Source organism: Microbacterium sp. B35-30, from assembly GCF_010634855.1.
GTDB lineage: Bacteria > Actinomycetota > Actinomycetes > Actinomycetales > Microbacteriaceae > Microbacterium.
This window is the reverse complement of record NZ_MWLQ01000017.1, coordinates 114934-172070: the sequence shown is the minus strand read 5'-3', so window position 1 is coordinate 172070 and position 57137 is coordinate 114934. Positions and strand designations below refer to the sequence as shown.

The window sequence follows — 57137 nt, the reverse complement described above, 5'->3', positions numbered from 1 at the left end:
TAGTGGCACTGGGTCGGCGCCCGAGCCGTTCCCGTGTTAATCACACAGCAAGGAGCAACATGAGCGTCTTCACCCGCTCGCGCAAGTCCACCATCCTCGGTGGCATCGCGCTCGTCGGCGCAAGCGCCCTCGTCCTCGCCGGCTGCGCCGGCGGTGGCACCGGTGGCGAAGAACCCAGCGAGAGTGCCGCACCCGGCGAGGAATTGAGCCTCAAGATCGGTACCGCTCTGCCGCAGACCGGCAACCTGGCGTTCCTCGGCCCGCCCGAGGAGGCAGGCGTCGCCTATGCGCAGTCGGTCATCGAGGAGTACGCCGAGACCACCGGGCTCAGCGTCGAGGTGGTCTGGGGCGACTCCGGCAACCTCGACAACAAGGCATACGAGACCGAGATTCCTCGCATCCTCGCTGAGGACCCGTCGGCCATCATCGGCGCCGCGTCGTCGGGTGTGTCGCTGCAGTTCATCGATCAGGTCATCGGCGAGGGTGTCATCCTCTTCTCCCCGGCCAACACCTCCGACCAGTTCACGACGTACGAGGACAACGGACTGTACTTCCGCACCGCACCGTCCGACGTGCTGCAGGGCGAGGTGCACGGAAACTTCGTCGCCGAAGAGGGACACCAGACCCTCGGTATGATCGTGCTGAACGACGCGTACGGCAACGGTCTGGCCGGCTACATCACGGAGTCGTTCGAGGCCGCCGGCGGCGAGGTCGTCGCAGCTCCGACCTACAACGACGGCGACACGTCGTTCGACGCCCAGATCTCCGAGGTGCTGGCCGCCGACCCCGACGCGATCACGGTCGTCAGCTTCGACGAGGCGAAGACCATCCTGCCGGCCCTGATGGACCGCGGCTTCGACCCGAACAACCTGTACCTCGTCGACGGCAACATGGCGTCGTACAAGGACGACTTCCCGGCGGGCCTGCTCGAGGGCGCGAAGGGCACCTACCCCGGCCCGACGCCGGAGCAGGTGCAGGAGTTCATCGATGGGCTCGACGCCTTCGTGGAGGAGTCGGGCGACGAGCCGCTGAAGGACTACACCTACGCGCCCGAGTCGTTCGACGCGCTCATCCTGCTCGGACTCGCTTCGCTCGCCGCGCAGTCGACCGACCCGGCCGACATCGCGGACAAGCTCATCGAGGTCTCCGGAGGATCGGGTGACGGACAGAAGTGCGAGTCGTTCGAAGAATGCGCCGACATCATCCTCGCGGGCGACGTCGCGGACTACGACGGCGTCTCCAGCCCGGTGACGTTCAACGAGGTCGGTGACCCGACCGAGGGCTTCATCAACATCTACCAGTACGGTGCGGACAACACGTACACGCCGTTCGAGGGCTGAGAACCCCTCACACGGAACGCCCCCGGGTCCTCGGACCCGGGGGCGTTCCCGTTTTCCCGGCAGGGGAGTGGGGCGTCCGCCTCACACCTTCCGCACTCGGACGGGGTGCCGGGCATGTGCAGGGCCGCGCATAGGCGGACGGCGGGGATGGTTGCCGGATGCCAGGCGCCAGCTGCCAGGAGCCGAGATCAGATGCCGGACCCGAGACGCCGGACCGAGACAGGCGAAGCCGTACGACGCAAAGAAGAGGGGGACGGATGCCGCGGCATCCGTCCCCCTCGTCGCGTGTCGTGCGCGCTACGTGCCGAGCGTCCCGAGGTAGAGCTCGGTGACCTTGGGGTCGTTGAGCAGTTCGCGACCGGTGCCGGTGTACGCGTCCCGGCCCTGGTCGAGCACGTAACCGCGGTCGCAGATCTGCAGGCAGCGGCGGGCGTTCTGCTCGACCATGATGCAGGTCACCCCGGCCTTGTTGATCTCGGAGACCCGGATGAACGCTTCGTCCTGGCGGACCGGTGACAGGCCGGCGGACGGCTCATCGAGCAGCAGCACCTTCGGATTCATCATCAGCGCGCGGCTCATCGCCACCATCTGACGCTCACCGCCGGAGAGCGACCCTGCGCGCTGCTTCAGGCGCGTGCCCAGCTCGGAGAAGATGCCCGTGACGAACTCCAGACGCTCTTTGTAGACGCCCGGGCGCTGGTAGAGACCCATCTGCAGGTTCTCGGCGATCGTGAGGCTGGGGAACACGTTGTTGTTCTGCGGGATGAAGCCCACGCCACGGGCGACCAGCTTGTTGGCCCGGAGCCCGGTGATGTCGTCCCCCTCGAGGGTGATCGTGCCCTTGCGCACGTTCACCTGGCCGAAGATCGCCTTCAGCAGCGTCGACTTTCCGGCGCCGTTGGGGCCGATGATTCCGATGAGCTCACCCTCTTGGGCGACGAGACTGCAGCCGTTGAGGATGTTCACGCCCGGCAGATAGCCGGCGTGAACCTCGTCGACGACGACGACGGGCGTTCCCGTCGCGGTTGGAGCGGTCACTTGCCGTCCTCCTTCTCTTCCTCGGCCACGCCCTGATCGACCAGCAGATCGGCACTGGTCGTCGCGGACGCCTGGGCATCGGTCGTCGGGTCGGCCTGGACCACGTCGATGCGACCGGTCACCACGCCAAGATCGAGCTCCTGATGGGCGCCCAGGTAGGCGTCGATGACGGCGGGATTGTTCATCACCGTCGTCGGGTCGCCCTCGGCCACGATCTTGCCTTCGGCCATGACGACGACCCAGTCGGCGATGTGGCGCACCATGTGCATGTCGTGCTCGACGAAGAGCACGGTCATCCCCTCCTGCTTGAGGTTGATGATGTGGTCGAGGAGCGACTGCGTCAGCGCGGGGTTCACTCCGGCCATCGGCTCGTCGAGCATGACCAGCGTCGGCTCGGTCATGAGGGATCGGGCCATCTCGAGCAGCTTGCGCTGACCGCCCGACAGGCTCGCGGCGAAGTCGTCGGCCTTGGCGTCGAGCTTGAATCTCTCGAGCAGTACCATGGCGCGGTCTTCGAGCTCGGCATCCTGCGATCGCCAGAGCGCTGGGATCATGCCCGCCCAGAACTTCTCGCCGCGCTGGTTCTTGGCGCCCAGCTTCATGTTCTCCATGACGGTGAGCAGGCCGAGCGCCTTCGTGAGCTGGAACGTGCGGACCAGACCCAGGCGCGAGACCTTGTACGCGGGAACACCCGACAGCGACTTGCCGTCGAACGTCCACGTGCCGTGGTCGGGCTTGTCGAACCCGGTCAGCAGGTTGAAGAGGGTCGTCTTGCCGGCGCCGTTGGGGCCGATGAGGGCGGTGATCGCTCCTCGCGGGATCTCGAGGTGCTCGACGTCGACGGCGGTCACGCCGCCGAAGGCGCGGTGCACGCCGTCGGCGATGATGATCGGGTCCACTTTGGCGACGCCGGGACCGGCTTCGCCGACGTGAAGACCGGTGGTCTTGGGGCGGGCGACCGGCGCGGTGCCGGTCGCCGGAGCGCTTTCATTTGACAAAGGTCAGCTCCTTCTTGTTGCCGAGGAGTCCCTGCGGCATGAAGATCACGAGCAGCATCAGCGCGACTCCGACGAGGATGAAGCGCAGCGACCCTGCCTGGATCTGGTTCAGGCCGAGCAGCCACCCGGCTTGGGCCATCGCCGGGAGCACGTTGGACAGGAAGGTCTGCAGCCCCCAGAAGATGACCGATCCGAGGATCGGCCCGAATACGGTGGCCGCGCCTCCCAGCAGAAGGGCGGTCCAGACGAAGAACGTCAGCGACGTGACGTACACGCCCGGGCTCACGGCCGACGGCAGTGCGTAGACGACGCCGCCGGCGGCGGCGAGCATGCCACCGAGCACGAGCGCCTGCATCTTGTAGGCGAACACGTTCTTGCCCAGCGATCGGACAGCGTCCTCGTCTTCGCGGATGCCCTTGAGCGCACGTCCCCACGGGCTGCGCGTGATCATCCACACGACGAGCGCCGCGATGGCCAGCGTGATCAGCCCCATGATGCGCACCCACCACTGGGTCTCGTTGTAGACCCACGGGCCGAAGCCGTATTCGCCGGCGGGGATGGGGTTCGAGGCACGGAAGCTGGCATGGTAGCCGCTCAGGCCGTCGGCGGATCCCGTGATGTCGTCGAACGCCGTCGTAAGGAACAGCAGCCGCACCACTTCTGCCGCGGCGATGGTCACGATGGCGAGGTAGTCGCCCCGCAGACGCAGGGTCGGGATGCCGAGGATCAGCGCGAAGATCGCCGCACCGCCGAGTCCGACCAGAGCGCCGCCCCACCAGGGGAAGTCGAACGAGAGGATGGAGATCGCGTAGCCGTAGGCGCCGATGGCCATGAAGCCTGCGATGCCCATGTTGATCAGGCCGGCGTAGCCGAAGTGCACGGCGAGGCCGAGTGCGGCCAGCGCGTAGCCGATGGTCGCCGGGCTGAGGATCGATGAGGCCGTGTTGGAGAGAATCTGAAGCAAGTCCATGAGTGTGTCCCTATCCGATTCGCTCGCGTCGACCGAGAATGCCCTGTGGTCGGAACAGCAGGATGACGATCAGGATGAACAGTGCGCTGGCGTACTTGAGGTCGGCGGGGATCCAGAGGCTGGAGACCTCCACCAGGATTCCCACGATCAGTGCACCGACCAAGGCGCCGTATGCCGTGCCCAGGCCGCCGAGCACGACCGCGGCGAACATGAGCAGCAGGATCTGCGCGCCCATGTCCCACTTGATGCCCGGGCGGTAGTACGCGTACAGGATGCCCGCGAGTCCGGCGAGCGTGCCCGCAACCACCCACACGACGCGCACCACGGCGTCGACGTCGATGCCCGAGGCTTCCGCCAGCGACGCGTTGTCGGAGATCGCACGCGTCGCCTTGCCGATGCGGGACCGCGTCAGCCAGAGCGCGAAGGCCACGATGACGAGGATCGAGATCGCGAGCGACACCATGTCGACGACACTCATCTGAACGGCGCCGAAGAGCGGGATCTGCGCCTCGGCAGACCCGGGAAGCTGCAGTGTGCCACCACCGATGAACAGCTGGAAGACGTAGCGCAGCGCGAGCGAGAGCCCGATGCTGACGATCATCAGCTGGACCACGCCGACGCGTCGCCTTCGCAGAGGTCGCCAGAGGATCATGTCCAGGACGAGGCCGAGGGCGGCACTGAGGATGACGGCGACCGGGTAGCCCAACCACAGCGGGAGGGCCAGAGTCGCGGGCCCGACGAGCAGGAACGCCGCGATCGCGCCGAATGTCACCATCTCGCCGTGCGCGAAGTTCGAGATGCCCGTCGTGCCGTACACGAGCGTGAGCCCGATGGCGGCGAGGGCGAGCATCAGACCGAAGCTGAGCCCCTGCACCACGCGCTGCACGAACTGGTCGAAGAAGCTCGTGACGTTGCGCTCGCCTTCGCCGATGAAGAAGTTGACGGTCGCTCGACCGCCCTGCCCCATGTCGACTTCCTTGACGTTCGGGCTGTCGTCCTCGGGGTCCACCACGACGATGCCCTCGGGAAGGGTCTCCTCGTCGAGCGTGACGACATACGTCTCGCCGCGCTCGGGGACGCCGACCCGCCATTGACCGTTCTCGTCGGTCTCGACCTCCTGCTCACCGCCGGGGCCGTCGACCGTGAGCGCCACTCCTTCGAGCGGCTCACCGTCCAGTTGGACATTGCCGCTGATCCGGTACGGATCGTCTTCATCGGCGTGCGCGGGGATCGCACCAGCGAACATCCCCAGCGCGACGAGCAGCAGTCCGAAGAGTGCGGCTGTGACGCGCGCTCCTGCAACACGTCTCGTGGTCACAGTCGTAGGACCCACAGAACCTCCAGTTCGCCACCACGCGGACACCGAAGCTCGGGTCGCATCGGCTGTGATGTTCGACGGTACGAGCGTAATGTGTCGCGCTTGTTTCGCCTACGCCACCATGTGGATAAGTGATCCGATCGAAACCGGGCATCGTGCCCTCGCCGCATGCTCGGTTCGCGCCCCCGCGGCGTGCTCGGCTCGCGCCCCGCCCGTCCCCGGGTCGCGCCCCCGCGGCAACGCGTGTGCGCGCTCGCGCACGCGCTCGCGCGTGCCGTCTACCGCGGGAACAAACGGCCCCATCCGACGCTTAGAATCGAGTACGGAGCGTCACGAACGCACCGGCCGTCGTCGTCCACACCGAAACAACGCGCCGCGCGCGAGGAGACCCCCCATGGAGCACAACGACCCTTTCGGCTTCGTCGGACTGACCTACGACGACATCCTGCTGCTGCCGGGACACACCGACGTCATCCCCAGTGAGGCCGACACGTCGTCGCGGGTCACCCGCCGCATCACCGTGGCCACGCCCCTCCTCAGCGCCGCGATGGACACCGTCACGGAGGCGCGCCTCGCCATCGCGATCGCACGCGAGGGTGGCCTGGGCATCATCCACCGCAACCTCTCCATCGAGGAGCAGGCGTCGATGGTGGATCGCGTCAAGCGCAGCGAGTCGGGCATGATCACCGATCCGATCACCACCACACCCGACGCCACCATCGACGAAGTGGACGCGCTGTGCTCGCAGTACCGCATCTCCGGCCTCCCGGTCGTCGATGAGGAGAACCGCCTCGTGGGCATCGTGACGAACCGCGACATGCGCTTCGTCTCGGGCTTCGAGCGCCAGACCACGAAGGTGCGCGACATCATGACGAGCGAAGGCCTCGTCACCGGCAAGGTCGGCATCAGCGCCGGTGAGGTCATCGCCCTCTTCGCCCACCACCGCGTGGAGAAGCTTCCCCTCCTCGAGGACGACGGCACGCTCGCCGGCCTCATCACCATCAAAGACTTCGACAAGAGCGAGAAGTACCCGCTGGCGACCAAGGACGAGCAGGGCCGCCTGCGCGTCGGCGCCGCCATCGGCTTCTTCGGCGACGCCTGGCAGCGCGCCGAGGCCCTGCGCGACGCCGGCGTCGACGTGATCGTCGTCGACACCGCGAACGGCCAGTCCGCCGGTGTCATCGACATGGTCCGCCGCATCAAGGCCGACGAGTCGTTCGCCGCGATCGACGTGATCGGCGGCAACGTCGCGACGCGCGAGGGCGCGCAGGCGCTCATCGATGCGGGTGTGGACGCGGTCAAGGTCGGCGTCGGACCCGGCTCCATCTGCACCACGCGCATCGTCGCGGGCGTCGGTGTGCCCCAGGTCACCGCGATCTACGAGGCCTCGCTCGCGGCCCGTGAGGCCGGCATCCCGATCATCGCCGATGGCGGCCTGCAGTACTCGGGTGACATCGCCAAGGCACTGGTCGCCGGCGCCGACACCGTGATGCTCGGCTCACTCCTCGCCGGAACGGACGAGTCGCCGGGCGAGATCGTCTTCCAGGGCGGCAAGCAGTTCAAGCTCTACCGCGGGATGGGCTCGCTCGGCGCCCTCCAGACGCGCGGCAAGAAGACGTCGTACTCGAAGGACCGCTACTTCCAGGCGGATGTCCCGACCGACGACAAGCTCATCCCGGAGGGCATCGAAGGTCAGGTCGCCTACCGCGGGCCCGTCTCGGCGGTCGCCTACCAGCTCGTCGGCGGCCTGCGCCAGTCGATGTTCTACGTCGGAGCCCGCACGGTCGAAGAGCTCAAGTCCAAGGGCAAGTTCGTGCGCATCACGCCCGCAGGCCTCAAGGAATCGCACCCGCACGACGTCCAGATCGTCGTCGAGGCCCCCAACTACAAGCGCTGACCTCCGTTCTGACGCGGATGCCGCGGCATCCGCTCTCCGTCGTTTCGCGGCCCTGCGGGCGCGGGCCGGTCTCACAGACTTCGCATTTTCGCGCGAAGCTCGCAGAAATCGCGCCGATCCCGCCGAGATCGGCGCTGTTCTGCGAAGTCTGTGAGCCCGGCCCGGTTCCTCCCCAATCGGACGTCGCCCGGACTTCTCCATAATCCGGTCCCCGCGGCGACTCGCGTGATCGAGACGCCCGCATGCTGGCCGCATGGCGGTGGTGAAGAAGACCCGCGAACAGCTGCTCGAATGGCTTGTCGGGAAGGGCGGGATCGTCCAGCGGGATGACGCGCTTCGCGCCGGCTTCCCGCTCGCCGTCATCCGCGCCTTCGTGCGGAACGGGGACGGCGTGCTCGTCCGACGCGCGTGGCTCGCGCACGCCTGCGCACGCGAGGAGCTCCGCACGGCCGCCTTCGCCGGTGGCCGCGTCACCTGCACCTCTCTCGCGAGAATGCGCGGGTGGTGGATGCCGGAGGCCGTGGGGTCGGAGCTGCACCTGCACTGTTGCCCGGGTCGGGTCCGACGCGCCTCCCGGACGCATGGGACGGCGTGACGCACTGGACGAAGCCGCTCGCGCCCGTGGCGCGCTCTCTCGAGGGAACGGTGGAGGACGCGCTGCTCCATATCGCAGCGTGTCTCGACCGCGACACGGCTCTGGTGCTCTGGGAATCGGCCGCTCGCGTCGAGCGCATCGCGGCTGAGGCGCTGCGTGCGATCGTGTGGCCTTCCCGGGCCGCACGCGAACTCGCCGAGGCGGTGACCGGGCTGTCCGACTCCGGCCTCGAGACGCTCGTGGTGACGCCGCTGCGACGCTGGGGACTGGGGGTCCGGCAGCAGATCGTGCTCGCCGGGCGGCCCGTCGACGTGCTCGTCGGCGACCGGCTCGTCGTGCAGATCGACGGGTACGAGTTCCACTCGTCGAGCGCGCAGCGCACCAAAGACCTCGCCCACGACGCCGAACTGCGGCTCCGCGGGTACACCGTGCTCAGGTTCAGCTACGCGCAGGTGGTCCATGACTGGGCCCTCGTGGAACGCACGATCCGCCGCGCCGTCGCCGCGCGGCTGCACCTGGCGGGGTGAGATGCCGGGCGCGGCGGTGAGCTCGGCTCACCCATGTCGCAGATATGCGCGGTGCTCGCAGCAACCGTCCGAAATCCTGCGTGGTTCGCGCGATTCTGCGAAGTCTGTGAACTCGCAGGCACAAGGCCTGGGCGGGTCAGGGCAGCCGGAAGGCCCGGGCGGCCCGTGCCGTGTCGTCCGTCGCGAGATCGGCGAGCACCGAGCCGACGGCCGGGGTGAACTTGAAACCGTGGCCGGAGAACCCGGCGCCCACCACGACGCGGCCACGGCGGTCGAGGACGAAGTCCTCGCTGTCGGTCGAGGTGTAGGTGCAGCTGATCGGCGACGCGGTGTCGGGGTCGAGCCCCGGCATCCACTCTTCGACGTAGTCGCGCAGGCGCGCGGCGAGCTCGGGCACCGGCCGCAGGGTCCGCGCGTCGGGGTCGACGACCGGCCCCACGAGGTGGAACCCCACCTTGACGCCCTCACCGGGCGTCGGCATGCCGTAGACGTTGCCCGGATAGGGCGGCCGCGGCAGCAGGTGGTTGAACGAGGGCCAGTGGTGCGCAGAGTCGCGCGGCGCGAAGTGCGCAGGGCTCTCCTCGGTGACGGTGAGCCGGGGGAGTGGGAACCGTGGCAGCACCTTCGAGGTCCACGCGCCCGCGGTCACGACGACCACGTCGGCGGTGATCTCGTAGCGGGTGTCGCCGGCGATCACCGACGCCGACACGTGGTCGGCGTGCTCCTCCAGCCCGACGACCGCGTGACCGAACCTGACGTCGGCGCCCCGGGCGCGAGCACCCCGTTCGAGCGCCTCGAGGGCGGCGGCGGCTCTCACCACTCCGGCGTCGGGCGTGAACAGCACATCGCCGGCGAACCGCATGCCGCTCCAGCGGCGGGCAGCCTCGACGTTATCGAGCACGGCCGCGCGCTCGCCGCGGGCGGTCAGCGCCGCGTACGTCCCGGCGACGCGGACGTCGTCGCCGTGCGTCACGAGACCGTGCAGCCGCAGCAGCGGCTCACCCGTGGCGTGCGCGAGGGCGTCCCACTCCGCACGGGCCAGCCCGAGGAGGTCGAGGTAATGCCCGGCGGCGTAGGCGTTGTTGAAGTTGCGGGTCGCGCCGTGCGAGGCGCCGAGCGCGTGGCCCCGTTCGAACCGCTCGAGCGTCAGCACGCGATGTCCCCGCCGTGCGAGCTGCCACGTTGTCGCGAGGCCCATTGCCCCGCCGCCGACGACGAGAAACGGAACATGCTCGGTCATGGGTCCTCCCCGGGTCTGGAGTGCCGGACGGCTGGTGCACACGCGGGCCCGTCGCAGGCGTGGCCCGTCGCAGGCGCGGGCTGCCGCATCCGTCTCCCATCCTTGCGCAGCCCACGCGAGCCCCCCGGGCGGGGAGTCGGAGTATGACGGCCGGCGATCCCCGCCTGTGCGGCCGTGTGTCGCTACCCTGGCGCCATGATCAGGCAGCGGCAGCACCCTGCGGCGACACAGCGCACGACGCGCCTCGAGGCCTTCACCGACGGCGTGTTCGCGATCGCGGCGACGCTCCTGGTGCTCGACCTGACGACGCACCCGCTCGGCAAGGTCGACTCCGACGACGACATGTGGTCGGCGCTGGGCGGCATGTCCGAGCTGTTCGTCAACTTCGTGCTCAGCTTCGCGCTGCTGTGCATCCTGTGGATGGTGCACGTGCAGCAGTTCGAGCACATCGCCCGCGTGGACTCCGTGATGCTGTGGCTCAACAACGCGCGGCTGCTCTTCATCGTGCTGGTGCCGTTCGCGACCGGGCTGATGACGGAGTACGAGCGGTACTATGCGGGCCGGCTCGCGATGCCGGTCACGTTCTTCCTCGCCATCCTGGTCAGCTGGGTGCAGTGGCAGTGGGCGGTCCGCCATCGCGAGACCATGCTGCCCGACATGAGCGCCGCGGATGCCGCCGCCTACGGTCGCGGCTCGCTCAGCGCTCTGCTGATCAGCGGCGCCGTGGTCATCCTGTCGCCGTGGATCGGGTCGATCGCGTTCCTGCTGTTCCTGTTCGACGGCCTGTTCACCCGCGTGCTGCGCGGCAAGGGCGACTGATCGCGGGCGCTCTCGCACGTCGACATCACGTGCTCCCATCGAGCGTCCGCGCCGCGAACGCGCGGCGCGTGTGCTTTCGGCGAGAGCACGTGATGTCAACGTGCGGAGGGGTCAACGTGACGCGGCCGGCTCCAGCGCTTCTGCGTCGGTCTCGGCGCCACGAGGGACGTCGGTGCCGGCGGAAGCGGCATCCGTCGCCTTGCCGGACGGGAGCCACAGCGCCACGACGGTCGCGGCGAGGAGCACCGCGGCACCCGTGAACACTGCCGGACGTGCCGCGTCGACGTAGAGATCGGGCATGAGCTCGCCGCCGGCACTCACGAAGATCGCGGTCATCACGGCGGTGCCGAGCGCGACGCCGAGTTCGCGGACCGTCGAGTTCACGCCCGAAGCCTTCGCGTGGTCGACCAGTCCGAGGGTGGCGAGCAGGGCGGTCGCCGACGGGGCGAACACGAGCGCCATGCCGACGCCGGCCATCACGAACGGGACGATGAGCGCCGGGTAGTCGAGATCGGTCGACATGATCGCCGCGATCCAGGTGAGCGCCGCACCCTGCAGGGCGAGGCCGAGCACCAGCAGCACCCGCGTGCCGACGCGGGGCGCCAGGATGCCGGCGATCGGGGCGACGATCATCGGCGCGAGCGTCCACGGCGTGGTCTGCACGGCGGCCTCGAGCGGGGTGGAGCCCTGCACCACCTGCAGGTACTGGATGAGGATGAACACCGAGCCGAAGGTGCCGAAGCTGAACGCGAAGCCGACGACGTTCGTGATCGAGAACGAGCGGTCGCGGAACAGCCGCAGCGGCATGAGCGGGGCCTTCGCGCGTATCTGCCACACCAGGAACGCGGCGATGAGGAGCGCGCCGACGACGATCTCGACGATGACGCCCACAGAGTCCCAGCCGTCGTCGTTGCCCCGCACGATCGCGTGGACGAGTGCCAGCACTCCCGCCGCCGCGAGCACTGCTCCGGGGACGTCGATGCGGGCGCGGGCGCCGAAGTCGTTGTTGAGTACCACCAAGGCGAGCGGAATCGCGATGAGGGCGACGGGCACGTTGATCCAGAAGATCGCCTGCCAGTCCCAGCCCTCCATGATCGCGCCGCCGACGAGGGGCCCGACGGCGACACCGAGCCCGGAGACGCCGCCCCAGATGCCGATGGCGAGCGCCCGTCGCGCGGGCGGGACCGCGCCGCTCAACAGCGCCAGCGACAGCGGCATCACGCCTGCCGCGCCGAGACCCTGCACGGCGCGGGCCGCGATGAGCTGGCCGGGATCGGTGCTGAGAGCGGCGAGCACGGAGCCCGCGCCGAAGACCGCGATGCCGATCGCGAACAGCGTGCGCCGACCGAAGCGGTCGCCGAGCGCCGAGGCGATGAGGATCGCACTGGCGAACGCGAGCGTGTACGCGTTCACGAACCACTGCAGCTCCTCGACGCTCGCACCCATCTCGCTGTGCAGGACGGGGAGGGCGTTGGTCATGACGAGGTTGTCGAGCGTGGCCATGAACATCGGGACGGATGCCGCGGCCACCACGAGCGCGAACGGGCGCGGTCGCCGCGTGCGCGGGGCGAGGGAGGTGTCGGTCATGAAAGTCTCCGGTTGTAATCGAATGATTACCACAATGTAGTAATCGACTGATTACAAAGTCAAGTCATTCGCTGATAAACTGTGGGCATGACTTCTGCGCAGCGCGAGGGGAGCGGCACTGCCGCTCTCGACGAGCCGGCCGAGACCGGCAAGCGCCTGTCGTCCGACGAGCGGCGCCGCCAGATCCTGGTGGCCGCGCTGGCCGTGTTCGGCACCCGCGGGTACGAGGGCGCGACGACCGACGAGGTCGCCCGCGCCGCCGGCGTCAGCCAGCCTTACGTCGTGCGGCTGTTCGGTACGAAGGAGAACCTGTTCCTCGCGGCGATCGAGGATGGTCTGGCTCGGCTGCTCGCGGCGTTCCGCGCCGCGCTCGCCGAGGATGACGGCGGGGCCGACGGCGAGGGCGACGGCCCCACCGCGGCCAAGCGCATCGGGCAGGCCTACGTCGACCTGATCGAGGTGCGAGGGCTGCACCAGACCCTCGCGCACGCGTACCTCCTGGGCAGCAATCCGGTCATCGGCGCCGCCGCGCGCCGCGGGTTCGCCTCCGTCTGGCGGTTCTTCCGCGACGAGATGGGGCTCAGCGCCGATGAGGCCCGCGCCTTCATGGCCGAGGGCATGCTCATCAGCACGATGATCGGGCTGCGCATCGTCGACGACTACGGCTCGGACCCGCAGATCACCGAGCTGTTCCGTTCGTGCTTCCCGACCGAGCTGCCCCACGTGCTCGACGTCCTGCCTCGGGGCACCGAGCGCTGGTGACAGCCGGGGCCGCGGCATCCGTCGACTGCCCGTGCTCTCACCGAGCGCCTACGTCGTTCGGTGTGCGAGGCGTGTGATCTCGGTGAGGTCGTGGGCTCTCGATGGGCCACGCGAGCGGATGCCGCCCCTTGGCCGCCGTCTGCGGCGCGGCGTATCGTCGGGGGCATGTGCCGGAACATCCACACGCTCCACAACTTCGAGCCCGCGGCGAGCTCTGACGAGGTGCACGCGGCCGCCCTCCAGTACGTGCGCAAGATCGCGGGCACCACGAAGCCCTCGAAGGCGAACCAGGAGGCGTTCGACCGTGCCGTCCACGACATCACGCACATCACGCAGCACCTGCTCGACGACCTCGTGGCGGTGACGCCGCCGAAGAACCGCGAGGAAGAAGCCGCCAAGGCGCGCGAGCGGGCCATCAAGTCGGGTCGATACGCCGCACCCGCCGCCTGAGCCTCGGTCGTTGAGCGAGCGAGGAACGAGCGAGACGAAACGCGCCTGACCCGGCGCAGCTCGTCGGCTCGAGACGTTTCGGCTCGGTCGCTGGCGCTCCCTCGCTCAACGACCGATGCCTCTCCGACCGGGTCGTTGAGCGAGCGAGGAACGAGCGAGACGAAACGCGGCGCGACGGCGAGAGTGTCCGGTCTGAGATAGTCTGGTCGGCTCCCCGTCGGCGACGGATGCTGCAACCGGAGCAGACAGGGATACACCGTGGGGTACATCGACATCGCCGCCCTCTCGTATGCGCTGCCGGATGGACGGCCGCTGCTGGACGAGGTCTCGTTCCGCGTCGGCGAGGGGTCGACCACCGCTCTCATCGGGCAGAACGGCGCCGGCAAGACGACGCTGCTGCGGATCATCCGCGACGAGGTCCCGGCGCTCTCGGGCGTCGTCTCGATCGACGGCGGGCTGGGCGTGATGGATCAGTTCGTCGGCCACGGCGGTCCCGGGCAGACCGTCCACGACCTCCTCATCGCTGTCGCACCAGACCGCGTGCGTCGCGCCGCTCGTGAACTCGAAGACGCCGAGGCGGCCATCATCGAGCGCGACGACCTCGACACGCAGATGCGGTACGCCGGAGCCCTGGCGGACTACGCCGAGGCGGGCGGCTACGAGTACGAGACCGTCTGGGACACGTGCACGACGGCGGCCCTCGGCATCCCGTTCTCGCGTGCCCGGTTCCGCGAGCTCACGACGCTGTCGGGCGGCGAGCAGAAGCGGCTCGCGCTCGAAGCCCTGCTGCGCGGACCCGACCAGGTGCTGCTCCTCGACGAGCCCGACAACTACCTCGACGTCCCCGGCAAGCGGTGGCTCGAGGAGCGCCTGCGCGAGACGCCGAAGACCGTGCTGCTGGTGTCGCACGACCGCGAGCTGCTGGCGCGCGCCGCCGATCGCATCGTGACGCTCGAGGTCGGCGGCGCGGGCAGCACCGCGTGGGTTCACGGTGGCGGGTTCGGAAGCTATCACCGGGCACGGGACGACCGGATGGCGCGCCTCGACGAACTGCGGCGCCGGTGGGACGAGCAGCACGTGGAGCTCAAGGAGCTGGTCGCCGCCCTCAAGGTGAAGGCCACGGCGAACGACACGTTCACCTCGCGCTACCGGGCCGCCCAGACGCGCCTGCGCAAGTTCGAGGAGGCCGGCCCGCCGCAGGAGCGCCCGCGGGAGCAGGACCTCGACGTGCGCCTCCGCGGTGCGCGTACCGGGCGGCGGGCGGTCGTCGCCGAGCAGCTGGAGCTCACCGGGCTCATGAAGCCGTTCGACCTCGAGGTGTGGTTCGGCGACCGGGTCGCGGTGCTGGGTTCCAACGGCTCGGGCAAGTCGCACTTCCTCCGGCTGCTCGCGCGTGGCGGCACCGACCCGGACGGCCGGCTCGGACACCTCACGACGACCGGCGCGGCGCTGGATGCCGTCGCGCACACCGGGCGGGCGATCCTCGGCGCGCGCGTCGTGCCGGGGTGGTTCGCGCAGACCCACCGCCATCCCGAATTCGACGGCAAGACGCTGCTCGACATCCTGCACCGCGGCGAGGACGCGCGCAGCGGCCTGCCGCGTGAGGCCGCCAGCAGCGCGCTCGATCGCTACGGCCTCGTGGCCCAGGCGGAGCAGACGTTCGACAGCCTGTCGGGCGGCCAGCAGGCGCGGTTCCAGATCCTGCTGCTCGAGCTCTCGGGCGCGACCCTGCTGCTGCTCGATGAGCCGACCGACAACCTCGACCTCGTCTCGGCCGAGGCGCTGCAGGACGCCCTCGCCGGCTTCGAGGGCACCGTCCTCGCCGTCACGCACGACCGGTGGCTCGCGAAGTCCTTCGACCGCTTCCTGGTGTTCGGCTCCGACGGGCGGGTCTTCGAGTCGGACGAACCGGTCTGGGACGAGACGCGCGTCGCGCGGGCGCGCTGAGGGATATGGATGCCGTGGCCCGCGGCATCCGTCTCGTCGGGCGCGTTTCGTCTCGCTCGTTCCTCGCTCGCTCAACGACCGGGAGTCTGAGTTCGGTCGTTGAGCGAGGGAGCGCCAGCGACCGAGACGAAACGCTTCGGGCCGACCGGATGCGCGGGGAGCTGCGATCATGGCTAGCCGGGACCGGTGCGCCGGGCGGCGGGAAGCCCGCCCGGTAGGCTGGTCGGGTGAGCATGGACATCGAGCTCGGCCGGGCCAAGCGCGCGCGTCGCGCCTACACGTTCGACGACATCGCGGTGGTGCCGTCGCGGCGCACGCGCAACCCTGAGGACGTCTCGACGACGTGGACGATCGACGCGTTCAGCTTCGACATCCCGGTGCTCGGCGCCCCCATGGACTCCGTCGTGAGCCCGCGCACCGCGATCATGCTCGGCCAGCTCGGCGGCCTCGGCGTGCTCGACCTCGAGGGCCTGTGGACGCGCTACGACGACCCGGAGCCGCTCCTCGCCGAGATCGCCGGCCTCGACAAGGCCGCCGCGACCCGCCGCATGCAGGAGCTCTACGCCGAGCCCATCAAGCCCGAGCTCGTGCGCGACCGCCTCGCCGAGATCCGTGCCGCCGGCGTCACCGTCGCGGGCGCGCTCACCCCGCAGCGCACGCAGGAGCTGTACGAGACCGTCGTCGCCGCCGGTGTCGACCTGTTCGTGATCCGCGGCACGACGGTGTCGGCCGAGCACGTGTCGAGCGTCGACCAGCCTCTCAACCTCAAGAAGTTCATCTACGACCTCGACGTGCCGGTGATCGTCGGCGGCGCGTCGACGTACACGGCGGCGCTGCACCTCATGCGCACCGGTGCCGCAGGCGTGCTCGTCGGATTCGGCGGGGGCGCGGCATCCACCACCCGCGTCACCCTCGGCCTGCACGCCCCGATGGCGACCGCCGTCGCCGACGTCGCCGGGGCGCGCCGCGACTACCTCGACGAGTCGGGCGGACGGTACGTGCACGTCATCGCCGACGGCGGCGTGGGCACGTCGGGCGACATCGTCAAGGCGATCGCGATGGGCGCCGACGCCGTCATGCTCGGAGTGGCGCTGGCGCGTGCGACGGATGCCCCGGGCCAGGGCTTCCACTGGGGTCCCGAGGCGCACCACTCGCGGCTGCCCCGCGGCCGCCGCGTGAAGGTCGACCAGGTCGCCTCGCTCGAGGAGATCCTCTACGGCCCGGCGCCGGTCGCCGACGGCACCGCGAACCTCATGGGGGCGCTGCGCAAGTCGATGGCCACGACCGGATACTCCGACCTCAAGGAGTTCCAGCGGGTCGAGGTCGTCGTCGCGCCGTACGCCGCGGGATGAGTGACCCCGACGACGACCCGCGGTCGTTGAGCGAGCGAGGAACGAGCGAGACGAAACGCCTCGGTGGCACCGACGACTCCGTGCCGCGGCATCCGACGGACGGGCGCGTTTCGTCTGCGGGCGGTGGAGCGCCCTCCGCTCAACGACCGGAAGCAGACGTGTCTGTCGAAGCATTCCCGCCCACGCTCCGCGAGGTGATGCTGCGACCCCGCTGGATCGGGATGCTGCTGCTCTGCCTCGTGGCGGCGGGTGTGTTCGCCTGGCTCGGTCAGTGGCAGCTGGGTCGTGCGGTGGTGACGAATCCGGTGCCGCCCGGTGCGACGGAGGAGGTCCAGGATCTCGCCGACGTCGCGGCGCCCGGTGACTACCTTCCCGAGCCGCTCGTCGGCCAGCGGGTGGAGACGGCCGGCCGCTGGGTGCCCGGCGACTTCGTCGTCGTGCAGTCGCGGTACAACGACGGCGTCGAGGGCTTCTGGGTGACCGGGCAGCTGCGCCTCGACCCCGACCGCACTAAGACATCCGGGCCGACCTCCCTCGCCGTCGCCCTCGGGTGGGCCGCTACCGAGGACGACGCCCGTGCAGCGATCGACGAACTCGAGGAGGCGGCATCCGTGTCTTCCTCCTCAGGCGACGCCGTCGAGGTGACGGGCCGCCTCATCTCGGACGAGGGTCCCGTGCTGCCGCCGCGCGGAAGCGACCCGCAGACCCTGACGCGCATGTCGCCGGCGGCCCTGCTCGGCCAGTGGCACGACGTCGAGGGGCTCTTCGTCTACCGCCCGTACCTGGCGTCGGAAGACGCCTTCGCCGGCCTCGATGCCATCTCGTCGCCGGCGCCCGCGGACGGATCGGGCGTCAATTGGCTCAACATCTTCTACGCACTCGAATGGGCCGTCTTCGCGGGCTTCGCGTTCTACCTCTGGTACCGCCTCGCGAAGGATGCCTGGGAGAAGGAGACCGAGGACTTCGAGGACGACCGGCGCGAGTCGGAGGGCGAACCGCACCCCTCGGCATCCTGAGGCCGTCCGCCGGGACGCGACGGAGGGCGGCGTGCAGCCCGGAGCCCGGAATCCGAGCACCGTGCCGCGGGTAGACTGGGGGCCATGCCCCGCGCCCCGAAGCTCGCTTCCTTTCCGGCGATCCGCGGAGCCCTGAGGTTCTACCAGATCTGCTCCATCATCACGGGCACGATGCTGCTCCTGCTGGTGGCCGAGATGATCGCCAAGTACGCGCTCGGCTACGAGCTGTTCCTGGGCGGCTCCGGCGGATTCCTCTGGTTCGCGCCCGTCGTCGAGACGGCCTCCGGCCTCGAGTCCACGGGTGACGGGTTCAACCTGTCGCTCGGCATCCTCGTCGCCCACGGCTGGTTCTACGTGGTCTACCTGATCTCCTGCTTCCGCGTGTGGAGCCTGATGCGCTGGAACCTCCTGCGCCTGGCCATGCTCGCCGCGGGTGGCATCGTGCCGCTCCTGTCGTTCTTCATGGAGGCGCGCGTCGCGCACGACGTGAAGACCTACCTCTCCGAGCGCGAGGCCGCTGAGCTGCACTCGCACTCCGAGCACTCTTCCGCTGCTGATTCACTTCCGACCCCCGCCCCCGCCATGCCGACGGAGAACAAGCGTTGACCCAGAGCTTTTCAGAAACAGGGACCGAGACCTCCCAGCGCCCCGTTCTCGTCGTCGACTTCGGCGCCCAGTACGCGCAGCTCATCGCGCGACGGGTGCGCGAGGCGGGCGTCTACAGCGAGATCGTGCCCCACACCGCGAGCGCCGCCGACATCGCGGCGAAGAACCCGGTCGGCATCATCCTGTCGGGTGGTCCGTCGTCGGTCTACGAAGAGGGCGCCCCGGCGCTCGACACCGACGTCTTCGACCTCGGCGTGCCGACACTCGGCATCTGCTACGGCTTCCAGGTGATGGCGCAGGCGCTCGGCGGCGAGGTGGCGCACACGGGACTCCGCGAGTACGGAGCGACGGATGCCGCGGTCACGGGTGACGGCGGCGTGCTGCTGGGCGGTCAGCCGGTGGAGCAGAACGTGTGGATGAGCCACGGCGACCAGGTGGCCAAGGCGCCGGAGGGCTTCGCGGTCCTCGCCTCGACCGGCGCGACGCCGGTCGCTGCCTTCGGCAGCGACGAGCGCCGCTTCTACGGTGTGCAGTGGCACCCCGAGGTGAAGCACTCCGACTACGGGCAGAACGTCATCGAGAACTTCCTGCACAAGGCGGCCGGCCTTGCCGCCGACTGGAACAGCGGCAACGTCATCGCCGAGCAGGTCGAGCGCATCCGCGCGCAGGTCGGCTCCGGTCGCGTGATCTCGGCACTCTCGGGCGGCGTCGACTCCGCCGTCTCGACCGCGCTCGTGCATGAGGCCGTCGGCGACCAGCTCACCGCGATCTTCGTCGACCACGGGCTGCTGCGGAAGGGCGAGCGCGAGCAGGTCGAGAACGACTACGTCGCGTCGACGGGTGTGCGCCTCATCACCATCGACGCGCGCGAGCAGTTCCTGAGCGCGCTGGAGGGCGTCAGCGACCCCGAGCAGAAGCGCAAGATCATCGGCCGCGAGTTCATCCGCTCGTTCGAGGCCGCAGAGCGCGAACTCGTCGCCGAGGCCGCGGCCGACGGCGAGCCCATCCGCTTCCTGGTGCAGGGCACGCTGTACCCCGACGTCGTCGAGTCCGGTGGCGGCACCGGCACCGCGAACATCAAGTCGCACCACAACGTCGGCGGCCTCCCCGAAGATCTGCAGTTCGAGCTCGTCGAGCCCCTGCGCACGCTGTTCAAGGACGAGGTGCGCGCCATCGGCCGTGAGCTCGGCCTCCCGGAGGCGATCGTCGCCCGCCAGCCGTTTCCGGGCCCCGGCCTCGGCATCCGGATCGTGGGTGAGGTCACCGCTGACCGCCTCGAGATTCTGCGCGATGCCGACGCCATCGCGCGCGAAGAGCTGACCAAGGCCGGCCTCGACGGTGAGATCTGGCAGTGCCCGGTCGTGCTGCTCGCCGACGTCCGCTCGGTGGGCGTGCAAGGCGACGGGCGGACCTACGGCCACCCGATCGTGCTCCGCCCGGTGTCGTCCGAAGACGCGATGACCGCCGACTGGACGCGCCTGCCCTACGACGTGCTGTCGAAGATCTCGAACCGCATCACCAACGAGGTGCGCGAGGTCAACCGCGTCGTACTCGATGTCACGTCGAAGCCGCCGGGCACCATCGAGTGGGAGTGATCCAGCCGGCGCCTCGGACCTTCGGGTCCGAGGCGCCGCTGTCGTCCCCGGGCTGTCGGGGTGCGGATGCCTCGGAGACCTGCGGGAGGATGGACGCGTGACTGCGGCCCCCGACGACACCCTGCCCGACGCTGACTACGTGCTGGTGGGCAGCCGCGTGGCGCTGGGACTGGACGGCGGGTTCGCGGTCGCTGTCCCGACCCGGTTGCGGCTGCTGGCATCCGCAGGGGCGCCGGACCCGCTTCAGCTGAGCGTCGACGGGGCGTCGCCGGAGGTGCACGCCGCGCAGCGGCAGGCGTTCGTCGATGCGGGTCTGCTCGACAGCACCGCCTCGGCGCGCAACCTCTTCGACGACATCGTGGTCGACCCGTCGTGGCTCTTCGCGGCGGGGGAGCAGGCTGGCGATGCCGCGGTGACAGGGATCGAGTACCGCGTGGTGGAGGACACGGCCGCGGGCAGTCCCATCGTCTCGCTGCCGGTCCTCCGCGACGATCCCACCTGGCACCTCTCCGACGCGCCGATCATCGTGCACGCTCCGGGCGGCGACCGCGTGCTCCGCGGGTTCCGCAGCCTGTACGCCGCGTGGCTCGCGCATATGGCGGACGAGCGACGCGCCGCCGCCGGGGATCCCGACCGGATGCTCGTCGTGATCTTCGAGTCGCGGCAGATCGGCGAGGCCATGGTCGACTGGGACGACCCGCGCGTGCGGCTCGTGCACACCGTCCACAACTCGCACCTGCCGGCGCCGTACGACGATCCCGACGCGCCCGTCACGGGGATGTGGCAGCGCTGGCTCTCGACGCTTGACCGCTACGACGCCGTGCTGTGGCCGACCGCCGCGCAGCGCGACGAGGTGGCGGCGCGGTTCGGCGACCCCGGCACGTTCCACGTCGTGCCGAACACGATCGAGCTCGGCGCCGAGCCGCCTCAGGCGGCATCCCGCGATCCGCGCCAGGTCGTGATGCTCAACCGGCTCGCGCCGCAGAAGCGCGTGGACCTCGCGATCCGTGCGTGGGCGCGGGTTGCCGCCGCCGTCCCCGACGCGCGGCTGGACGTCTACGGCGAGGGCCCGCTGCGGGACGAGCTGCAAGCGCTCATCGACGACCTCGGGCTCTCGGCATCCGTCACCCTCCACGGCGCGACCGCCGACCGCGACGCGATCTTCGACCGCGCGGCGCTCTTCGTCACGTCGACCGCGTTCGAGGGGCAGGGGCTGTCGATCGCAGAAGCGCTCGCGCGTGGGCTGCCTGTCGTGTCGTTCGACGCTCGTTACGGCCCGCGCGAGGCGATCGGCGACGCCGGCGTGCTCGTCGCACCCGGCGACGTCGATGGGTTCGCCGGCGCGATCACCCGCCTGCTGCAGGACGACGCCCGCCGTGCCGAGCTGTCGTCGCGGGCGCGTGCCGCCGCCGCGGCGTTCACGCCCGACACCGTGCGTCCCGCGCTCATCGCCGCGCTCCGCGCCGCGGTCGAGAAGCCCTCCCGCCGCACCCCGAGAGGCTGAGCCGCGCTCCGACACGCTCGCCGGTGTCGGATGCCGGCTGTACGGTCTGCCCATGGGGATGCGGGTGGTCGCTGCGACGGAGGCGGGATGGGATGCCGTCGACACCGTCATGCGGGCCGATGCCTCGTCGCGCAACTGCCAGTGCCAGTTCCATATCCTCGAGAACGCGGATGCGCGCCGCACCACGCGCGAGTCCCGGCGAGATCTGCTGCGCGAGCAGGTGCGCACCCTGGACCCGCCGCGTGGTCTCGTCGCATTCGAGGGCGACACGGCGGTGGGCTGGTGCGGCGTCGAGCCACGCGTGCGGGTGCGGCACGTCCTGGCGAGCCGACTCGTGCGCGCTCACAGCCTGTACGCGGCCGACGACCCGGCCGTGTGGGCGATCTACTGCATCCTCGTGCCGCCTCCGCGACGGCGCAGGGGAGTCGGTGCCGCACTTCTGTCGGCGGCCCTGGAGCACGCCGTGAGTCACGGCGCGACCGCGTTCGAGGCGTACCCGATCGACACGTCGAGGCGAGGCGGCGAACTACCACCGGGGTTCTCCACCGGCACCGTCGCGATGTTCGCCGGGCACGGCTTCGCGGCGGTCGCGGCGCTTCCCTCCGCGCGCACGCTGATGCATCGGCTCGCCTGAGCGGCGTCTGCAACGGGACCGCTGCTAGGACCCGGCCTGAGATCGGGGTGCAAGCGCTCCGCCCTGAGCAGAGCCGCCGGGAGCGGAAACGGATGCCGCCCCCGCCGCATCCGCGCAGGCTGGGGGCATGGCAGACGAAGGCAAGATCCCCCAGTTCGGGGCCGAAGCACGGCGCGAGCTGTTCCACCAGCGCGTGCTCGTGCTCGACGGCCCGCTCGACGACGACAACGGCACTCTGATCGCGACGCAGCTGCTCGCGCTCGCAGCCGAGGACGAGGCATCCGATATCGCCCTCTGGATCCACTCGCCCGGCGGCTCGGTGCCGTCGATGCTCGCGATCCGCGACGTCATGAACCTCATCCCCAACGACGTCGCGACCCTGGCGCTCGGGCTGGCCTGCAGCGCGGGGCAGTTCCTGCTGTCGGCGGGAGCCCGCGGCAAGCGCCGCGCACTGCCGCACGCGCGCATCCTCATGCATCAGGGATCCGCCGGCATCGGCGGGTCGGCGGTCGAGGTGGAAGTGCAGGCCGACGACCTACGGCATATGCGCGACACCGTGCTCGGCCTCATCGCTCACGACACGGGGCAGAGCATCGACCGCGTCTTCGAGGACTCTCTGCACGACCGGTGGTACACGGCGGCCGAGGCCCACGACTACGGCTTCATCGACGGGATCGTCGACGACTTCGCGCAGGTGGTGCCGCGACGGCGACGGCCCGCGGGTCTCGGCGTCGGCGCAGAGGCCACGGCGACCAGGGAGGTGGCGGCATGACCTCGTACACGATCCCGAACGTCGTGGCGCAGCATCCGCGGGGCGATCGCATCATGGACGTCTACTCGCAGCTGCTCACCGAGCGCGTCGTCTACCTCGGCACCGGGATCGACGCCGGCGTCGCGAACGCGCTGATCGCGCAGTTGCTGCACCTCGACGCCGACAGCCCGGACCGCGACATCCAGCTCTACATCAACTGCGAGGGCGGCGACCCGGCCGCCATGCTGGCCGTCTACGACACGATGCAGCACGTGCGGCCCGACGTCGCGACGACGGTCGTCGGGCAGGCCATCGGCGTGGGTGCGGTGATGCTGGCAGCCGGCGCGCCGGGCAAGCGCTCGGTGCTGCCGCACGCGCGCGTCGTGCTGCATCAGCCCGCCGGGCAGGGGCGGGGCGCGATCCCCGACCTGATCCTCCAGGCCGACGAACTGGTGCGGGTGCGGGGTGAGGTGGAGGAGATCCTCGCGCGCCACACCGGGCAGGATGCCGCGAAGCTGCGCGCCGACACGGATCGGGACCGCGTCTTCACCGCGACGGATGCCGTGGCCTACGGTCTCGCCGACCACGTGCTGGAGCGGGTTCCCGGCCGCTGAGCGAGAGGAAACCGGTCGTTGAGCGAGCGAAGCGAGACGAAACGCCTCGGGGTCCGCGCGGACGTCGGGCGCGTTTCGTCTCGCTCGTTCCTCGCTCGCTCAACGACCGGGGTGCGAGTGCGTCGTCTCGCTCGTTCCTCGCTCGCTCAGCGACCGGCTGATCCGGGGGCACCGGGCCAGGACTTGCCCTCCCAAGGGTCGTAGTCGGCGATGAGGTCCTCCTGCGGCGGGCGCTCGGCTTCGGGCACGTGCTGCAGGTTCACGCGCACGCGGTACCAGAGCGAGCTCGAGCCCCGCATGCCGTCGACCATCACGTCGGCGGGGTGAAGCTGGGCGGCCACGGCGGGGTGCCGCTTCGTCCACTCCTCGAGAGCCGCTGTGGACTCGGACTTGGTCTTCGTGCGCGCCACCTCGATGAGCGGCATCGTCGACTGCCGGCGCCCCGAGCCGTCGCCGCCGCGCGGCGGCTTCTCGGCCGGGCCGAGCTCGTCTGCCAGCCGCAGCAGGCCGTCGAGCGTGCCGACGGCGTCGTCGATGCCGGCGTGCGGATCGCCGAGGTCGGCGAACCGCTGCGGGACGGTGAGCACGGTGAACTCCTCCGGGCGGCGCTCGCGCACTTCGTCCCAGTCCAGCGGCGTGGAGACCCGCGCATCCGGCAACGGGCGGATCGAGTACGCGGATGCCACGGTGCGGTCCTTCGCGTTCTGGTTGAAGTCGACGAACACGCTCTCGCCGCGCTCCTCCTTCCACCACCGCGCGGTCGCGAGGCCGGGTGCGCGGTTCTCGACCTCGCGCGCGAGCGTCTCCGCAGCGACGCGCACCTGCTTGTAGTCCCACTGGGGGGCGATGCGCACCAGGATGTGCAGGCCGCGCGACCCGCTGGTCTTGGGCCACCCGACGAGCCCGACATCGTCGAGCACCTCGCGGGCGACGAACGCGACGTCGACGATCTGCGCCCAGTCCACACCGGGCATGGGGTCGAGGTCGATGCGCAGTTCGTCGGGACGGTCGAGGTCCTCGGCGCGGACGGGATGCGGGTTGAGGTCGAGGCACCCGAGGTTGATGACCCACGCCAGGCCCGCGGCATCCCGGATCACCGCCTCTTCCGCCGACGTCCCCCGCGCGTACTGCAGGGTGGCGGTGTCGATGAAGTCGGGGTGGTTCTCGGGGACGCGCTTCTGGAAGAACGGCTCGGCGTCGATGCCCTTGGGGAAGCGCTTGAGCACCATGGGCCGCCCGCCGGCCCCGCGGAGGGCTCCTTCGGCGACGGAGAGGTAGTAGCGCACGACGTCGAGCTTGGTGATCCCGTGTTCGGGGAAGACGATCTTGCCCGGGCTCGAGATGCGCACCTCGTGCCCCTCGACGTCGAGGATCTCGGCTTCGGACTTCGCGGGCGTCACCCGGCCCACGTTACGCCCGACCCGTGCCCCTGGAACACCCGGCTCCGCAGTCAGGAATCGCCAGTCACCGCGCGTTCGCGGCGCATTTGGTGACTGCGGAGCGACAAGCAGCGCGTCAGGCGGCGAGGGAGTATGTCGTGCGGCATCCGACCGCCGCACGCTCGGCGACCCGCGAGCGGAGGTCGTCGACGACGCCCGCGGTGAGCTCGATCAGCGTCACCTCGAGGGCCCCGGCGACGGCCGCGATCATCTCGCTCGAGGGCTCTTTGAGGCCCCGCTCGATCTCGGACAGGTACTGCGGCGAGACGCCCGCGCGATCGGCCGTGTCGGCCAGGCGCTCGCCGCGTTCGTGTCGCAGACGGCGCAGGCGGTCGCCCAGCGCGTCGCGCCAGAGGGGCTCAGGGTCACGAGGGGAACGCGGCGCCTTCGTCGGCAGCGGGATGATCTCGGCCATGCGCTCACGATAGAACGACAGCGCTGGGCGTTCGAAGTGGTTCCGCTCTGAGCAGAACCGCCCGATCTCGTGCACTGCGTCGGAGACTTGAGCCGACGCGCCGTGCCGAGGCATCCGTCACCGGCGTTTCGTCCGCGGTGTCCGATTCTGTGCACGCGTGCAAGCGTGCAAGCGTGCAAGCGTGCACGCGTGGACGCATCACGTGCCCGCGCTCGGCAGGGAAGCCGAACGGCCGCCCGGAGAACCGGGCGGCCGTTCGTGAGCGCTGTGCGCGGGATGTCAGTTGTCGCCGCGCAGGATCGCGAGGATGCGCAGGATCTCGACGTACAGCCAGACGACGGTCACCATGATGCCGAAGGCGCCGAGCCAGCCGTACTGACGGGGAGCGCCGTTGCGCACACCCTGCTGGATCTGGTCGAAGTCGAGCACGAGCGAGTACGCCGCCATGATGACGACGAGGACGCCGATCACGAGGCCGAGCGGGAGCCAGCCGAACAGCTGGACGCTGTAGATGCCGAAGGGGCCGGCGCTGTCGGGGCCGCTGAAGGCGCCGAACATCATCATCACCACGTTGATCAGCGAGAACACCAGGTAGCCGACCATGGCGATCAGGAAGATCTTCGTGGCCTTGGCCGATGCGCGCACCTTGCCGCTGGCGAACAGCGCGAGCGTGACGCCCACGACCGAGAGGGTGGCGAGGGTCGCCTGCACGACGATGCCGGGCCAGATCAATTCGAAGTAGGCCGAGATACCACCGACGAAGAGGCCCTCGGCGGCGGCGTAGGCGAAGATCAGGCCGGGGCGGATCTTCTTGCGCGAGGTGAAGATCACGACCATCGACAGCACGAAGCCGACGAGACCGCCGATGATCCACGGCATGATGGTCGGCTGGCCGGTGTCGGCCACAGGGGACATCGTCCAGATCCAGCCGGCGACGGCGCCGACCACAAGGATGGCGAAGAGTCCGACCGTCTTCCAGACGGTGTCTTCGGTCGACATCCGGTCGGTCTCGATGGCACCGGCGGGCGGGGCGGTGTACATGCCCTCGAGGTGGGCCTGGGCTGCGGCATCCGTTCCGGCGTGCTGCGCGGTCGAGAACTGCGTCTGTGCCGGGGGCGGGGTCAAGCTCGCCGCCTGGCGGCCGCCCGGATAGGTCTGAACGGCCTTCGGATCCTGGAAGGCCGGGTTGCTGAACGCGGGGTTGTTGAGGGCCACTGCTCTCACACTCCAAGTCACGGGGGTTGAACAGCACGGTGCTGTTGATCAACATTATCCGACCGGCGCGCAGACGGCACGGATCGGCGCTGTGAGAGGGCTTTGAACGGATGCCGCTTCCTCTGATCTCGGTCGTTGAGCGAGCGAGGAACGTGGTCGTTGAGCGAGCTTGCGAGTCGAAACGCAGAGACGAAACGCGCCGAACCCGGTGCAGACCGTCGGTGCGGCGCGTTTCGTCTCGGTCGCTGGCGCTCCCTCGCTCAACGACCGCGCGAGGATCGAGGTCACGGTCTGCGCATTAGGGTGTAACGGTGCCGCGCCGCAAACCGCTCGTCATCGGGCACCGTGGTGCTCCCGGGTATCGCCCTGAGCACTCGCGCTCGTCGTACGCCCTGGCGTTCGCGATGGGCGTCGACGCGGTCGAGCCCGACGTCGTGGTCTCGCGCGACGGCGTGCTCGTCGTCCGGCACGAGAACGAGATCTCAGGCACGACGGACGTCGCCGACCGGCCCGAGTTCGCGGACCGGCGCACCACCAAGACGGTGGACGGCATCGAGCTCACGGGCTGGTTCACCGAGGACTTCACGTGGGACGAGCTGGCGACGCTCCGCTGCCGAGAGCGGATCCCGCAGCTGCGGCCCTCGAGTGCGAGCTTCGACGACGAGCAGCCGGTGCTGCGACTGCGCGACGTGCTGGACGCGGTCCGCGAGGCGTCGCTCGAGTACGGGCGGGAGATCGGGGTGGTGCTCGAGATCAAGCACGCCACGCATTTCGCGACGTGCCTCGGCGGCGCAGGCGGGTGGGACATCGCCGACCTCGTCGACGCGGAGTTGCGCGAGGCCGGATGGGCCGGCGGCGAGCTGCCGCTGACGATCGAGGCGTTCGAGTCCACGGTGCTGTTCGCACTCAGGGAACGCGGCATCCGTGCGGCGTACGTCTACCTGCTCGAGGCGTCCGGCCGGCCCTTCGACCTCTTCGCCGCTCACGGCAAAGCAGCCCTGACGTACCGGCAGACCGCGGCGCCCGCCGGCCTCGACGCGCTGGTCGGACGCGTCGATGGCATCAGCGTCGACAAACGGACGATCCTCGCTCCTGACAAGCTCGGGCGCACCAGTGGCCCCTCGCCGGTCGTCGCCGACGCCCATGACCGCGGGCTGCGCGTCTTCACCTGGACCTGCCGACCAGAGAACCGCTTTCTGATCGGGCAGTTCCGCACGCGCGGCGGCCCGGCGGCGTTCGGCGACTGGGAGGCGGAGTGGGGCATGATCCGCGACGCCGGCGTCGACGGCGTGTTCGTCGACCACCCCGATCTCGGAGTCTCGTTCTTCCGCGGATGACCGCCGCCCCGACCGGCGCGCGTATGGTGCGACGGGACCGGCGATCATGGTGGATAGAGTGAGCGCGTGACCACTCCGGGCATCGTCGTCCAGGGCGTTCAGCGCTCGTTCGGGCCGGTGCAGGCCGTCCGCAACGTGACGCTGCGCGCCGATGCCGGCCGGGTCACCGGCCTCGTCGGGCCGAACGGCTCGGGCAAGACCACGCTGCTGCTCATGCTCGCCTCGCTGCTGGCTCCGGACGCGGGCTCGATCCGCATCGACGGCATCGATCCCGTCACGAACCCGCAAGCCGCCCGGGCCGTGCTCGGCTGGATGCCCGACGCACTCGGCGCGTGGAACTCGCTCACCTCCCGCGAGACGCTGTCGGTCACGGCGCGGTTGTACGGGATGCCGGCGGCCGCGGCATCCGTCCGCGCTGACGCCCTCCTCACCGAGGTCGGGCTGGTCGACCTCGCCGACGCGCCCGCCCGGGTGCTCTCGCGCGGGCAGAAGCAGCGCCTCGGACTCGCCCGCGCCCTCGTGCACGACCCGCGCGTGCTCCTGCTCGATGAGCCGGCCTCGGGACTCGACCCGCAAGCCCGCATCGACCTGCGGGTGCTGCTGCGACGCTTCGCAGCGGAGGGGCGCACGGTGCTCGTCTCGAGCCATATCCTGTCGGAGCTCGAAGAGGTCGTCGACGACGCCGTCTTCCTGATGGCCGGTGTCACGGTCGACCCCGCCCGCGTCGAGGCGGCGTCGCGCCGCGCACGGCCGTGGCGGGTGCGGCTGGCTGGAGCCGAGCCATCCTCCGCCGACGTGGAGCAGGTGGCGGGCGCGCTCCGGGTGCCCGTCGAGAGCCTGGGCGTCGACCGCCGCGATGTCGTGGTGTCGTTCGCATCGGAGGATGCCGCAGCCGCAGCCCTGCGCGACCTCGTCTCGGCGGGGCTCGACGTGGTGGAGTTCGCCGCCGCCCAGGGCGCGCTCGAGCGCACCTTTCTCGATCTCGGCGAAGGACGCCCGCCTCAGCAGCCGACGCCACCGGGGCCCCTGCCTCCGCGCGCCGCGGGACCGGCGCCCGTGCCTCCCGCGCCCGTGCCGCCAGCCTCAGTGCCTCCCGCGTCGGCGGATCCCGGCCCGGTGGCGGGCGAGAGCGAGGCGACCTCGTGAACGGTCAGCGACTGGGAACCATCGTCGGCCTCGAACTGACGCAGCGCACGCGGAGCGTGGCATGGTACGTGCTCCTCGGCGTCTTCGCGCTGCTGCTCATGATCGTCACGGCGCTGTCGTTCGTCGCCTGGAGCTCGGCGTACCGGCCCGGCGGGGCGATCTACTCGACGATCGTCTACGTCACCCTGCTGCTCGTGGTGCTCGTGTCGCCGACGCTGAGCGGCAATGCGATCAACGGCGACCGGGATGCCGCCACCCTGGCGCCGGTGCAGATCACGCTCGCGACGACCGCCGAGATCCTCATCGGGAAGTTCCTCGCCGCATGGGTCGCCGGGCTCGCCTTCGTGGTCGTCTCGGTCCCGTTCCTCGCCGTCGCGATCCTGACCGGGGGAGGGGAACCCGCCACGATCGCGGTCTCGCTGCTCGTGCTCACGTTCGAGGTCGGCGTGATCGCGGCGATCGGAGTCGCGCTGAGCGGCATCCTGTCCCGCCCCCTGTTCTCCGTCGCGACCACTTACCTCGTCGTCGCGGCGCTCGTGATCGGCACGGTCATCGCGTTCGCGCTCGTGGGGTTCTCGATCCGGTCCGAGGCGACCAGCAGCTACCGGTCGTTCGAGTTCCCCGAGAACTACTCGGGCGAGACCTTCCCGTGCATGCCGGGCGAGGAGCCCAGCGACGACTACCCGTGCGATGAGGACGCCGAGGTCCGTTGCGGAGAGTGGCAGACCTCGACGCACGAGGTGCCCAGGTTCGACCACGTGTGGTGGCTGCTCGCCGCCAACCCCTTCGTGATCCTCGCCGATGCGACGCCCACGCAGTTCGACCGCAACGGCAACCCGAACGACCTCTTCGGCCAGATCAAGTTCGGCGTGCGGGCGGCCCAGCAGCCACCCGACCTCGATCAGCGCTGGGACGACTGCGCCCCGGATCTGCAGAGCGACCACCCGACGGCCGAGGAGGTCATCGACCAGTCGACGCCCATCTGGTTCGTCGGCATGGCGCTGCAGCTGCTGCTCGCCGCGGGTCTCATGTGGTGGGCCTGGGCGCGGACGCGCACCCCGGCGGGCCGCCTGCCGTCGGGTACCCGCATCGCCTGACGCCCCGCTTGCTCACCCGCGGTCGGTGGCAGACGATCCGGGGTCAGGCGTAGAAGCCCTCGCGCAGGTTGATGCCGTGCTCCACCCACGCTTTGAGCGCGGCCAACATGCCGGTCCAGCCCTCGCAGTTGCCGAACGCGCTCTTCGCGCCGGCGGCGTCGGCCCGCCAGGCGGATTCCGTGATCGTCACGAGCGTCCGTTCGCCGTCGTCGATCGACTCGAACTCGAAGGTGGTCGTGGTCTCGGCCTCGAGCCCGTCGCGTGCTTCCCATCGGATGACGAGCCGCCGTGGTGGGTTCGATTCCACGACGGTCACGGGGAAGCGGCCGGGAAAGTCCGCGAAGTCCCACGTGACATCGGCACTCTGCTCGAGCCGGCCGCGGGCGCCACCGGTGGTGAAGTACCGCGAGAGCTGTTCGGGATCGGCGACGGCCTCGTAGACCTCGGCCGCCGGCCGCGCGACGCGGCCCGACACGGTGAACGAAAGTGCGGTGAGTTCTTCAGACATGTTGTAGTTTTATAACATGACGGATGCCGCGCGCAAGGGGTCCGGCGATGACCCGGTGGATGACCTGGTGTTCAAGGCGCTGGCCGCGCCGTTGCGGCGACGGATGCTCGATGCTCTGAAAGACGAGCCGCTCACGACGGGGGCGCTGTGCGCCCGCTTCTCGGAGGTCGATCGCACGACGGTGCTGCAGCACCTGCGCGTGCTCGAGCGCGCGGAGCTCGTCACGGGCCGCAGGATCGGCCGAGAGCGGCACCTCGCCCTGGCGCCGCTGCCGATCAAGCGCCTCCACGATCGCTGGATCGGCGAGTACGCGCGCGCAGCGGTCGATCTGCTCGAACGACTGAACGACTGAACGCGCCTACGTGAGGCGCTCCCGGATCACGCGGGCCGTCGCCGCGGGGTCGGGGCGGTGCATCACCGACTCGGGAACGATCACGAGTTCCGCGCCCTCGATGACGCCGGCCAGGCGATCCGCGGCCGTGATGAGGATCGGGAACGTCTGCTCGCCGCGCAGCACTGTCACCGGGGCGGTCACCGCGAGCATCTCGGTGGTCGGAGTCGAGACGTCGCGCACGAGCTTCGTGTCGTAGACCGTCGACTGCGCCAGGGGGAGCATCGCCGGGAACTGGTCGCTCGCCCGGATCTGCTCGACCATCTCGGTCGGCAGCCCGATGTTCTCCAGCTGGAACGTGACGATCGCCTCTTCAGGACGGCCCTCATCGACGTACCGCTGCAGGCGCTCGGCGAGATCGTCGGCGGGCTCGTCCACGCCGAACCGCAGCGGCGGCTCGGACAGGAACAGCGCGCGGATCGGCACGCCCCGCGATGCAGCGACCAGCGCGAGCACTGCGCCGGAGGAGTGCCCCAGCACGGCCGCGTCGCCGCCGACCGCCTCGATCACGGCCGCGAGATCCTCGACCTCGCGATCCGGCGTGGAGCCCCGCGCGTCGCCGCTCGAGCCGCGGGCGCGGCGGTCCCACGCGACGGCCCGGTAGCCGGCATCCGTCAAAGCATCCGCGAGTCCGGCGGCGTCGGCCGCCGTCGACAGGGCGCCGTTGACGATGACGACGACGGGGCCGTCTCCCTCACCGGTCTGGTCGTACGCGATGGGTGTGCCGTCGGCAGAGGTCACGGTGCGCATGACGCCAGCCAAGCACTGGCCGCCGACATCCGCACCCCCTTCCCGCTTCCGGCGGTCTGTTCGCTGTCATCGAACATAGGTTGCCGGCCACATAAATCTGGTACCGTCATTCATGTTGCCGACCACACAAATGAAGGAGACGGCCATGAAAGCTCAAGTCATCACCCGGTTCGGAGAGCCCGAGGTGTTCGAGGCCAGAGAAGTCGATTCGCCCTCGGCCGGCCCGGGGCAGGTCCTCGTGCGCGTCGCCGTGGCGGCGGTCAACCCGCTCGATGCGAAGATCCGCGGCGGCGCCCTGTCATCGATGTTCCCGACGACGTTCCCCGCCGTGCTGGGAAACGAGATCGCCGGTGTCGTGGAGGCGGTGGGCGCCGGCGTGACCGAGCCCTCGGTGGGTGAGCGCGTCGTCGGCTTCGCGCCGTCGGGCGGCTATGCGGAGCTCGTCGTGACCACGCCCGACCGGGTGGTGCGCGTGCCCGACGCGCTGCCCCTCACGAAGGCCGCCACCATCCCGACGGCCGCCGAGACCGCGCAGCGCGCGCTTGCGCTGCTCGATGCGCGGGCCGGCGAGACGGTCGTGGTCAACGCGGCGGCCGGCTCTGTCGGAAGCGCCGCCGTGCAGCTGCTGACCGCGGCGGGCGTCCGCGTGATCGGCACGGCGTCGGAGGTGAACCACGACTACGTGCGCGCACTGGGCGCGACGCCGGTGCGCTACGGCGACCACCTCATCGCCGACCTCGCGCTCGCCGCTCCCGACGGGGTGGACGCCGCATTCGACGCCGGCGGGCGGGGGTTCGCGGACCAGATGCTGACGCTGGTCGAGCCGGCCCGCATCGTCACGATCGTCGACTTCGCCGCCGCGCGCCTTGGTGTGCAGATCGCGGCGGGCGACCCGTTCGCGGTGGATGCCCGTTCCCTGGCGCCTGTGCTCGATCTCGCGGTGCAGGGGCGCTTCGCCACCGAGGTGGCCGGCGTCGTGCCCTTCGACGGCGTCGCCGAGGCGCACCGTCGCAGCGAAGACGGCCACCTGCGCGGAAAGCTCCTGGTGCACGTTGCCGACATCGCCGGAGCGAACGCATGAGCGCGCTGTGGGAGACCGCCACCGTCGGCCGCATGCAGCTGAGCCACCGCCTCGCGTTAGCGCCGATGACCCGCAGCCGGGCGCTTCCCGATGGCACGCCCGGCCCGCTCACGGCGGAGTACTACCGGCAGCGCGCGTCACTGGGGCTGCTCATCAGCGAAGGCGTCCAGCCCTCGGACGACGGTCAGGGCTACCTGAACACCCCGGGTATCTACCGTTCCACTCATGTGGAGGGCTGGCGTGAGGTGGCCGACGCCGTGCACTCCGAGGGGGGCCATCTGGTGCTGCAGCTCATGCACGTCGGGCGGATGTCGCATCCAGAGAACACGCCGCACCATCGCACGCCGATCGCTCCGTCCGCGATCGCGCCCGGTGTGGAGATGTTCACGCCGAGCGGGCGTCAGCCGATTCCGCGGCCGCGCGAGATGAGCGGTGAGGACATCGCGCGGACGGTCGCGGAGTTCCGCCACGCTGCAGCGAAGGCCGTCGAGGCCGGCGCGGACGGTGTGGAGATCCACGGGGCGAACGGCTACCTGCTGCACCAGTTCCTCTCGCCGAACGCCAACACGCGCACCGACGGCTACGGCGGCTCGATCCCTGCGCGCTCGCGCTTCGCGCTCGAGGTCGCCGCCGCCGTCGCTGACGAGATCGGCGGCGACAGGGTCGGCATCCGCGTCTCGCCCGGTCTGGTCATCGGCGGCATCGACGAGGGACCGGATGCCGCGGACCAGTACCGTCATCTCGTCGGCGAGCTCGCCGGGCTCGACCTGGCCTATCTGCACGTGGTGCAGTCGTCCGATGAGGTGCTGCTGCGAGATCTGCGCGACCTGTGGCCGAGCGCTCTCCTGGTGCTGCGCGCGGGCCGCTCGCTCGACGCCCTCGGGGACGACATCGACGCGGGCCTTGCCGACATCGTGCCCATCGCGCGGTGGGCGCTGGCGAACCCCGACGTCGTCGAACGGATCCGCTCCGGTGCGCCGATGAACGACGCCGACCCGGCGACGTTCTACGGTGGAGGGGCGGCGGGGTACACCGACTACCCGGCGCTCGCGAGCATCTCTCTCTGATGAGGAACCATGGCGGCCCAGCCCACGACCCCCGACCCCGGTGAGCACGGATCGACGCTCGCCGACGTCGCGCCCGTGAGCTGGGCCGTCATGCAGCTTGCCCACGCACAGCGTTCCCTGGCGGCCCAGCGCCTGGCCACACTCGGCCTGTTCGCCGGGCAGGAGCTCGTGCTGTCGCAGCTGTGGGCCGCGGACGAGCGCTCTCAGAAGGAGCTGCGCTGCCTGCTCGGCCTCGACCACTCGACGATCGCGAAGACCGTGCAGCGGCTCGAGAAGGCCGGACTGGTGCGCCGCGAGCGCTCGGCGGCCGACGGCAGAGTCACGCTCGTGCAGCTGACTCAGGCGGGCCGTGATCTGCAGGAGCCCGTGGAGCAGATCTGGCGAGGACTCGAGGCCCGCTGGGCCCACCTCGACCCGGCCGACGCCGAGCAGCTCACGTCACTCGCGCGCTCCATGCGGGCGCAGGCCGACTGACCTCGTGCGAAGACGCGCGGCTGACGGCCCCCCGGGCGGCTGACCGTCCGCTGATCGCCCACGGCTCCCCGGCGTGACCGCCCGAGGGGCGACACCCGTCCGTTCACCGAGTGCACACACGCGATTCATCGACATCGGGCCGAAGAGGTCGGAGCATAGGTGCAATCGGCGCCGGCGCCGCGCATCGACGACTGCGGGAACTTGCGTGGCACAGGCGTGACGGACGACCTCTGCGACGCGGAACCCGCGTCACGACCCAGAGGAGCATCGCCATGGTCCGACCTTCCCGAGTGCTCTCGCTGTACGAGGGCTTCTTCGCCGGTGGAGCGCGCATCCTGCACACCGACGTCATCGCCGGGCTCCATGCCGGCGGCCATCAGGAGCACAGTGTCCTGGCCATCGCGGCTCGCGCCCATCGAGAGTCCACGGTGCAGCGCATGCAGGACGATCCCCGCTATCTGCAGCTCGTGGGCGGAGGCATCCGCGTGAGCACGCTCGGGACGGTGGCCGGCGGGCATCCGGCCGCGCCCGAGAGCTTCACGGATCGGCAGCTCAAGATCGCCGCCGAGGCGGTGCACTCCGCCGACCTGATCCTCTCGCTGAAGGAGCAGCCGCTCGGCATCCTGCTGGCGCTGCAGGCGCGCGGCCTGATGAGCGACGCACCGGTCGCCGCGTGCCTCCATCGCTCCGATCCGCTGCACTCCGGGCCGGCGCTCGGCTGGCTGACACAGGCGGCGGCATCCGGCCTCCTCACCGCGACGATCGCCTGCGCGGAGGCGACCGACCGCGCCTATGCGCGCGCCGGCGTGACGGCCAGCCGACGCTACGTCATCGCGAACGGCATCGACACCCGCCGTTTCCGTCCCGGCACGCGGGCCGAGCAGCAGGCGACCCGGCGGGCTCTCGGCATCCCGTCGGGGGCCCCGGTCGTCGCCTATGCGGCGAGGTTCGACCCCATGAAGGACCCCGGCCTGTTCCTGCGCGCGCTCGCGCGCCACGCCGAGCGGCATCCCGGCACGCACTACGTCCTCTGCGGCGCGGGCATGTCGTGGGAGAACCCCGCCTTCCGGGCGCTCGCCGCGGAGTCGGGCGTCTTGCCCACGGCGCAGATCCATGCGCTCGGCATCCGTCACGACATGCCCGCGATCTACCAGATCGCCGACGTCATCGCCCTGACGAGCGCCTTCGGCGAGGCCTCGCCGCTCTGCCTCATCGAGGGCGCGGCATGCGGGGCGACACCCGTGACGACGGATGTCGGCGACGCCGCGGTGCAGATCGACGGGATCGGAGTGGTCACTCCCGCGGACGCGGGCGCGATCGCGGACACCTGGCAGACGGTGCTGCAGAACCGGCCCGAGTTCCGGCGTCGGGCCCTGGCCGCCCGACCGCGCCTGGGACGGCGCCGGATGCTGAACCAGTACCGCGCTGTCGCCTTCGACCTGCTCCGGCGCGAGGAGGTCGCGGCGTGAGTCACGCCCTCAGTCACGGCGTGCACCTGCGTTCTTCGGGACAACGCCAAGAGGAAGGAGCGTCGTGACCGCGAGTGGACTGCGAGCGGAGGCGCGCACGGGCCTACCCGAACCCGCGGCGCGTCGGCTGCTGCGACAGCCTGCGGTGCGGATCGCGGCGATCTACCTGGCGTCGCGCGTGGTCACGACGGCGTTCTTCCTCCTCGCCGCGGGCCTCTCGCCGCCCGGCTCCCGCTTCGGCCACGGCGCGGACCTCGCCACCTACGCGGTCGCGTGGGACGCGCAGTACTACCAGCGCATCGCCGCCGAGGGGTATCCGATCGACCTCCCGCTCACCGACGCCGGCGACGTCGCGCAGAACGCGTGGGCGTTCATGCCGTTCTACCCGTGGGCGGCCCAGGCGACCGGATGGCTCCTCGGCTCGTGGACGGCTGGCGCCGTCGCGCTCGCCCTCGTCGCCGGGTACCTCTGCTGCCTGGTGCTGCGCAGCATCCTGAAGCCGGCGATCGGCGAGACCGCGTCGCTCTGGGCGGTGGCGTTCTTCGCTTCCGCTCCGCTGGCGGCCATGTTCCAGGTCGCCTACGCCGAGGCGCCCTTCCTGCTGCTGATCATGCTCGGCATACGCTGCCTGCAGCGGAGGCGGTACGGCTGGCTCTACGCCATCCTTCCCGCGATGGCATTCACGCGACCGGGCGCGCTGGCATTCGCGCTCTGCCTCGGCCTCTTCGGCATCCGTCGATGGCTGACCCGTGCGCAGGAGCCCATGGCGCGACCGGAGGCCGTGCACATCGTCGCGCTCGGCGCGCTCGCCACGACACTCGGACTCTCGTGGCCAGTGATCGCCGGTATCGTCACCGGCCGCCCGGATGCGTATCTCGCGACGGAGCTCTCGTGGCGCCGACTCTGGGTCGGCGACGACGGAGGATTCGTCCCCTTCGAGGGCTGGCCGCAGGCGACCGACTACTGGTTCCGGTCGTGGGGACTCGACCCGGCGTGGGGGATCGTCGGGCTCGTCGCCCTGGTGATCGCCGTCGGCGCGGTCATCGCGTTCAGCCCGCAGGCGGTGCGGCTCGGACCCGAGATCCGCCTGTGGGCGGCCAGCTACCTCATCTACCTGCTGGCGGTGTTCCTCCCGCAGTCGAGCGTGTTCCGGCTCCTCTTCCCGCTGTCGCCGCTGTGGGGTGCGGTCGCGCTGCCGCGCAGCCGCGCATGGCGGCTCGGCGTGCTGGCAGCGTGCCTCGTGGGTCAGTGGTGGTGGATCTGGAACATGTACGGGCTGGGGACGGAGTTCTGGCACATCCCGTGACCAGGCAGGCGGCACGTCGCCACCCGGGGGTCGAGGCGAGGAAATTCGCCGATCCGGCCCCGACCCCCGCGCAGGCGGCGTAGCCTCCCGGGCATGACACCATCGCCTTCCGGGATCACCACGGCCGGTCAGCTGCGCGCATCGGGTCACACCTACCGTCCGGTGCGGGTCGAGCTGCGCGAGAACCTCCTCGCGGCACTCGCCGGGGGAAGCGACCCGTGGCCCGGCATCCACGGGTTCGATGACACTGTGATCCCGCAGCTCGAACGCGCGATCCTCGCCGGCCACGACATCGTGCTGCTCGGCGAACGCGGCCAGGGCAAGACGCGCCTCCTGCGCAGCCTGAACGGGCTGCTCGACGAATGGTCGCCGGTCATCGAGGGGTCGGAGCTGGGCGAGCATCCGTTCCACCCCATCGCCCCGGCATCCGTGCGCCGCGCCGGCGAGCTGGGCGACGACCTGCCCGTCGTGTGGCGCCACCGCAGCGAGCGGTACGCCGAGAAACTCGCCACCCCCGACACGTCGGTGGCCGACCTCATCGGCGACGTCGATCCGATCAAGGTGGCCGAGGGCCGCTCGCTCGGCGACCCCGAGACGATCCACTACGGGCTCGTGCCCCGCAGCAACGGCGGCATCGTCGCGATCAACGAGCTGCCCGACCTGGCCGAGCGCATCCAGGTGTCGCTGCTCAACGTCATGGAGGAGCGCGACATCCAGATCCGCGGCTACGTGCTGCGCCTCGACCTCGACGTGCTCGTCGTCGCCACCGCGAACCCCGAGGACTACACGAACCGCGGCCGCATCATCACGCCGCTGCAGGACCGCTTCGGCGCCGAGATCCGCACGCACTACCCCCAGACGATCGACGAGGAGATCGCCGTCATCCGCCAGGAGGCCGATCTCGTCGCCGAGGTTCCCGCGCACCTCCTCGAGATCCTCGCGCGCTTCACGCGCAACCTTCGGGAATCGGATGCCGTCGACCAGCGCGCGGGCGTCTCCGCAAGGTTCGCGATCGCAGGCGCCGAGACGATCGCCGCGGCGGCCCTGCATCGGGCGACGCGCCAGCACGAGGAGGTCGCCGTCGCCCGCCCCGTGGACCTCGAGACCGCCGTCGACGTGCTCGGCGGCAAGATCGAGTTCGAGACGGGGGAGGAGGGCCGGGAGCGCGCGATCCTCGAGCACCTGCTGCGCACCGCGGTCGCCGACACCGCCCGCGCTCACCTGCGCGGCCTCGACTCCCGGGCGCTCGCCGATGCCCTCCACGACGGCGCGACGGTCATGACCGGCGAGCAGGTGACCGCCGCCGACGTGCTGGCGGCGATGCCGGTGCTCGGCGAGTCCGACCTGTACGACCAGGTGGCCGATCGGCTCGAGGCCCGCACCGCCGGTGAGCGCGCCGGCGCGCTCGAGCTGCTGCTCGAGTCGCTCTACCTCGAGAAGCGCATCGGCAAGGACAGCGCGGGTGGTGAGACGGTCTATGGATGAGCGGATGCCTCGCCCCCGGTCGCTGAGCCTGTCGAGGCGCGCCGAGCCGTATCGTGCGCTGGAGGCGTTTCGTCTGCGGGCGCCAGAGCGCCCTCCGCTCAACGACCGGTTCCCTGAGCTCCGGTCGTTGAGCGAGCGAGGAACGAGCGAGACGAAACGCCCCCCACCAACGAGCAACGTCGGCCCGCGGCATCCGTCGCCACTCCCCGTCGCAGGAGGAGGCATCCCGTAATGCCCCGCAGCTTCCACCGCACGCCCGGCCACGCCGCGCGATACGGACGGTACACGGGCGGCGACCCGCTCGCGCCGCCCGTCGAGGTGCAGTCGGCGCTCGAGGCGATCGGGCAGGACGTGATGGCGGGAACCTCGGCCGACCGCGCGCTGCGCGAGTATCTGCGCCGCGGCGACCGCGACCGGGAGGGGCTCGACGACCTCGCCCGCCGGGTGCGCGAGCGCCGGGCCGACCTCGTGCGGCGGCACCGGCTCGACGGCACGCTCGAGGAGGTCCGCAAGCTCCTGGACCGCGCCGTGCTGGAGGAGCGCAAGCACCTGGTGCGCGACGTCCAGCTCGACGACGACGCCCGCGCCTTCGCCGAGATGCGGCTCGAGAACCTGCCGGCCAGCACCGCCGCGGCCGTCAACGACCTCGCCGACTACGACTGGCAGAGCCCGAGCGCACGCGCGGACTACGACCGCATCCGCGAACTCCTCGGGCGGGAACTCCTCGACCAGCGGTTCGCCGGAATGAAGAACGCGCTCGAGAGTGCCACGGATGCGGACCGCCAGGCGATCCGCGACATGCTCACCGATCTCAACGACCTGCTCGAGAAGCGCCGGCTGGGCGACGATACGCAAGAGGACTTCGACGAGTTCATGCGCAAGCACGGGGACCAGTTCCCCGAGGACCCGCAGAATCTCGACGAGCTCCTCGACACGCTCGCCGAGCGCTCCGCGGCCGCGCAGCGGATGCTCAACTCCATGACTCCCGAGCAGCGGGATGAGCTCCTGAGCCTCGCGGAGCAGGCGTTCGGCTCGCCCGACCTCATGCAGTCGCTGTCACGACTCGACGACAACCTGCGCTCGCTCCGGCCCGGCGAGGACTGGACGGGTTCGGCATCCTTCTCGGGAGATCAGCCGACGGGTCTCGGTGAGGCGACCGGCATCATGCAGGACCTCGCCGACCTCGACGCGGTGACCGATCAGCTCGGCCAGACGTACCCGGGCGCACGGATGGACGACATCGACCTCGACGCGCTCGAGCGGCTGGTGGGCGAGGATGCCGCGGTCAGCGCCCGCACCCTGCGCGAGCTCGAGCAGGAGCTGAGGGACACCGGGATGCTGCAGCGCGCGTCCGACGGGCAGCTCCGGCTCACCCCGCGGGCGATGCGGCAACTGGGGCGGGCGCTCCTGCGCGACATCGCGACGCGGCAGTCGGGTCGCACGGGCCGCCGCGAGACGCGCAACGCCGGTGCCGCCGGCGACCGCACCGGCTCGACGCGCGAGTGGGCGTTCGGCGACACCGAGCCGTGGGACATCCCCCGCACCGTCTCGAACGCCGTGCTGAGGACCGTGCTCGACGGCGGCGACGTCTCGGCCGGGGTGCGCCTCGACACCCGCGACGTCGAGGTCGTCGAGACGGAGCAGCGCACGCAGGCCGCCGTCGCCCTCCTCGTCGACACGTCGTTCTCGATGGCGCTCGACGGCCGCTGGGTTCCCATGAAGCGCACCGCGCTCGCCCTGCATCACCTCATCTCGACGCGATTCCGCGGCGACAACCTCCAGCTGATCGCGTTCGCCCGCCACGCCGAGGTGATCGACATCGAGCAGCTGACGGCCAAGGACTCCGTCTGGGACAAGGGCACGAACCTGCAGCACGCGCTGCTGCTCGCCCAGCGGCACTTCCGTCGCAACCCGACGGCTCAGCCCGTGCTGCTCATCGTGACCGACGGCGAGCCGACCGCCTACCTGCGCCCCGATGGCCACGCGCACTTCGCCTATCCTCCGGATGCGCGGACGGTGGCGGCCACGGTGCGCGAGCTCGACACCGTGCAACGGCTCGGAGCCCAGACGACGTTCTTCCGCCTCGGCGAGGACCCCGGCCTCGCGCGCTTCATCGACGCCCTCGCGCGGCGGGCCGGTGGGCAGGTCGTCGCGCCGGAGCTCGACGACCTCGGGCGGGCCGTCGTGGACAGCTATCTGGGCTCGCGGGATACGGGGCGCGGGTCGCCCGAGGACTTCGGTGACATGCTGAACGGGCGTTCCTGGTGGTGGTAGGCGGGGCGGAGTCGCCCGTGTCAACCGGGTGCCTCCGGCGGGCGTTCTCCCTAGCCTGAGGTGATGGCGCTCAGAGAACTCTGGTTGGTCCGGCACGGGGAGAGCATCGGCAACGTCGCCGCGACGAGGTCCGAGGTCGAAGGACTCGAGGTCATTCCCCTCGATGAGCGCGATGCCGACGTTCCGCTCTCCGACACCGGCCGCGAGCAGGCGGCGGCGCTGGGCGACTGGCTGGATAGCCGGCGCGCGACGATCGACACCTACTGGGCGTCGCCGTATCTGCGTGCGCGCGAGACGTTGGAACTCGCCCTCGGCGGCTCCGCAGGCGAGGCGAGGGTGTTCGTGGACGAGCGGCTGCGCGACCGCGAGCTCGGCATCCTGGATCTGCTCACCTGGACGGGTGTGGCGCGGCGTCACCCCGAAGAGATGGCGCGGCGCAAGCACCTCGGCAAGTTCTACCACCGCCCGCCCGGAGGGGAGTCATGGGCCGACGTCGCCCTGCGGCTGCGCTCCTTCCTGCGCGAGGCGCTCGAGGGTCCCGGCGAGAGCGCCATGATGGTGGCGCACGACGCGGTGGTGATGCTGCTGCTGTACGTGCTGCTGCCGCTTCGTGAAGACGAGCTGCTGGCGTTCGCCCGCGACCACACCGTGCTCAACGCGTCGGTCACCCACCTGGTCCGCAGCGACCGCGGCTGGGAGCTCGTCGAGTTCTCCGACGTGGCGCACCTCCAGCGCGACGGCGCGGATGTCACCGCCCACCCAGGGAGCCCCGATGTCGAGCCGGCCTGAGCGCGTCACCGAATCGCTCCTCCGCGGCTGGGGTCTGCCCGATCCCGGCGACTCCAAGAAGTCGCGCGGAGACGTCGTCGTGGTCGGCGGCTCACGCACATCGCCGGGCGCCGTGCTCCTGGCGGGCGAGGCCGCACTTCGCGTCGGGGCCGGACGTGTGGCGCTCGCGGTGCCGCAGTCCATCGATGCCCACGTCGGCATCGCGCTTCCCGAGGCAGGCATCCTCGCCCTCCCGGACGACGCGGACGATGCTCTCGGCGGCGAATTGCGGGAGCAGATCCAGTCAGCGGATGCCGTCCTCGTGGGACCTGGATTCTCCGACGCGGCCGAGACTCGCGCCACGCTGCTTGCCGTCGCCGCGGTCGGTCCTCAGCTTCTCGTGCTCGATGCATTCGCCCTCGGCGTGCTGGGCGACGTGGATCGGAGCGCTCTGCCGGAGCAGCTCATCCTCAATCCGAACAAGGAGGAGGCCGGCATCCTGCTGGGACGCGACCTTGACGACCACGAAGACGACGTGCGCGAGATCGCGCGCCGTTTCGACGCGGTGGCGAACTGCTACGGCGTGGTCGCGGATGACGACGGCCGCACGTGGCGCGTCGACGAGGGCGACGCCGGGCTGGCGACATCGGGGAGCGGCGACGTGCTCGCCGGCGCGATCGTCGGCTTCGCCGCCCGAGGGCTGGAGCCGTCGAGGGCCGCGGTCTGGGCCGCGTGGACCCACGCACGCGCGGGACGGCTGCTGGGCGCGCGCCTGGGACTGGGGTTCCTCGCGAGGGAGCTGGCGCGGGAGCTCCCCGTCGCCCTAGGCGACGTGGGGGTCTGACGAGCACGGATGCCGGGGGGCCGTCGCCGTCGCTCGACTCGCCGGGAGCCGTGCTCGTCCCCGTGGCCACGGCGGACCCCTACTGTGGGCTCTGTGCGGGAGAGCGAACTGGATGTGGCGGATGTCGAGCAGCACGCTGCGACCGGTGCCCTGCCACCCAGCGATCGCATAGACGAGCTCGTCGTCGCCGCGCACAAGCGGGCCAGTTCCCACCGGGAGGGTGTCGTCGCCGACTACATCCCGATCCTCGCCGAGGCGGACCCCGAGACGTTCGGGGTGTGTGTCGCCGATGTCGACGGCGGGCTCCACGAGATCGGTGAGACCCGCGTCCCGTTCTCGATCCAGTCGATATCGAAGGCATTCGTCTACGCCCTCGTCTGCGATGCGCTCGGACACGAGAAGGCCTTCGACGTGATCGGCGTCAACAACACCGGACTGCCGTTCAACTCGGTCGTCGCGATCGAGCTCAACGACGGTCACCCCATGAACCCGATGGTGAACGCCGGCGCTCTGGCGACGACGGCACTCGTACCCGGCGAGACCCCGGAAGACAAGTGGGAAGCGGTGCGGTCCGGTCTCTCGCAATTCGCGGGTCGCGAGCTGGTCGTCGACGAGGCCGTCTACCGGTCGGAGGCGGAGACCAACCACCGCAATCGAGCGATCGCACAACTGCTCGAGAGCTACGGCCGCATCCGGGTGGACCCGCTCGAGGTCGTCGATGTCTATACCAGGCAATGCTCCCTGCTCGTCGACGCGCGCGACCTCGCCGTGATGGGCGCCACACTCGCTGACGGGGGCGTCAATCCGCTCACCGGCGACCGCGTGGTGTCCGCCGCAGTCTGCCGAGACCTGCTCGCCGTGCTCGCGGCCACCGGCCTCTACGAGCGGTCGGGCGAATGGCTCTTCGAGATCGGACTGCCGGGCAAGTCCGGCGTCGCGGGCGGACTGGTCACCGTCGCGCCCGGCAAGGTGGGCATCGGGACCTACTCGCCGCCGCTCGACTCCGCCGGAAACAGTGTTCGCGGTCAGGTGGCCACGGCCTACCTGTCTCGTGCCCTCGGCCTGAACATCTTCGCCTCGAGCTCGCACTTCTCAGGAGGATCTTCGACATGACCACTCCGCAGAACGTCACGGTGAACACCGCTCGGGCCTCCTGGGTGCCGATGATCGGACTCTTCCTCGCCCAGATCCTGATGTCGTACAACGTCGCGGCGCTCCCTGTCTCACTCGGAGGCATGGTCGAGACGTTCGGCGTGCCGCCCACCGATGTGAGCACCGCGATCGTGACCTACGGGCTCGTCGTCGCGGCTCTCGTCATGGTGGGTGCGAAGATCGGCCAGCGCGTGGGCTGGGTGACCGTCTTCCGCATCGTCGTCGCCCTCTTCGCCGTCTCGGCGCTCGTCATGATCTTCGGCCCCTCGGTCGGCTACGTGATCTTCGCCCAGGCGCTCGCCGGTGCGTCAGCCGCGATCATCGTGCCCTCGCTGGTGGCCCTCATCGCCGAGAACTATCGCGGCGGCCAGCAGGAGACGGCGATCGGCTCCCTCGGCTCGGCGCGTGCGCTGGCCGGCGTCAGCGCCTTCCTCATCGGAGGCACGCTGGCGACGCTCGTGGGGTGGCGGCAGGTGTTCATCGTGGTGCTGCTGCTCGCGGTCGCGGTGTTCGTGCTGAGCTTCTGGTTGCGCGGACTGCCGGGCAACCCGGCGATCAAGATCGACGTCATCGCCGCGGTGCTGATCGGCCTGGGCATCGTCTCGCTCACTCTCGGTGTCAACAACCTCAACAACTGGGGGCTCCTGCTCGCGCGCCCGGCCGCCCCGTTCGACATCGCCGGCGTCTCGCCGGCGCCCGTGCTGATCCTCATCGGCGTGGTGCTCGTCCAGCTGTTCTTCCTGTGGACGCGGCGTCGCACGAAGGCCGGGAAGGTCCCGCTCGTGAGCCTCTCGGTCTTCGGATCGTCGCGTGAGCGGGCCGCCGTCTACGCGATGTTCATCGTGGTGGGCCTGGAGGCGGCACTCAACTTCACGATCCCGCTGTACATCCAGATCGTCCAGGGCAGGACGCCGTTCGACACCTCGCTCGCCATGCTGCCCTTCAACCTGACGGTGTTCTTCACCGCCATGCTGGTGGTGCGCTTCTACCGGCGTTTCACGCCGCGGACGATCGGGATGTTCTCGTTCGGACTCACCACGATCGCCCTGATCTGGCTGTCGATTGTCGTCACCAACAACTGGGAGACGCTCCCGACGATCCTCGGGCTGTTCGTCTTCGGCGTCGGGCAGGGGGCACTCGTGACCCTCGTCTTCAACGTGCTCGTCACCGCCTCGCCCAAGGAACTGGCCGGCGATGTGGGGTCGGTGCGCGGGACGACGCAGAATCTCGCCTCGGCGGTCGGAACGGCGGTCTCGGGTGCCCTGCTGGTCGGCATCCTGAGCCTCAACGTGGTCTCATCGCTCGTCGAGCACCCGGAGCTACCGCCCGAGCTCGTCTCTCAGGTCGACCTCGACAGCGTGAACTTCGTCAGCAACGATCGCCTCGAGGCGACGCTCACCGAGCAGACGGACGCGACCGCAGAGCAGGTCGACGCCGCCGTGGCCCTCAACGAGGAAGCGCGCTTGAGTGCGCTCAAGATCGGACTGCTGATCCTCTCGGGTGTGAGCGCCCTCGCGATCGTGCCGGCCAGCCGGCTGCCGAAGTTCCGTCCGGGGGAGCTGCCGGAGTCGGTCGGCACCGGTGCAGTGTCCGGGAGCGCTGCCGAGGATTGAGCCCCGCACCTCGGGCCGTCGAAGGATTGAGGGCGAGTCACCCGCGTTCGCATGTCAGCCGTGCGGGTCAGCCTCGAGAAGGCCGGCATCGAGCTCGTCGCGGGAGCGCAGCCCGAGCTTGCGTAATGCGTTCGACATGTGACTCTCGACCGTGCGCTGCGACAGGAACATCTCGGCGGCGATCTCGCGATTCGTCCGTCCGGCGGCCGCTCGTCCGACCACCTCGCGCTCGCGTCGGGACAGATCGTTGCCGTGCGCGGGGCGCCCGCCGCGCCACGGGTACGGGACGGGAACCCCGTGCCGGCGCATCGTCCGGGTGACTCTGGCGATGTCCTGCCGTGCCGACAGGCGGCCGTACGCGGTCAGCGCCTCGACGAGCAGGCTCGGCCCGTCGGCTGCACCACGGGCGCAGCGCCAGTCGCCCAGCCGCTCGGTCGTCTGCGCGGCCGGCTGAACCAGGCCTGCCGCCTGCGCCATGGACCGCGCGCGGGACATCAGCTGCTCTGCAGCCTCGCCGTCGCCGTCGACCTGCGCGATGAGGGCTTCGCACATGGTCACCGCCACGGAGATGGCCGGGGCTTCGACCTGACGGACGTGCACGCCGATCGCCGTCACCCGGGGACGCACGTCGTCAGTTCTGCCCAGCGCGGAGGCGGCATCCACCAGGCAGACGAGGGCATCAGCCGCCCAGGTCCACATTCCCTTGCGCTGGATCTGTTCGAGAGCGGCCGTGGACTCGTCGAAGCCGCCGCGCGCATCGCCGAGGATCAGCCGAAGCCGGGCGAGTGCTGCGCGCGCGGGGATCAACGGCCACGCGGCGCCCACCCTCTCGCACTCGCGGATGAGCTCTGTCAGACGCTCGGCCGCCTCCACGGTGCTGCCGAGAGAGCCGAGCATGAGGCAGTTCAGGTACTCGGCTTCGAAGGATGCGGCGCCGAAGCCGAACACGCGCGAGGCCAAGTCGTGCGCGCGTTCCGCAAGACCGTCCCACCGGCCGGCGGCATGGTCCACCATGGCGCCGACGAGTTCGTACACCTCGAGCAGCCGCGGTGAGCCCGAACGCTCCGCGATCGACCGCCCCTCGCTCAGCAGCTCGTCGGCGCGGCTCACGTATCCGATGTGGAGCGCGCCCTGAGCCCAGTTGATCGCAGCTCGGGCGTGCTCCCGCGGCTGGGTGAGGAGGACGGAGTCGTGACGGGCGGAGTCGATGAGCTGCCACGCATACGGATCGCCCTGCTCCAGGAGAAGCGATGCCCGAGCGATCCGCACCCCGAGCTCGACATCCGGCGATCCGGCTCGCCTCGCCGCCTGTTCGGCCTGAACGGAGCGGGCGAGATGCACCTCGAGCGGCACATCGACGACGGTCTCCGGAGCCGCGAGCACCGCCAGAGCGCGCGCCTGGAGGTCGGGCCGCTCGTAGAGGTCATCGACCGCGCGCTCGATCTCGCCGTAGCCGTCGCGTGCGAAGCCCTGCTGGCGGTACAGCCTGCCGAGGGCGAAGCGGAGCTCGCCTCGAGCCGCCTGCGTCAGCTGCTGGCTGTCCAGCAGCCGGGTCAGGATCGGGGCGGCTTCGGCGTGAGCCAGCCCGTCGACCGACACCCGCCCGAGCTTCGTCGCGATGCGCACGCGGTCGTCGAGCGAGAGGGCGGCCATGTCCGCGGTGGCCTCGCGCAGGAACTCGGCCGCCGCAGCCTCGTTCCCGTGGCGCACCGCCTCGTCGGCTGCGGCCTCTGCCCACTGCACGAACTCCCTGACCCGGCCGGCGCGCTGGTAGTGGTGCGCGATCCTCGCCGAGAGCATCGGATCGTTCCGCTCCTCGAGCACCAGCGCGACCCGGGCGTGCCACCACTGGCGGGTGGGCAGAGGCGTCGCCTCGTAGACGATCTGCTGGGCGAGTACGTGGCGGAAGCGGATGCGCCCCTCGTGATCGTGCAGGAGCCCCGCCGCGTGCGCCGCCGTGAGCGCGGTCGCCACCTGACGGGCGTCGTACTCGGTGATCTCGACGAGGAGGACGGGATCGATGGCGAGATCGATCACGGCTGCCGCATCGATCACTTCCCGGGCTGTCGCGTCGAGGGTGGTCAGCCGCTGCACGACGACATCGCGGAGCGCCGTGGAGACCGACAACGCGGCGAGCGCGTCCGGGTGACTCGGGATCTCCGCGGCGGGGAGGCGCGCCAGCAGGGTCCGGAGGACCTCTTCGACGACGAAGGGCACACCGCCGGTGACGTCGTACAGGCCGGTCGCGATCGGATCCGGCACGTCGATGCCCAGCAGATGGCGGGAGAGCTCGCCCACTTCGGCGACGTCGAGCGGCGCGAGCCGAACGCTCCGAGTGCGGCCGGCGGGCGCCCGGGCGAACGCCTCACCGACGGGAGTGGTTCCGAGATCTGTGCGACTCGTGACGATGACGGCGAGCTTCGCGGGCTGGTGCGCGATGAGATACGTGAGGAAGTCGAAGGTGACGTTGTCGGCCCAGTGCAGATCCTCGAGCACCAGGACCGCGGGCGACACATGCTCGAGCAGCTCCGTGGCCGCACGGAAGATCTGATGCCGTGCCTCCCGCTGATCCGCCGGTCGCTCCGGCTGCACCGGCAGGCGATCGGCGATCTCCGGCACCAGCGGAGCGAGGCTCCCGACGACCGGGCTCAGCCCCTCGATCTCGATGGGGTCGCCATGGTGCTGGAACGCGTCGAGCACCGGCCCCAGCGGAAACGGGTCGTGAAGCTGCTGACAATGACCGACCAGCACCGCGGAGGTGGCCGGCACGGCGGTGAGGAGTTCACGGACCAGCCGGCTCTTGCCGATGCCGGCTTCACCCTGGATGACGATCAGGGCGGGAGGAGCCGAAACTGCAGCCGTCAGCGCGGTGAATTCGGCGTGACGACCGACCAGCACGGGCGACACCCCGCCTGCGGGTGGAGCGGATTGCTGAGGCATGACTGCCACTCCCTCGGGTGGGGCGCGAGCAAAAGTCAGTGTAGGTCACGGATGCCGGCTTCATTCACCCGTCCGTAACCTGCAACGCAACGTGTGAATCGAATCATCCGCGCGCGAGGAGAGACAGTGACCAGATATCTGAGACAACGACAGCGGCGATTCACCCCGCCGCGAGTGACGATCGCGCTGGCAACCGCCGTCGCGCTCGCAGCCACGGCGGCACCGGCCGGCGCGTTCGCTGCGACCGTTCCCGCGGCGCCGGGCGGCGTCTTCACCGTGGCTCCCGTGGAAGACGGCGGCGAGGCCCGCGGCGGCATGGAGGTGACCCGCGCAGAGGATTCGCAGGCCGCCACCCCGGAAGCGGGTGAGCCCCAGACGTATGTGGTCCAGATGGAACTCGCGCCGGTCGTCGCCTACGACGGCGGCGTGGATGGACTGAAGGCGACGAAACCCCACGGCGGCTCCAAGATGGATCCTGCCGACGCCGCGGTGGAGGCGTACAGCACCCACCTCAAGGGGCAGCAGCGAGCCGCCCTGGCGAAGGTGAAGGGGAGCGCGCCCTCGTACAGCTACGTCTACAGCTTCAACGGCTTCGCGGCCGAGCTCACCCCCGCGCAGGCCGCCGAACTCGAGGCGCAGCCCGACGTGGTGGCGGTGCATCCGGATGAGGCCGTCGAGGCGGACACGTCGTCGACGCCGAGCTTCCTCGGACTGGACGGCGAGGACGGCCTGTGGGGCCGGCTCGGTGGTCCCGCGGGCGGGAAGAAGTCGCCCGGAGCGGGTGAGGACATCGTCATCGGCGTCATCGACAGCGGCATCTGGCCCGAGGTCGGCAGCTTCTCGGACCGTGACGCGTCGAACAAGCTCGCCTATCAGGGCAAGCCGGAGGGCTTCCGCGGCACCTGCGCGTCGGCCGAGACCGTCGGCGACGACTCGTGGGACACCAACCTCTGCAACAACAAGCTGGTCACGGCGCAGTACTTCAATGCTGCGTGGGGCGGCAACGAGGGCGTTGCGAAGCAGCTGCCCTGGGAGTTCCTCTCACCCCGCGACTACAACGGCCACGGCACGCACACCGCGTCGACCGCCGGCGGCAACCACGGCATCGACGTGACCGGGCCTGCCGACCCGTTCGGTGAGATCTCCGGCATCGCACCTCGCGCGCGGATCGCGTCGTACAAGGCGCTGTGGTCGGTCGAGGACGGCTCCACCGCGAACGGCTACACCTCCGACATGGTGGCCGCCATCGACAAGGCCGTCGCCGACGGCGTCGATGTCATCAACTACTCGGTGTCGGGATCCAGCACGGACTTCCTCGAGCCCACGGAGGCGGCGTTCCTGAATGCCGCGGCCGCCGGGATCTTCGTGTCGGCATCCGCCGGCAACGACGGCCCTGATGGGGCCACGGTCGCCCACCCCGGGCCCTGGCTCACCACCGTCGCCGCCGGCACCCACGACCGTACGACGACGGGCGCCGTGGTGCTGGGCAACGGCGCGCGCTATGCGGGCGTCTCACTCAGCAGCGCGGCGGTCGGCCCAGCCCCGCTGATCACCGGAGCCGCCGCGCGCGCCGCCGGTGCCTCGGCTGTCTCCGCGGTGCGCTGCTATCCGGCGAGCGCCAACAACGGCAAGCCCGGCCTGGACCCCGCCAAGGTCACCGGCAAGATCGTGCTCTGCGAGCGCGGCGGCGACATCGCCCGCGTGGACTCTTCACGCGCGGTCGCGGAAGCGGGTGGCATCGGCATGATCTTCGTGAACGCGTTCGAGAACTCCCTCAACGCCGACTTCCACTCGGTGCCCACCGTGCATCTGCAAGATACCGACGCGAGTGCGATCAGCGCCTACGCGGCGTCCGCCGGAGCGACCGCGAGCATCGAGAAGGCCGTCATCGCGAACGGGGGTGCCGCGCCCTACACGGCCGGGTTCTCTTCTCGCGGCCCGCTCGTCGCCGGCAACGGCGACGTGCTGAAGCCGGACGTGATCGCACCGGGACAGGACATCCTGGCCGCCGTGGCGCCTCCCGGTCAGGGCGGGATGGACTTCAATCTGATGAGCGGCACGTCGATGGCGGCGCCGCACGTCACGGGACTGGCCGCGTTGCTGCAGGACCTGCACCCCGATTGGTCTCCGATGGCGATCAAGTCGGCGCTGATGACCACCGGGTCGGACGTCCTGGACGGCGAGTCCTCCAGCGATCCCAACCTCATCTTCAAGCAGGGTGCCGGACACGTGCAGCCGACCAGCGCGGCGGATCCCGGCCTGGTCTACGAGAGCGGTGTCGACGACTGGCTGGCGTTCCTGTGCGGTTCGACCCGCAATGTGCCGGCCGACACCTGTGACGGCCTCGAGGCGGACGGGCGCTCGCTGGACCCGAGCGACCTCAACACACCGTCGATCGGCATCGGTCTCCTCGACGGCACCCAGACCGTCACCCGCACGGTGACCAACGTCGACGACCGGGCCGCGACTTACACGGCGTCGGTCACCGGCCTCGCCGGAGTGGCTGCCAGCGTCGAGCCGAGCACTCTCACCATCGCGCCGGGCGAGACCGCGTCGTACGCCGTCACCTTCACGGCCGGCGAAGAGACCGCGGTGTTCGACTACCTCGCAGGGCAGCTCTCCTGGACCGACGGCAGCCACACCGTGAGGTCGCCGATCGTGCTGCGGGCGAAGCAGCCGGGTGACGAGGACTGGTCCGCTCGCTACGACGGCGCCGGCGGGCAGTGGGGGAACTCGACGGATGTCGGCAGCGAGGTGCTCCTTCACCCCGACGGTCACCGGGTCTACATGAGCGGGTTCGCCCGGCCCCCGTCGGCAGGCGCGCTCGTGGCCGACTTCCTGACAGCAGCGTACGACCCCGAGACCGGTGACGTGCTCTGGGAGGAGCAGTGGGATGCGACCGGCAACGGCGGTGGCGACGAGCCGACCGGCTTCGGGATGAGCCCCGACGGCGAGACGCTGTACGTCGCCGGAACCAGCGGTGCCGACTACCTGACCGCGGCCTACGACGGGGCAACGGGTGAGCGGCGATGGGAGGCTCGTCTCGATGGTCCGGGCGCGGCCTACGACTCGCTCAACGACCTGGTCGTCAGCCCGGACGGCGCGACCGTCTACGTCACCGGGTACCAGAACGTGGGCGAGTCGCAGCTCGACTACGCCACCGTGGCCTACGACGCCGCGACCGGTGAGCAGCGATGGGTCGCGCGGTACGACGACCCGGTGAGCGGCACGGACGACGCGCGTGGCATCGCGGTGAGCGACGACGGTTCGACGGTCGTGATCACCGGGCAGAGCCAGGGTGAGAACACCGGTCTCACCGACTGGGGCACCGTCGCCTACGATGCCGCCACCGGCGAGCAGCTGTGGGATGTCCTGCGGAACGGCTCCGAGGGCATGGTCGACATCGCGGAGAACATCGCAATCACCGGTGACACCGTGATCGTCGCGGGTGGTGTCGCCAACACCGACCGTCAGAACGATTGGGAGACCGTGGCATATGACCTGGCGACCGGCGAAGAGCGCTGGGCCCTCGGGTACGGAGAGGCGCTCACGGATACGCCGCAGTCACTTGCCCTGAGCCCCGACGGCAGCACGGTCGTGGTCGCCGGCAACGTGGAAGGCGGCTCCAGCATGGACTACGCGACGGTCGCCTACGACGTGGCCAGCGGTGAGCAGCGGTGGGCTGCGCGGTACGACGGCACCGCCCACGGGACGGACATCGCCTGGGACGTCGCGCTGACCGAGGACGGCACGCGCGCCGTGGTCACCGGCGAGTCCGCGAACGTCGACACGGGCTGGGACTACCTCACGATCGCGTACGACATGGGCACCGGCGAGCAGATCTGGTCGGCGGGGTACGACGCGGCGGGAGCCGGCGACGGGGCGAACGGCGTGGCTGTCGACCAGACGGCCGATGGTTCGCGACGCGTGTTCGTCACCGGCGTCAGCACCATCCCGTACGGACCGGAAGGGCTCGACAGCAACATGGACGCAGCGACGGTGGCCTACTTCGACCCGTTCGAGTAAGCGACCCAGGCGCGGCCGCCGGGAGAGGATTCGTTCCTCGCCCGGTGGTCGCGCCGTTTCCGCGTCATCTCCGACGTCAACCCGCACGCCGCGACAGAGAAGGGTGACGACGCGCGTCGCACCGCGTTAACGATGACGGATGCCGCAGCCGAGGGCTGCGGCATCCGTCATCGTCCTTCGCTCTGACAGTGGCGGGGAGCGCCGGCGCGGCAGATGGGGTGACAGCCGGCGCCAAATCGTCAAGACTGGACGGGTGACCTTGACCGCTGACGACAGGACCATACGCGGCGCATGCCGACGTGATGACCCCTGACGTCGTGGGGTGGGCGGCTCTTCGGCCGCGTCCCACCGACAGGACTGGTGCTGCTGGGCATCCTCAGCGTCCAGCTGGGCTCCGCCCTCGCAAAAAGCCTCTTCGACGCCGTCGGCAGCTTCGGCACGGTGACGCTGCGGCTGTTCTTCGCGGCGGTCATTCTGCTTCTCGTCTGGCGCCCGCCGCTGCGGATGACGCGTCGTGCGTGGGGGAGCGTGATCGTCTACGGCGCGGTGCTCGCGCTGATGAATCTGCTCTTCTATCTGGCGCTCGCCCGGATTCCGCTCGGGATTGCTGTGAGCATCGAACTGCTGGGCCCGCTCGCGGTCGCGCTCGCGGGCTCGAGGCGCTGGCGCGATGCCGCCTGGGCGCTCCTCGCGGCGGCCGGCGTCGTGCTGCTGATGGAAGGCGGCGGAGACCTCGACCTGCTCGGAGTGCTGTTCGCGGTCGGGGCCGGGGCGTGCTGGGGTCTGTACATCCTCGCCAGTGCCGCGCTCGGCCGCCACACCACCGAGGGGAACGGCCTCGCACTGGGGATGGCGGTCGCGGCGATCGTGGCGGCACCCGTCGGCCTCGCCGAGAGTGGAGCGGCGCTGGTGCACCCGGGGGTCCTGGCGGCGGGGCTGGGCGTGGCGGTGCTGTCGTCCGTCATCCCTTACACGCTCGACCTCGAGGCCCTGCGCCGGATGCCGCCACAGCTGTTCGGGATCCTCATGAGCCTGGAACCTGCCGCCGCGGCCCTCGTCGGGCTGGTCGTGCTGGGGGAGTCGCTGTCGCCGGCGCAATGGGCTGCCGTGCTCTGCGTCGTCGGGGCGTCGGCCGGTGCCGCACTCGGCGCGCGTTCCGTGCCGCGACGGTTGGCGGATGACGCGGACGGGGGGTGAATGACCGAGCGGCCCGATCGTCGACTGGGAGAGAGCACATCTGGGCGACCCTCTCAGAGAGTTGTCGCGGGCCGCATGGGGGCATCACGGAAAGACCCGCGGTCGTTCGAGGTCATGGTCGGGGGGTATGGTGCTGATCCCAGTGCGGTGAGGGCGTGGAATGCGATCCACGCCGCCGAGCTCTGGCTGTGTTTCTCGGAAGCCAGGCCAATCCGAATGTCTCGATCAACTCATCGTCGAACTGCGAAGCTGGCCCGCCCGCTAGCACAGAGGTCCGCTCCAGTGAATAGCGCTCGTCTCGCCGAGTCAGTGAATAGTTTGGATCGCATGAAGTCGACGATCGCGGGTACGACCATGCCGATTCTCGAGCTGACGCTCGAGTCTGGGGAGAAGATCGTCGCTGAGGGCGGTGACGTCGCGTGGATGTCGCCCGGCTTCGCCTTGGACACCTCGACCGTGCACGGCACCGGCGGGCAGGGCGGTTTCATGAGCGGTCTCAAGCGGGTGCTCGGCGGCGCGCAGTTGTTCCTGACCGAGTACACGGCTCCCGCGCAGGGCGGGCTGCTCGCGTTCGCCGCGCAGCTGCCGGGCACGATCCGACAGCTCGACATCGACGCCGCGGATTCGTTCATGGTCCAGCAGGGTTCGTACTCGGCGAGCACCGCCGGAGTCGAGGTGTCGGTCGGGCTGCAGAAGAAGCTCGGCGCCGGCATCTTCGGCGGCGCGGGAGTGGTCTTCCAGAAGCTGGCCGGGAACGGCACGGCGTGGGTGCAGCTGGCCGGGGAGATCACCGAGTACGAGCTGACGGCCGGTCAGTCCCTGCTCATTCATCCCGGGCACCTCGCGATGTTCGAGGCCGAAATGAACTTGGAGTTCAGCTCGGTGAAGGGCATCAAGAACAAGTTCTTCGGTGACTCGCTGTTCCTTGCGGAGATCCATGGACCGGGTCGCATCTGGCTGCAGTCGATGTCGCCGGCGAAGCTCGCCGCCGCCATCGAGCCCTACTTGCCCGATCGTTCGTCGAATTCCAGCAGCAGTTCCTGACCCTGCAGGGTGCGAGAACGTCGTTCCCCGTGCGGCGTGCCCAGGCCGATCGGAAATGCCCATGGCAGCCGGCGCGTTGGCTGACGACATGCGAACGATCGTCTACTCCCGCACCGGCAGCTCGTCCGTCCTCTCGCTTGCAGAGCGTGAGCCCGCTCTCCCCGGGCCAGGGGAAGTGCGCGTGAGGGTCGCCGTTTCAGGCGTCAACCCGACCGATTGGAAGGCGCGCGCAGGAAGCGGAGCGAAGCCGGCGTTCGACGAGGTCGTGCCGAATCAGGACGGCGCCGGGGTGGTGGATGCCGTCGGCGACGGTGTGACGGAACTCGCGGTCGGCGACCGCGTGTGGTTGTACCTCGCCCAGCACCAGCGCCCGACCGGCACCGCGCAGGAGTACACGGTCGTCCCGGCCGCGCGGGCGGTGAAGCTGCCCGACGGCGTCGGCTTCGATGTCGCAGCGAGCCTCGGCGTGCCCGCGATGACAGCGCATCGGGCGCTCACCGTGCACGAGTTCGGGCCCGCACGGCTGTCGCCGGGCTCGCTCGATGGACGCGTCGTGCTGGTCGCCGGGGGAGCGGGCGCGGTCGGTCACGCCGCCATTCAGCTCGCGGTGTGGGCGGGCGCGACTGTGATTGCGACGATCTCGAGTGAAGAGAAGGCCGCGCTGGCGCGAGCCGCGGGCGCCCACCACATCGTGAACTACCGCGACGACGCCGCCGCCGAGCAGGTCGCCGCGCTCGCACCCGGCGGCGTCGACCACATCGTCGAGGTGTCGATCGCGCAGAACGCGGGTCTCGACGGGCAGGTCGTCGCCAACCACGGCTCGATCGCGTACTACGCCGATAACGGCGGCGAGGAGACCACCATCCCCGTGCGGCCGACCTTCGCGAAGAACGTGCGGATCCAGGGGCTGCTGCTGTACACGGTGGGCGAAGGCGCCTTGTCAGCTGCAGCCGAGGACATCACCGCGGCCCTGCGCGACGGCGCGCTTCCCGTCGGTGAGGGCGCCGGACTGCCACTCACCTGGTTCCCGCTCGAGGAGACGGCGGCGGCCCACGACGCCGTCGAGAAGGGCGCCGTAGGCAAGGTGCTCATCGACGTCTCCGGCGAGAACAACTGACTGCCGACCGATGCGCGGCTCAGGGCGGCGGCGGCCATCCACGTCGGGGAGATCTGGCGCCGGGTGGTGGCAGTTCCGCGATTGACGTACTCGTCGCAGTCTGCGGAGTGATCGAGATGGTGCCGCGGGCTCCTCGGGGCGAGGAGCCCGCGTCGTTCGTCAACCGGACGCGCCCTTGCGTGGCTTGATGAACGCTCGTGACTCCTGGCTCGAGCGCTTCTCGGCGCGCTTCTCCTTGAGCGACGACTGAGCGACCTTCTTCGCGTCGCGTGCTCGCGGCGATCTGTCTGACATGACGACTCGCTTCCCCTGGTTGGCTGGCGGGTGAACCCCCGACCATAGCCGTCTTCCCAGGGAAGTCAACTCGGTGCGCCGGATCTGCGGAAATCCCGCTGACTTGCCTTTTTCTGGAACCGGGCTATGGTGATGGCCATGATCACGATGGCCCGCCCGCACCGCACGGAGCGTCTCACCGACGCCTCCGTGGTGACTGCGGTGGTCGACATCGCAGGCGCCCGCCACGAGGTGCTGCCGCCCCGGCGGACCGACGCGGACGGACTGTTCGTGCAGCCCACCCGTCGCGTCGCGCCCCCGTAGGACCCGATTCCATCGATCGGTCCAACCGGACACCCAGCGCGTCGCACATGCGGCGCTTTTTTTGTACCCAAGGAGCACACCATGACCATCGAAAGTACTGAGGCCATCCCTCTTGCCGGGGCGCAGCGCGAGCTCGAGCGACAGCTAGAGGAGCGGCTCGCGGCCCTTCAAGAGATCGAGCCCTTCGCTCTTCCGAGCATCGACCCGGTCGCCTATCAGACGGCGGCATCCCACCGCGTCACGATCGAGCAGATCACCGCGGCGTTGAATCGGATCAACCAGGGGACATATGGCCGATGCACCCGGTGCGGTCGGCAGATCGCACCCGCGCGGCTCGAGGTGCTCCCGTACGCGGCCGCCTGCATCGAATGCCAGAGCCATGCCGAAGCCGCGTAGCCGCAAGCCCATCGACATCCCCTCCTCCCCGCCGGTCGCGCGCCTCCGGGTCGCCGGCGCCCATCACGAAGCAGCAACCATGACCTCCTTTTCTGCCCGGGTTCTCGTTCGAGCGGGCGCGCTCTTTCGTCCGCGCGGTGACCGTCTCGTCGTGCATCGCCGACTCGTCGATCGTCACTCTGAGACACCGCCGGGCTCGACTGTTGCTCTGGGCTTTTCGGGCGCCGGCCCGGCGAGCACCTTCCGCGGTGCGACCGCGCGCTTCGTCGCGCTCGGCTGAACCCGTTCAGCTACGAGCGCGATCACGTGCCGGCTGGGTCGCGGTGGGTGGCGCTTCCGCGGACGACAACGACACCCTCGACCGGCCGTACTTCGGAAGAGCTCGCCGCAACCAATCTGCCGCCCGGCCCGGCACGCGATGACCCGCGG

Annotated in this window: 51 protein-coding genes; 38 read left to right on the top strand and 13 right to left on the bottom strand. The window is 70.2% G+C overall.

Annotated elements, in window-relative coordinates; all coding sequences use genetic code 11:
- Positions 1–59 precede the first annotated feature (59 nt).
- Positions 60–1340, top strand: a complete 1281-nt coding sequence (locus tag B2K11_RS09890) for an ABC transporter substrate-binding protein (protein WP_163618103.1) — start codon at positions 60–62, stop codon at positions 1338–1340.
- Positions 1341–1637: 297 nt separating this feature from the next.
- Here B2K11_RS09890 and B2K11_RS09885 read toward each other — a convergent pair whose 3' ends face one another.
- The 4 genes from B2K11_RS09885 to B2K11_RS09870 all read right to left on the bottom strand — a co-directional run bounded on the left by B2K11_RS09885 (position 1638) and on the right by B2K11_RS09870 (position 5664).
- On the bottom strand, positions 1638–2378 hold the full coding sequence (locus B2K11_RS09885) for an ABC transporter ATP-binding protein (RefSeq protein ID WP_163618102.1): 741 nt from the start codon (positions 2376–2378) through the stop codon (positions 1638–1640).
- The gene (locus tag B2K11_RS09880) at positions 2375–3277 is read right to left on the bottom strand and encodes an ABC transporter ATP-binding protein (protein ID WP_239525930.1); all 903 of its coding nucleotides are present in this window, start codon (positions 3275–3277) and stop codon (positions 2375–2377) included. The genes B2K11_RS09885 and B2K11_RS09880 overlap by 4 nt, the downstream gene beginning before the upstream one ends.
- Positions 3278–3365: 88 nt before the next feature.
- Complete coding sequence (locus B2K11_RS09875; RefSeq protein WP_163618100.1) at positions 3366–4346, bottom strand: branched-chain amino acid ABC transporter permease; 981 nt, start codon at positions 4344–4346, stop codon at positions 3366–3368.
- A 10-nt stretch (positions 4347–4356) separates the two neighbouring features.
- Positions 4357–5664, bottom strand: a complete 1308-nt coding sequence (locus B2K11_RS09870) for a branched-chain amino acid ABC transporter permease (protein ID WP_239525919.1) — start codon at positions 5662–5664, stop codon at positions 4357–4359.
- Between the two features lie 394 nt (positions 5665–6058).
- Between B2K11_RS09870 and guaB the strand changes: the two genes are divergently transcribed.
- From guaB to B2K11_RS20630, 3 genes are all read left to right on the top strand, one after another.
- Positions 6059–7561 carry an IMP dehydrogenase gene (guaB, locus tag B2K11_RS09865; RefSeq protein ID WP_163618099.1) on the top strand — a complete coding sequence of 501 codons (1503 nt, stop codon included), beginning with the start codon at positions 6059–6061 and terminating at the stop codon, positions 7559–7561.
- A 253-nt stretch (positions 7562–7814) separates the two neighbouring features.
- The gene (locus tag B2K11_RS20635) at positions 7815–8156 is read left to right on the top strand and encodes a hypothetical protein (protein ID WP_239525917.1); all 342 of its coding nucleotides are present in this window, start codon (positions 7815–7817) and stop codon (positions 8154–8156) included.
- Positions 8153–8683 (top strand): DUF559 domain-containing protein, encoded by a 531-nt coding sequence (locus B2K11_RS20630; protein ID WP_239525915.1) that lies wholly within the window; start codon positions 8153–8155, stop codon positions 8681–8683. Before B2K11_RS20635 ends, B2K11_RS20630 begins: the two co-directional genes overlap by 4 nt.
- Positions 8684–8819: 136 nt before the next feature.
- Here the strand turns inward: B2K11_RS20630 and B2K11_RS09855 are convergent, their stop codons facing one another.
- Complete coding sequence (locus B2K11_RS09855; RefSeq protein ID WP_163618098.1) at positions 8820–9923, bottom strand: FAD-dependent oxidoreductase; 1104 nt, start codon at positions 9921–9923, stop codon at positions 8820–8822.
- Between the two features lie 195 nt (positions 9924–10118).
- Here B2K11_RS09855 and B2K11_RS09850 point away from each other — a divergent pair, with 195 nt between their 5' ends.
- The gene (locus tag B2K11_RS09850; RefSeq protein ID WP_163618097.1) at positions 10119–10742 is read left to right on the top strand and encodes a TMEM175 family protein; all 624 of its coding nucleotides are present in this window, start codon (positions 10119–10121) and stop codon (positions 10740–10742) included.
- 111 nt (positions 10743–10853) lie between these two features.
- On the opposite strand, the gene B2K11_RS09845 is transcribed toward B2K11_RS09850, so the two are convergent.
- The gene (locus tag B2K11_RS09845; protein ID WP_239525913.1) at positions 10854–12329 is read right to left on the bottom strand and encodes an MFS transporter; all 1476 of its coding nucleotides are present in this window, start codon (positions 12327–12329) and stop codon (positions 10854–10856) included.
- Between the two features lie 87 nt (positions 12330–12416).
- Between B2K11_RS09845 and B2K11_RS09840 the strand changes: the two genes are divergently transcribed.
- The 11 genes from B2K11_RS09840 (at position 12417) to B2K11_RS09790 (ending at position 23560) form a co-directional block, all read left to right on the top strand.
- Positions 12417–13091 carry a TetR/AcrR family transcriptional regulator gene (locus tag B2K11_RS09840; protein WP_163618096.1) on the top strand — a complete coding sequence of 225 codons (675 nt, stop codon included), beginning with the start codon at positions 12417–12419 and terminating at the stop codon, positions 13089–13091.
- A gap of 165 nt (positions 13092–13256) precedes the next feature.
- Complete coding sequence (locus tag B2K11_RS09835; RefSeq protein WP_163618095.1) at positions 13257–13541, top strand: DUF2277 domain-containing protein; 285 nt, start codon at positions 13257–13259, stop codon at positions 13539–13541.
- Positions 13542–13799: 258 nt separating this feature from the next.
- Positions 13800–15488: an ATP-binding cassette domain-containing protein gene (locus B2K11_RS09830; RefSeq protein WP_163618094.1), complete on the top strand. Its 1689-nt coding sequence runs from the start codon at positions 13800–13802 to the stop codon at positions 15486–15488.
- A 233-nt stretch (positions 15489–15721) separates the two neighbouring features.
- Positions 15722–16840 carry a GuaB3 family IMP dehydrogenase-related protein gene (locus tag B2K11_RS09825; protein WP_163618135.1) on the top strand — a complete coding sequence of 373 codons (1119 nt, stop codon included), beginning with the start codon at positions 15722–15724 and terminating at the stop codon, positions 16838–16840.
- 197 nt (positions 16841–17037) lie between these two features.
- Positions 17038–17856 carry an SURF1 family cytochrome oxidase biogenesis protein gene (locus tag B2K11_RS09820; protein ID WP_163618134.1) on the top strand — a complete coding sequence of 273 codons (819 nt, stop codon included), beginning with the start codon at positions 17038–17040 and terminating at the stop codon, positions 17854–17856.
- An 84-nt stretch (positions 17857–17940) separates the two neighbouring features.
- On the top strand, positions 17941–18462 hold the full coding sequence (locus B2K11_RS09815) for a DUF3817 domain-containing protein (protein WP_163618093.1): 522 nt from the start codon (positions 17941–17943) through the stop codon (positions 18460–18462).
- Entirely contained in the window at positions 18459–20057 is a 1599-nt protein-coding gene (gene guaA / locus B2K11_RS09810; RefSeq protein WP_163618092.1) for a glutamine-hydrolyzing GMP synthase, read from the top strand. The genes B2K11_RS09815 and guaA overlap by 4 nt, the downstream gene beginning before the upstream one ends.
- Before the next feature lie 97 nt (positions 20058–20154).
- Positions 20155–21561 carry a glycosyltransferase gene (locus B2K11_RS09805; protein ID WP_163618091.1) on the top strand — a complete coding sequence of 469 codons (1407 nt, stop codon included), beginning with the start codon at positions 20155–20157 and terminating at the stop codon, positions 21559–21561.
- Between the two features lie 52 nt (positions 21562–21613).
- A complete protein-coding gene (locus tag B2K11_RS09800; RefSeq protein WP_163618090.1) occupies positions 21614–22195 on the top strand; it encodes a GNAT family N-acetyltransferase in 582 nt (193 codons plus the stop codon).
- Positions 22196–22322: 127 nt separating this feature from the next.
- A complete protein-coding gene (locus B2K11_RS09795) occupies positions 22323–22967 on the top strand; it encodes an ATP-dependent Clp protease proteolytic subunit (RefSeq protein WP_163618089.1) in 645 nt (214 codons plus the stop codon).
- The gene (locus B2K11_RS09790; protein ID WP_163618088.1) at positions 22964–23560 is read left to right on the top strand and encodes an ATP-dependent Clp protease proteolytic subunit; all 597 of its coding nucleotides are present in this window, start codon (positions 22964–22966) and stop codon (positions 23558–23560) included. Before B2K11_RS09795 ends, B2K11_RS09790 begins: the two co-directional genes overlap by 4 nt.
- Before the next feature lie 146 nt (positions 23561–23706).
- Here B2K11_RS09790 and ligD read toward each other — a convergent pair whose 3' ends face one another.
- The 3 genes from ligD to B2K11_RS09775 all read right to left on the bottom strand — a co-directional run bounded on the left by ligD (position 23707) and on the right by B2K11_RS09775 (position 26629).
- The gene (gene ligD, locus B2K11_RS09785; RefSeq protein WP_163618087.1) at positions 23707–24960 is read right to left on the bottom strand and encodes a non-homologous end-joining DNA ligase; all 1254 of its coding nucleotides are present in this window, start codon (positions 24958–24960) and stop codon (positions 23707–23709) included.
- Positions 24961–25075: 115 nt separating this feature from the next.
- Positions 25076–25414: a helix-turn-helix transcriptional regulator gene (locus tag B2K11_RS09780; protein WP_163618086.1), complete on the bottom strand. Its 339-nt coding sequence runs from the start codon at positions 25412–25414 to the stop codon at positions 25076–25078.
- 279 nt (positions 25415–25693) lie between these two features.
- Positions 25694–26629 carry a Bax inhibitor-1/YccA family protein gene (locus B2K11_RS09775; RefSeq protein ID WP_163618085.1) on the bottom strand — a complete coding sequence of 312 codons (936 nt, stop codon included), beginning with the start codon at positions 26627–26629 and terminating at the stop codon, positions 25694–25696.
- 311 nt (positions 26630–26940) lie between these two features.
- Between B2K11_RS09775 and B2K11_RS09770 the strand changes: the two genes are divergently transcribed.
- The 3 genes from B2K11_RS09770 to B2K11_RS09760 all read left to right on the top strand — a co-directional run bounded on the left by B2K11_RS09770 (position 26941) and on the right by B2K11_RS09760 (position 30209).
- On the top strand, positions 26941–27966 hold the full coding sequence (locus B2K11_RS09770) for a glycerophosphodiester phosphodiesterase family protein (protein WP_163618084.1): 1026 nt from the start codon (positions 26941–26943) through the stop codon (positions 27964–27966).
- 66 nt (positions 27967–28032) lie between these two features.
- Positions 28033–29112 carry an ABC transporter ATP-binding protein gene (locus B2K11_RS09765; protein ID WP_163618083.1) on the top strand — a complete coding sequence of 360 codons (1080 nt, stop codon included), beginning with the start codon at positions 28033–28035 and terminating at the stop codon, positions 29110–29112.
- The gene (locus B2K11_RS09760; protein WP_163618082.1) at positions 29109–30209 is read left to right on the top strand and encodes an ABC transporter permease; all 1101 of its coding nucleotides are present in this window, start codon (positions 29109–29111) and stop codon (positions 30207–30209) included. Before B2K11_RS09765 ends, B2K11_RS09760 begins: the two co-directional genes overlap by 4 nt.
- 43 nt (positions 30210–30252) lie before the next feature.
- On the opposite strand, the gene B2K11_RS09755 is transcribed toward B2K11_RS09760, so the two are convergent.
- A complete protein-coding gene (locus B2K11_RS09755) occupies positions 30253–30717 on the bottom strand; it encodes an SRPBCC domain-containing protein (RefSeq protein ID WP_163618081.1) in 465 nt (154 codons plus the stop codon).
- Positions 30718–30733: 16 nt separating this feature from the next.
- Here B2K11_RS09755 and B2K11_RS09750 point away from each other — a divergent pair, with 16 nt between their 5' ends.
- On the top strand, positions 30734–31069 hold the full coding sequence (locus tag B2K11_RS09750) for a metalloregulator ArsR/SmtB family transcription factor (protein ID WP_163618080.1): 336 nt from the start codon (positions 30734–30736) through the stop codon (positions 31067–31069).
- Between the two features lie 6 nt (positions 31070–31075).
- Here B2K11_RS09750 and B2K11_RS09745 read toward each other — a convergent pair whose 3' ends face one another.
- The gene (locus tag B2K11_RS09745; protein WP_163618079.1) at positions 31076–31858 is read right to left on the bottom strand and encodes an alpha/beta hydrolase; all 783 of its coding nucleotides are present in this window, start codon (positions 31856–31858) and stop codon (positions 31076–31078) included.
- A gap of 145 nt (positions 31859–32003) precedes the next feature.
- Here B2K11_RS09745 and B2K11_RS09740 point away from each other — a divergent pair, with 145 nt between their 5' ends.
- The 11 genes from B2K11_RS09740 to B2K11_RS09690 all read left to right on the top strand — a co-directional run bounded on the left by B2K11_RS09740 (position 32004) and on the right by B2K11_RS09690 (position 45391).
- Positions 32004–32939 (top strand): NADP-dependent oxidoreductase, encoded by a 936-nt coding sequence (locus B2K11_RS09740; RefSeq protein WP_163618078.1) that lies wholly within the window; start codon positions 32004–32006, stop codon positions 32937–32939.
- Positions 32936–34006: an alkene reductase gene (locus tag B2K11_RS09735; RefSeq protein WP_163618077.1), complete on the top strand. Its 1071-nt coding sequence runs from the start codon at positions 32936–32938 to the stop codon at positions 34004–34006. Before B2K11_RS09740 ends, B2K11_RS09735 begins: the two co-directional genes overlap by 4 nt.
- Before the next feature lie 9 nt (positions 34007–34015).
- Positions 34016–34480: a MarR family transcriptional regulator gene (locus B2K11_RS09730; RefSeq protein ID WP_163618076.1), complete on the top strand. Its 465-nt coding sequence runs from the start codon at positions 34016–34018 to the stop codon at positions 34478–34480.
- 272 nt (positions 34481–34752) lie between these two features.
- A complete protein-coding gene (locus B2K11_RS09725) occupies positions 34753–35949 on the top strand; it encodes a glycosyltransferase (protein WP_163618075.1) in 1197 nt (398 codons plus the stop codon).
- Positions 35950–36013: 64 nt separating this feature from the next.
- Positions 36014–37255: a hypothetical protein gene (locus B2K11_RS09720; protein ID WP_239525910.1), complete on the top strand. Its 1242-nt coding sequence runs from the start codon at positions 36014–36016 to the stop codon at positions 37253–37255.
- Positions 37256–37348: 93 nt separating this feature from the next.
- Positions 37349–38740, top strand: coding sequence for an AAA family ATPase (locus B2K11_RS09715; RefSeq protein WP_163618074.1), 1392 nt, complete (start codon positions 37349–37351; stop codon positions 38738–38740).
- Positions 38741–38971: 231 nt separating this feature from the next.
- On the top strand, positions 38972–41014 hold the full coding sequence (locus tag B2K11_RS09710; RefSeq protein ID WP_163618073.1) for a VWA domain-containing protein: 2043 nt from the start codon (positions 38972–38974) through the stop codon (positions 41012–41014).
- A gap of 63 nt (positions 41015–41077) precedes the next feature.
- Positions 41078–41803 (top strand): histidine phosphatase family protein, encoded by a 726-nt coding sequence (locus tag B2K11_RS09705; protein ID WP_163618072.1) that lies wholly within the window; start codon positions 41078–41080, stop codon positions 41801–41803.
- On the top strand, positions 41787–42626 hold the full coding sequence (locus B2K11_RS09700) for an ADP/ATP-dependent (S)-NAD(P)H-hydrate dehydratase (RefSeq protein ID WP_163618071.1): 840 nt from the start codon (positions 41787–41789) through the stop codon (positions 42624–42626). Before B2K11_RS09705 ends, B2K11_RS09700 begins: the two co-directional genes overlap by 17 nt.
- A gap of 93 nt (positions 42627–42719) precedes the next feature.
- Positions 42720–43739 (top strand): glutaminase A, encoded by a 1020-nt coding sequence (gene glsA / locus B2K11_RS09695; protein WP_239525909.1) that lies wholly within the window; start codon positions 42720–42722, stop codon positions 43737–43739.
- Positions 43736–45391: an MFS transporter gene (locus tag B2K11_RS09690; protein ID WP_239525908.1), complete on the top strand. Its 1656-nt coding sequence runs from the start codon at positions 43736–43738 to the stop codon at positions 45389–45391. The genes glsA and B2K11_RS09690 overlap by 4 nt, the downstream gene beginning before the upstream one ends.
- A 54-nt stretch (positions 45392–45445) precedes the next feature.
- Here the strand turns inward: B2K11_RS09690 and B2K11_RS09685 are convergent, their stop codons facing one another.
- On the bottom strand, positions 45446–48331 hold the full coding sequence (locus B2K11_RS09685) for a LuxR family transcriptional regulator (RefSeq protein ID WP_163618069.1): 2886 nt from the start codon (positions 48329–48331) through the stop codon (positions 45446–45448).
- 126 nt (positions 48332–48457) lie between these two features.
- On the opposite strand from B2K11_RS09685, the gene B2K11_RS20760 reads away from it, so the two are divergent.
- The 4 genes from B2K11_RS20760 to B2K11_RS09665 all read left to right on the top strand — a co-directional run bounded on the left by B2K11_RS20760 (position 48458) and on the right by B2K11_RS09665 (position 55715).
- Positions 48458–52357: a S8 family serine peptidase gene (locus B2K11_RS20760; RefSeq protein ID WP_163618068.1), complete on the top strand. Its 3900-nt coding sequence runs from the start codon at positions 48458–48460 to the stop codon at positions 52355–52357.
- Positions 52358–52717: 360 nt separating this feature from the next.
- Positions 52718–53554 carry an EamA family transporter gene (locus B2K11_RS09675; RefSeq protein WP_239525907.1) on the top strand — a complete coding sequence of 279 codons (837 nt, stop codon included), beginning with the start codon at positions 52718–52720 and terminating at the stop codon, positions 53552–53554.
- A gap of 327 nt (positions 53555–53881) precedes the next feature.
- Complete coding sequence (locus B2K11_RS09670) at positions 53882–54598, top strand: TIGR00266 family protein (RefSeq protein WP_163618067.1); 717 nt, start codon at positions 53882–53884, stop codon at positions 54596–54598.
- Between the two features lie 88 nt (positions 54599–54686).
- Entirely contained in the window at positions 54687–55715 is a 1029-nt protein-coding gene (locus B2K11_RS09665) for an NADPH:quinone reductase (protein WP_163618066.1), read from the top strand.
- A 159-nt stretch (positions 55716–55874) separates the two neighbouring features.
- On the opposite strand, the gene B2K11_RS20755 is transcribed toward B2K11_RS09665, so the two are convergent.
- Positions 55875–56009 carry a hypothetical protein gene (locus tag B2K11_RS20755; protein ID WP_275575843.1) on the bottom strand — a complete coding sequence of 45 codons (135 nt, stop codon included), beginning with the start codon at positions 56007–56009 and terminating at the stop codon, positions 55875–55877.
- 138 nt (positions 56010–56147) lie between these two features.
- Between B2K11_RS20755 and B2K11_RS09660 the strand changes: the two genes are divergently transcribed.
- The 3 genes from B2K11_RS09660 (at position 56148) to B2K11_RS09650 (ending at position 56988) form a co-directional block, all read left to right on the top strand.
- Positions 56148–56312 carry a hypothetical protein gene (locus B2K11_RS09660; RefSeq protein ID WP_163617974.1) on the top strand — a complete coding sequence of 55 codons (165 nt, stop codon included), beginning with the start codon at positions 56148–56150 and terminating at the stop codon, positions 56310–56312.
- 81 nt (positions 56313–56393) lie between these two features.
- Positions 56394–56708 (top strand): TraR/DksA C4-type zinc finger protein, encoded by a 315-nt coding sequence (locus B2K11_RS09655; protein ID WP_163618065.1) that lies wholly within the window; start codon positions 56394–56396, stop codon positions 56706–56708.
- Positions 56692–56988 (top strand): hypothetical protein, encoded by a 297-nt coding sequence (locus tag B2K11_RS09650; protein WP_163618064.1) that lies wholly within the window; start codon positions 56692–56694, stop codon positions 56986–56988. The genes B2K11_RS09655 and B2K11_RS09650 overlap by 17 nt, the downstream gene beginning before the upstream one ends.
- The last annotated feature ends 149 nt before the right edge of the window (positions 56989–57137 follow it).

Excerpts from the sequence above, each read along its gene's own strand:
- B2K11_RS09890 (WP_163618103.1), top strand. The coding sequence starts at position 60 with ATGAGCGTCTTCACCCGCTCGCGCAAGTCCACCATCCTCGGTGGCATC.
- B2K11_RS09875 (WP_163618100.1), bottom strand. The coding sequence starts at position 4,346 with ATGGACTTGCTTCAGATTCTCTCCAACACGGCCTCATCGATCCTCAGC.
- guaB (WP_163618099.1), top strand. The coding sequence starts at position 6,059 with ATGGAGCACAACGACCCTTTCGGCTTCGTCGGACTGACCTACGACGAC.
- B2K11_RS20635 (WP_239525917.1), top strand. The coding sequence starts at position 7,815 with ATGGCGGTGGTGAAGAAGACCCGCGAACAGCTGCTCGAATGGCTTGTC.
- B2K11_RS09855 (WP_163618098.1), bottom strand. The coding sequence starts at position 9,923 with ATGACCGAGCATGTTCCGTTTCTCGTCGTCGGCGGCGGGGCAATGGGC.
- B2K11_RS09850 (WP_163618097.1), top strand. The coding sequence starts at position 10,119 with ATGATCAGGCAGCGGCAGCACCCTGCGGCGACACAGCGCACGACGCGC.
- B2K11_RS09845 (WP_239525913.1), bottom strand. The coding sequence starts at position 12,329 with ATGACCGACACCTCCCTCGCCCCGCGCACGCGGCGACCGCGCCCGTTC.
- B2K11_RS09840 (WP_163618096.1), top strand. The coding sequence starts at position 12,417 with ATGACTTCTGCGCAGCGCGAGGGGAGCGGCACTGCCGCTCTCGACGAG.
- B2K11_RS09835 (WP_163618095.1), top strand. The coding sequence starts at position 13,257 with ATGTGCCGGAACATCCACACGCTCCACAACTTCGAGCCCGCGGCGAGC.
- B2K11_RS09825 (WP_163618135.1), top strand. The coding sequence starts at position 15,722 with ATGGACATCGAGCTCGGCCGGGCCAAGCGCGCGCGTCGCGCCTACACG.
- B2K11_RS09820 (WP_163618134.1), top strand. The coding sequence starts at position 17,038 with ATGCTGCGACCCCGCTGGATCGGGATGCTGCTGCTCTGCCTCGTGGCG.
- B2K11_RS09815 (WP_163618093.1), top strand. The coding sequence starts at position 17,941 with ATGCCCCGCGCCCCGAAGCTCGCTTCCTTTCCGGCGATCCGCGGAGCC.
- B2K11_RS09800 (WP_163618090.1), top strand. The coding sequence starts at position 21,614 with ATGGGGATGCGGGTGGTCGCTGCGACGGAGGCGGGATGGGATGCCGTC.
- B2K11_RS09795 (WP_163618089.1), top strand. The coding sequence starts at position 22,323 with ATGGCAGACGAAGGCAAGATCCCCCAGTTCGGGGCCGAAGCACGGCGC.
- B2K11_RS09790 (WP_163618088.1), top strand. The coding sequence starts at position 22,964 with ATGACCTCGTACACGATCCCGAACGTCGTGGCGCAGCATCCGCGGGGC.
- B2K11_RS09780 (WP_163618086.1), bottom strand. The coding sequence starts at position 25,414 with ATGGCCGAGATCATCCCGCTGCCGACGAAGGCGCCGCGTTCCCCTCGT.
- B2K11_RS09755 (WP_163618081.1), bottom strand. The coding sequence starts at position 30,717 with ATGTCTGAAGAACTCACCGCACTTTCGTTCACCGTGTCGGGCCGCGTC.
- B2K11_RS09750 (WP_163618080.1), top strand. The coding sequence starts at position 30,734 with ATGACGGATGCCGCGCGCAAGGGGTCCGGCGATGACCCGGTGGATGAC.
- B2K11_RS09745 (WP_163618079.1), bottom strand. The coding sequence starts at position 31,858 with ATGCGCACCGTGACCTCTGCCGACGGCACACCCATCGCGTACGACCAG.
- B2K11_RS09740 (WP_163618078.1), top strand. The coding sequence starts at position 32,004 with ATGAAAGCTCAAGTCATCACCCGGTTCGGAGAGCCCGAGGTGTTCGAG.
- B2K11_RS09735 (WP_163618077.1), top strand. The coding sequence starts at position 32,936 with ATGAGCGCGCTGTGGGAGACCGCCACCGTCGGCCGCATGCAGCTGAGC.
- B2K11_RS09730 (WP_163618076.1), top strand. The coding sequence starts at position 34,016 with ATGGCGGCCCAGCCCACGACCCCCGACCCCGGTGAGCACGGATCGACG.
- B2K11_RS09725 (WP_163618075.1), top strand. The coding sequence starts at position 34,753 with ATGGTCCGACCTTCCCGAGTGCTCTCGCTGTACGAGGGCTTCTTCGCC.
- B2K11_RS09715 (WP_163618074.1), top strand. The coding sequence starts at position 37,349 with ATGACACCATCGCCTTCCGGGATCACCACGGCCGGTCAGCTGCGCGCA.
- B2K11_RS09710 (WP_163618073.1), top strand. The coding sequence starts at position 38,972 with ATGCCCCGCAGCTTCCACCGCACGCCCGGCCACGCCGCGCGATACGGA.
- B2K11_RS09705 (WP_163618072.1), top strand. The coding sequence starts at position 41,078 with ATGGCGCTCAGAGAACTCTGGTTGGTCCGGCACGGGGAGAGCATCGGC.
- B2K11_RS09700 (WP_163618071.1), top strand. The coding sequence starts at position 41,787 with ATGTCGAGCCGGCCTGAGCGCGTCACCGAATCGCTCCTCCGCGGCTGG.
- B2K11_RS09690 (WP_239525908.1), top strand. The coding sequence starts at position 43,736 with ATGACCACTCCGCAGAACGTCACGGTGAACACCGCTCGGGCCTCCTGG.
- B2K11_RS09685 (WP_163618069.1), bottom strand. The coding sequence starts at position 48,331 with ATGCCTCAGCAATCCGCTCCACCCGCAGGCGGGGTGTCGCCCGTGCTG.
- B2K11_RS09670 (WP_163618067.1), top strand. The coding sequence starts at position 53,882 with ATGAAGTCGACGATCGCGGGTACGACCATGCCGATTCTCGAGCTGACG.
- B2K11_RS09665 (WP_163618066.1), top strand. The coding sequence starts at position 54,687 with ATGCGAACGATCGTCTACTCCCGCACCGGCAGCTCGTCCGTCCTCTCG.
- B2K11_RS20755 (WP_275575843.1), bottom strand. The coding sequence starts at position 56,009 with ATGTCAGACAGATCGCCGCGAGCACGCGACGCGAAGAAGGTCGCTCAG.
- B2K11_RS09660 (WP_163617974.1), top strand. The coding sequence starts at position 56,148 with ATGATCACGATGGCCCGCCCGCACCGCACGGAGCGTCTCACCGACGCC.
- B2K11_RS09655 (WP_163618065.1), top strand. The coding sequence starts at position 56,394 with ATGACCATCGAAAGTACTGAGGCCATCCCTCTTGCCGGGGCGCAGCGC.
- B2K11_RS09650 (WP_163618064.1), top strand. The coding sequence starts at position 56,692 with ATGCCGAAGCCGCGTAGCCGCAAGCCCATCGACATCCCCTCCTCCCCG.